Source organism: Mesorhizobium sp. LNHC252B00 (assembly GCF_000502955.1).
Lineage (GTDB): Bacteria > Pseudomonadota > Alphaproteobacteria > Rhizobiales > Rhizobiaceae > Mesorhizobium.
Genome location: NZ_AYWO01000034.1, coordinates 1 through 42293, shown reverse-complemented (window position 1 = coordinate 42293; position 42293 = coordinate 1). Strand labels below are relative to the sequence as shown.

Sequence of the window (42293 nt, the reverse complement as noted above, 5' to 3'; positions counted from 1 at the left end):
CTATCTCAACATGGATCATCTGCGTGAGCACAAGAAGGAGAGCCTGAGGGCCTTGGCCGCCTGAGCACCGTCATGCGTCCGCCGCTCCGCTAAACACGGGAGCTGCGCGGCGGACACGCCGACGTCACAGCTACCGCCACGCCATTTCTGCAGAACTTGACGCACACAACTGCGAAGCTTCCGATCTCCCCCCCTGCGGGGGAGATGTCCGGCAGGACAGAGGGGGGTGTGAAGGATTGCTAGCGCCTGAGATTTTCAAACCTGAAAACTGCCGCTACCCAAACTTCCCCGTCCTCGGGAACCCTTTCGGCACCATCCGTCCAGCTGACGCACGCGCGCCGATCCATTCGGCCAGTTCCTCGCGCGACCTTGTGAAGGTGCGGTCGGCTGAATCCTGCCAGGAGAGGCCGTTTTCCAGCGTGAACGGCTTGAGGTCGAGAAGGCCGCCGTCCTTGTATTTCTGCAGCCGCACGCCCTTGCCGCGGCCCATCTCCGGAATTTCGGAGAGCGCGAATACCAGCATCTTGCGATTCTCGCCGACGATGGCGAGGTGATCACCTGTAACCGGGATGCAGCGCTTGGCCTCGTCCGGCGCCTTGACGTTCATCACCTGCTTGCCCTTGCGGGTGTTGGCGACGACTTCCTCCTCAGGCACGATGAAGCCGTTGGCGTCATGCGAGGCCAACAGCAGCTTGCGCTTCGGATCGTGAACGAAGGCAGTGACGATGTCCTGGTCATTGTCCATGTCGACGATGATGCGGATCGGCTCGCCATGGCCGCGCCCGCCGGGCAGCCGGTCGGCACCGATGGTGTAGAACTTGCCGCCGGTGGTGAAGACCAGCACCTTGTCGGTGGTCTGGGCATGGAAGGCGAGCTTAAGGCTGTCGCCCTCCTTGAAAGTCAGCGTCGAGAGATCGGCCAGATGCCCCTTCATCGCCCGCAGCCAGCCCTTTTCCGAGACGACCACGGTGACCGGCTCGCGCTCGATCATGGCGTGCGCAATGTCGGTCAGATCATGCTCGGGCGCATCGGCGAACTGGGTGCGGCGCTTGCCGAGCTCGGTCTCCGGGCCGAACTTGTCGCGGATGTTGGTGACTTCCCACTTGATCGTCGCCCACTGCTTCTCGTTTGATGCAAGCAGTGCCTCGATCTGCTTCTTCTCGGCGCTCAACCCGTCGAATTCCTTGCGGATCTCGAATTCTTCCAGCTTGCGCAGAGCGCGCAGCCGCATGTTGAGGATGGCTTCAGCCTGGGTGTCGGTGAGCGACCAGCGGGCCATCATCACCTGCTTTGGCTCATCCTCCTCGCGGATGATGCGGATCACCTCGTCGATGTTGAGGTAGGCGATCAGGTAGCCGGCGAGTATCTCCAGCCGTCTTTCGATCTCGCCGAGGCGGTGTTTCGAGCGGCGGACCAAAACGTCGCGGCGATGCTCGAGCCATTCCTGCAGCACGCCCTTCAGCGACAGAACGTTGGGCACCTTGCCGCGCGACAGGACGTTCATGTTGAGCGGGAAGCGGCTTTCGAGCTCGGTGAGCTTGAACAGCGATTCCATCAGGATGCCGGGGTCGACTGAGCGGCTCTTCGGCACCAGCACGACGCGGATGTCTTCCGCGCTTTCGTCCCTGATATCCTCGAGCAGCGGCAGCTTGCGCGCCATCAGCAGCTCGGCGATCTTTTCGATCAGCCGCGCCTTCTGCACGCCATAGGGAATTTCGGTGACGACGATGCTCCAGGTGCCCCTGCCCTGGTCCTCCTGGATCCATTTCGAGCGGACGCGAAAGCCGCCCCGGCCGGTTTCATAGGCTTCGAGGATCGAGGCGCGGCTGTCGACGATGATGCCGCCGGTCGGGAAATCCGGGCCCTGCACGAAATCCATCAGCTTCGCCACCGGCGCGTCCCGATGCTCGATCAGGTGAAGCGCCGCGTCGCAAAGCTCGGCCGCATTGTGGGGCGGGATCGATGTCGCCATGCCGACGGCGATGCCGGACGAGCCGTTGGCCAGCAGGTTCGGGAAAGCGCCCGGCAAAACCACCGGCTCTTCGTCTTCTTCATTGTAGGTCGGTCGAAAGTCGACGGCGTCCTCGGTGATGCCGGACAGCAGTTCGGTCGCGACATCGGTCATGCGCGCTTCGGTGTAACGCATGGCGGCGGCGTTATCGCCATCGATGTTGCCGAAATTGCCCTGCCCGTCGACCAGGGGGTAACGCATCGAAAAATCCTGCGCCAACCGCACCAGCGCGTCATAGATCGACTGGTCGCCATGCGGGTGGAACTTGCCCATCACCTCGCCGACGATGCGGGCGCATTTGGCAAAGCCCTGATCGGGGTTGAGGCGCAGCAGGCGCATCGCGTGCATGATACGGCGATGGACCGGCTTCAGTCCGTCGCGCACGTCGGGCAGCGCCCGGTGCATGATGGTCGACAGCGCATAGGCAAGATAGCGCTCTTCCAGCGCCTTCTTCAGATCGACCGGCTCGATATGATCGCCACCGCCATTTTCAGGCGGCAAAAGCCTTTTTCCCATGGGCTGGGACTAGCCGAGCGGGTGATTCGCGGCAAGAGGCAGACGGCTATGCCGGCCCTTCTGCAACACGAAACCGTACGCCAAGGGATATCGACCAACATCAGCCTGTTACATGCGGGTTCTAAGGCCAAGCGCGATGATATCGCCCACCGGCTCTTCATGATAAATTAGCCGGTTCGCACGTAGACGGTGGCATCGGGTTTGCCTTTCGCCGTGATTTTCGACCATTGTGCCGGGACACGCCTTTTTCCCGTCCAGTTCGTCACGGAATGGTGATGGCGCAAAGAATTGAAAAAACAATTTCAGGACACTCTCAGGGACCTTGCGATGACAATCAAACGCTCAACTCTCAAGAAATTCGCATTTTCTACCTTTTTGCTCACACTGCCGCTGAACGCCGCCCTCGCCCAGGATGCGGCGGTTGCCGACCGGCTGAAGGCGGCACTTTCCGCCCAGGGCGTCGACATCACCTGGACCGGCGTGACCGGTGACAACACCAGCATGGTGCTGCAGGGCGTTGCCATCAAACCGGCTGCGGAAAAGGAAGCCCTCGCCATCGGCGACGTCAAACTCGAAGGCGTCACCGAGGCCAATGGCGGCTATGACATCGCCACCGTGTCGACCGCTGCCTTCCAGCACAGCAAGGACGGCGTCACCCTCGATCTCAGCCCGTTCGTCATCCACGACATGTCCGTTCCGGCCGACGGCGCGACCAGCCCCTTGGGCTCGCTGATGATGTACAAGTCTGCCGAACTCTCGAACATGACCGTCAAGGTCGCCGACAAGACCGCCTTTTCGATGGACGGGCTTGCCATCGAGATCACGCCGCCGGCGGACGGCAAGGCGATGGAATTCAGCGCCACCACGGAAAAGTTCAACGCCGACCTGACGCTGGTCGACGATCCCAAGTCCAAGGAAGTGATCAACGCACTCGGCTACCAGAACATCGCGGGCAATCTCGAGATGGCCGGCACCTGGCAGCCCACGGACGGCAAGATGGAACTGTCGAAATACGACATCTCCGTCGAGAATGCCGGCACGTTCGGAATGACCTTCGATCTCGGCGGCTACACGATGGACTTCATCAAGTCGCTGCAGGAAATGCAGAAGAAGATGGCGGCACAGCCGGAAGGCGCCGACAATTCGGCACAAGGCATGGCCATGCTCGGCCTGTTGCAGCAGCTTTCGTTCAACGGCGCCTCGATCCGCTTCGACGACGATTCGCTGACCAACAAGGTGCTGGACTATGTCGGCAAGCAGCAAGGCATGTCCGGCAAGGACATCGCCAACCAGGCCAAGGCGATCGTGCCATTCGGCATGGCGCAGCTCAACAACCCGGAACTGACGGCGCAGGTCACGGCCGCGGTCGGCAAATATCTCGACGATCCGAAGAGCCTCGAGATCTCGGCCGAACCGCCGGCATCGGTGCCGTTCGCGCTGATCATGGCGGGCGCCATGTCCAATCCGCTCGACCTGCCGAAGACGCTCGGCGTCACCGTCAAGGCCAACGAGGACTGATCGAAGCGACCTCAAGATGCGAAAAGCCCGGCAGCGATGCCGGGCTTTTTATTGGGATTAGCGAATCGAAAGAATCGGTTCGGTCGGTTTTTTAAAGTATCGCCCGAAGCGCGATCAGGCGTCCTTCTTGGGCGCAGCAACGCGCAGCGACAGTTCGCGAAGCTGCTGCGGGCTCGCTTCCGAGGGCGCGCTCATCAACAAATCATAGGCCTGCTGGTTCATCGGGAACATGGTGACCTCACGCAGGTTCTTCGCCCCGACAAGCAGCATGACGACGCGGTCGATACCGGCAGCCATGCCGCCATGCGGCGGCGCGCCGTACTGGAAGGCGCGGTAGAGGCCGCCAAAGCGCTCCTCGACCGTGGCGCGATCCAGCCCGACCGTCTCGAACGCCTTGACCATGGTTTCTGGCAGATGGTTGCGGATACCTCCGCTAGCGATCTCGAAACCATTGCAGACCATGTCGTACTGGAACGCCTTGATGCCGAGCAGATCCTCGCCATTCAGCGCATCGATGCCACCTTGCGGCATCGAGAACGGGTTGTGGGCGAAGTCGATCTTCTTCTCTTCCTCGTTCCATTCGAAGAACGGGAAATCAACGATCCAGCACAGTTCGAAACGCTCGCGGTCGACAAGGTTCAACTCCTCGCCGGCGCGCGTGCGCGCGGCACCCGCGAAGGAAACGAACTTCTTCGGATCGCCGGCGACGAAAAACGCGGCGTCGCCATCGGCAAGACCGAGCTGCTGCCGGATCGCCTCGGTGCGCTCCTCGCCGATGTTCTTGGCGAGCGGGCCGGCGCCTTCGAGCTTGTCGCCCTCCTTGCGCCAGAAGATATAGCCCAACCCCGGCTGGCCCTCGCCCTGCGCCCAGGAATTCATGCGGTCGCAGAAGGCACGGCTGCCGCCGGTCTTGGCCGGAATGCCCCACACCTCGGCCTTCGGATCGTTGGCCAGGATGTTGGCAAACACCTTGAAGCCGGAATCGCGAAAATGGTCGGAGACGGCTTGCATCTCGATCGGGTTGCGCAGATCCGGCTTGTCGGTGCCGTATTTGCGCATGGCGACATCGTAAGGGATGCGCTGGAAGTTCTGCGTCACCGGCTTGCCATTGGCGAAGGTCTCGAAGACCTCGCGCATGACCGGCTCCATGGTCGACAGCACGTCGTCCTGCTCGACGAAGCTCATTTCGAGGTCGAGCTGGTAGAATTCGCCGGGCAGACGGTCGGCGCGCGGATCCTCGTCGCGGAAGCAGGGCGCGATCTGGAAGTAGCGGTCGAAGCCCGACACCATGATCAGCTGCTTGTATTGCTGCGGCGCCTGCGGCAGCGCGTAGAAGGTGCCGGGATGGATGCGCGACGGCACCAGGAAATCGCGCGCGCCTTCCGGCGACGAGGCGGTGAGGATCGGAGTCGAGAATTCGGTGAAACCAACCTCGCCCATGCGCCTGCGCATTTCGGCGATGATTTTCGTCCGCGCAATGATGTTCTTGTGCAGCGTCTCGCGGCGCAGGTCGAGGAAACGGTATTTCAGCCGGATATCCTCGGGATAATCAGGCTCGCCGAACACCGGCAACGGCAATTCCTTGGCCGCCGACAGCACTTCGATCTCGCGGGCGAAAATCTCGATCTCGCCGGTCGGCAGGTTAGCATTGGTTGTCTCGGGCAAGCGTGCCTTGACCTCGCCGTCAACGCGGATGACCCACTCGCCACGCACGGTCTCGGCAACCTTGAAGGCCGGCGAATCGGGATCGGCGACGATCTGGGTCAGGCCATAATTGTCGCGCAGGTCGATGAACAGCAGGCCGCCATGATCGCGCACGCGATGCACCCAGCCCGACAGGCGAACGGTCGAGCCGACGTCGCTCTTCCTCAACTGGGCACAGGTATGGCTGCGGTAACGGTGCATTGTCATTGGTACAGTCCGGGGTGCTGGGTTGCGGCCGACGGGCCGGCTCGAAAATTTGCGCGAAAAGCGCATGAGAGGCCGCCTTTGTCAAGGCAAGCGGCTTTGGTTGCCTGTTGGTTCGACCTTGAGGGATCCAAGTCTCTGCCGGTCTTCATGCATTGCCGTCAGAAGCATTTCTTGCAACGATGCAGCCATCACGATTTGGGAGATGCTTTGTGCCGAAACGCTCTTCGCAAAAAGGGCATCGGGCCACATAATGGCCGCGAGTTGGAACTGATGCTGCGGGGCGACAAGCCGATGGCGTTGTTCGCGGCAGAACCAGGCGTGGACGCCGAAGATATTGGTGAAGCGCATTTCAAGCAGTTTGTCGACGAAGGCCGAATTCTGAAGTTCTCCCAGGTTGATCCCAAAACGTCCGTGGAAGAACGCAGCTACTGCCTGCCGACAGAGGAGTGGCGCTGCAAGCTCAGCCTGCTGATCGCTCGCATGTGCCGCAGCGGAGAAGCCTTTGACGTCTTCACATCGAATGATCTGGCGAGACTGGAGGGTGCTCTCCTTGGCTATTCAAAGGAGAGTGTTGAAGCGTTCGTTGCACATGCAGCGTCGCTGAAGCTGCAGAATTCCAGCACGGATTGAACGGCCTACCCATTCCCGACCCAGGCCGAATTCGAACTATGCCACCAGGATTGCCGCTGGCAATAACTAAGGCGATAGTTCAAGAAGGGTCACCGACACGTGATCACCCCTTCATGTCCTCCATCCGTCCGCTGATCCCGCTCCTGCTCGCCGCCGGCATTCTGCTTGGCGGCAATGGGCTGCAGAGCACGCTCATCGCGCTGCGCGGCGCGCAGGAAGGTTTTTCCGCCTCCGTCATCGGCCTGATGGGCACGTTCTATTTCGCCGGTTTCCTGCTCGGCTGCCTGGCCATCACCCGCATCATGAAGGCCGTCGGCCATATCAGGGCATTTGCGGCACTGGCGGCAATCGCCTCGGTCGGCACCCTTTTGCTGGTGCTGGTTCTCAATCCGGTAATGTGGTGCGCGGTACGCTTTGCCGGCGGTTTCTGTTTCGCCGGGCTGTTCACGATCGTCGAAAGCTGGCTGAATTCCGGCGTCAGCAATCGCGACCGCGCGCGTGTGCTGGCGATCTACCGGATGGTCGATATCGGCTCGGTGACCGGCGCCCAGTTCCTGATCCCGATCTTCGGCGCCGGCGGTTTCGCCATCTTCGCCATCATGTCGATGATGATCACGTTCTCGGTTGTGCCGGTCTCGCTCGGCGACCGCTCCAACCCGACGCCGCCCGAGGACGTCAAGCTTGACCTGGCGCGTGTCTGGCGGATTTCGCCGTTGGGCTGCTTCGGCTGCATCGCCGTTGGCGTCACCAACAGCGCCTTTCGCACGTTGTCGCCGGTCTATGCCGAGCAGATCGGCATGTCGGTCGCCGACGTCGTCACCTTCGTCAGCGTCGGCATTTTCGGCGGCGCCATCATCCAGTATCCGCTGGGTTACCTCTCCGACCGCTGGGACCGGCGCCGGGTGCTTTTGATGACGACCTGCTGCGCGATGCTTTCAGCATTGGCGCTGGCGTTCATCGCCGGCAGCAATCCGGCGCTCAACTTCGTCCTCGTCTTCATCTTCGGCTGTTTCGCCATGCCACTCTATTCGCTGTCAGCCGCGCACTCCAACAACCGCGCCGATACCGGCGAATTCGTGCTGATCAACGCGGCGCTGATGCTGTTCTATTCCTTCGGCGCCATTGGTGGGCCGTTCGCCGCCTCAGCCGTGATGCAATATTTCGGACCGAGCGCGCTGTTTGTGTTCAGCGCCGTGGTCTATGCGATCTTCATTGCTGTTATTCTCTATCGGATGCAGGCCCGTTCCGGCGTGCCGGCAGGCAGGCGCCGCCGTTTCACCGCGCTGTTGCGCACCTCGACGGTATTCGCACGGCTGGCCAGAAGAAACAGCGATTCCGACGGGCCGGCTGGCTCGTGAAGATGGCGCCAAAGCTTGACGAAAGCCCCGCCGGCTGAAATCTAGGAAAACCTTACTCCTGCCAAAAGCGATTTGATGCACGTCATCACCACCCAGAAAGAACTCGAGACCGCTCTCGCCGCTTTCGAAAAGTCGGCGTTCGTCACCGTCGACACCGAATTCATCCGGGAAACGACCTTCTGGCCGATCCTGTGCCTGATCCAGATGGCCGCACCCGGCGTGACGGCGCTGATCGATCCGCTGTCGCCCGATATCGATCTGAAGCCGTTCTTCAAGCTGATGGCCAACGAGGCGGTAATCAAAGTCTTCCACGCCGCGCGGCAGGACATCGAAATCATCGTCCATCTCGGCGACTTGGTTCCGCACCCGGTGTTCGACACGCAAGTCGCGGCGATGGTCTGCGGCTTTGGCGACAGCGTTTCCTACGACCAGCTGGTGCAGCGGATCACCGGTGCGCGGCTCGACAAGTCGTCGCGCTTCACCGACTGGCGTCACAGGCCGCTTTCCGACAAGCAGCTCGACTATGCGCTGGCCGACGTAACCCATCTGATCGAGGTCTATCAGCACCTCAGCGCCGAGCTGGAGCGGGAGAACCGTGCCCATTGGCTCAACGAGGAAATGGATGTCCTGACCTCGCGCGAGACCTATGATCCGCATCCCGAGGACGCTTGGAAGCGGTTGAAGATGCGGCTGCGCAAACCGCAGGAACTGGCGATCGTGCAGGCCGTGGCCGCGTGGCGCGAGCGCGAGGCCCGCGAACGCGACGTGCCGCGCGGCCGCGTGCTCAAGGACGATGCGATCTACGAGGTGGCGCAGCAGGCGCCGCGCGACGCGACAGGCCTTGGCAAGCTGCGCACCACGCCGAAGGGTTGGGAACGCTCCTCGACGGCCACGGCGCTGCTGGGCGCGGTCAATACTGCCCTTGCCTTGCCCAAGGAGCAGATGCCGAAACTGCCGAAGAGTTTTCAGCCGCCGGAGGGTTCGAACGCTGCCGCGGAACTGTTGAAGGTGCTGCTGCGGATCGTCGCCGAAAGGGAAGGCGTCGCCTCGAAAGTGCTGGCCTCAAGCGACGACATCGATCGCATCGCAGCCGAAGGCGAGGATGCCGACGTACCGGCCCTGCAGGGCTGGCGGCGCGCAGTGTTCGGCGAGGCAGCGCTCAAGCTGGTGCGCGGCGAGATCGGCATCAAGTTCGACAAGCGCAAGATTGCACTGTTTGATCTTTAGCTTCAGTTTCGTCCTCCTCCTCCGATTTGGGAAAGGCAGTTGTCCCGGCTCAAACCACTCCGAGCAGATGCAGCGCAAGCCAGATCCATCCCAGCAAAAGGACCACCGCGCCGAACGAGAAAGAGCGGCTGCGCAGCAGCAGATGGTTGCTGGTCAGGTGAATCCAGGCATGGAAATACCGCGACGCGACAAAAATCCACATCAGCGCCAGAGTCAGATAGTTTACGCCGTTGGTCAGGTGCAGCATCAGGCACAGCACATAAAACAGCACCGGCAGCTCGAACTGATTGATGAGATTGGCGGAAACGGTAGAGCTGGAACTCGGCTCGGTCGAGCGCGCCTTGTACTGGTCGGGCTTGGCCTCGCCTGACCTGACCGCGCCGTATCTGCGACGACCCAGGACGACATAGACGATGTAGATCAGCAGCACATGCGCCAGAACAGGCCAGAAGATCGTGGTCTGGTTCATGAAGTGCCCCCTGCCCCGTCTGGCATCAAGGTTGGTGTTTCTGGCCTGTCAGCCAGAAGGCGGCAATGACAACCACCGGAATGGCGAAAAGCGCGAATTTGGTGACGATAAGCGCAGAGGCGAAAGACAGCGAGTCCGGGTTGGCCGACAGGAAATCCGACAGCAGCCGCGCCACCGCGATGTTCTGGGCGTAGTCGGCAAGCGTGTAGGGCAGCACCAGGATCAGCGCGAAGATCGATTGCAGCTGCCCCGGCAGCACGCGGAAGTTCTTCAATCGCCGGCCCGTGGCCAGGATCAGGCTGATCAGCGTCACCGACAGCAGCGCCGGGAACAGGAGATCGAAGGTCAGATAGTGCCAGACGAGAATGATCTCGCCGCCGCGCCGGCCGAGCGCCGTCAGCCAGGCCATGCCTTCGTCGGGCGTGAAGCCCAAAACGCGCATGTCGAGTGACGACAAGCCGCCGCTCAACCGCCGGAAGTAGAAGAATTCCATCGCCGTCATGGCTATGAAAACCGCCGCCGACAGAAAACATAGCGCGGCCGCGTGACGCGACAGCCGCAGGATCGATGCGGTCAGGTTTCGTCCAATCCCGTACTGGTCAGGCTCCGCCCGGATAGTTCGGGCTTTCGCGGGTGATCGTGACGTCATGGGCGTGGCTTTCACGAAGTCCGGCGTTGGATATACGCACAAAAGTGGCGCGTTCGCGGAAATCGGCAAGATCGCGACCACCAACATAACCCATAGCGGCTTTCAAGCCGCCTGCAAGCTGGTGCAGCACGCCAGACACAGGTCCTTTGTAGGGAACCTGCCCTTCGATGCCTTCCGGGACCAGTTTCAGCGTGTCGCGCACCTCAGCCTGGAAGTAGCGATCGGCGGAACCGCGGGCCATGGCGCCGACCGAGCCCATGCCGCGATATGCCTTGAAGGAGCGGCCCTGGTGCAGATAGACCTCACCGGGGCTTTCGTCGGTTCCGGCCAGCAGCGAACCGATCATGGCGGCACTTGCACCAGCGGCGAGCGCCTTGGCGAGATCGCCGGAGTACTTGATGCCGCCATCGGCGATCACCGAGACACCTGATTTGTGCGCCGTTTCGACCGCCGACATGATCGCCGAAAGCTGCGGCACGCCGACGCCCGCAACGATGCGCGTGGTGCAGATGGAGCCCGGACCGATGCCGACCTTGACGGCGTCCGCGCCGGCATCGATCAGCGCCTGCGTGCCTTCGGCGGTGGCGACGTTGCCGGCCAGGATGCGGACCGAGTTGGAAAGCTTCTTGGCACGCGTCACCGCGTCCAGCACGCGCTGCGAGTGGCCATGCGCGGTGTCGATCACCAGAAGATCGACACCAGCATCGATGAGGCGTTCGGCGCGCTCGAAACCGTCATCGCCGACGCTGGTGGCGGCGGCGGCGCGCAAGCGGCCCTGCACGTCCTTGGTGGCATGCGGGTTGAGCTGCGACTTCTCGATGTCCTTGACCGTGATCAGCCCGACGCAATTGCCCTGCCTGTCGACGACGACCAGCTTTTCGATCCTGTGCTGATGGAGAAGCCGCTTGGCCTCGTCCTGGTCGACGTTCTCCTTGACGGTGATCAGGTTGTCGCGGGTCATCAGTTCATGGACCTTCTGCGCCGGATCGGACGCAAAGCGAACGTCGCGATTGGTCAGGATGCCGACCAGTCGCCCGACCTTGTGGCCGCCGCTGCCGCCATTTTCGACCACTGGAATGCCCGAGATCGAATAGCTGCGCATCAGGCCCAGCGCGTCAGCGAGCGTCGCGTCGGGGCCGATGGTGACGGGATTGACCACCATGCCGGATTCGAACTTCTTGACCTGCCGCACCTGCTCTGCCTGTTCAGCCGGCGAGAAATTGCGATGGATGACGCCAATGCCGCCGGCCTGGGCCATGGCGATGGCAAGCCTCGCCTCGGTGACGGTGTCCATCGCCGCCGATAGGATCGGCACGTTGAGGTCAATGTCGCCGGCGATGCGGGTGCGGACATCGGTCTCGCCAGGCATGACCTCGGAGTGACCGGGCTGCAACAGCACGTCGTCAAAGGTCAGCGCCAGTGCGCCGGTGGACGTTTCGATGATTTTTGCCATGGCCAGTCCTCGGAATACAAAAAAGCGCTTGACCGGAATGGACAGCGCCGACTCGTCTTCTTCCCTTTCAGGATTGGCGCTGGCTCGTAACACGTCCCGGCGCCGATGAAAAGCCGATGATTTCACGCCCCAGGCTCCGAAGTCAGGTTAACAAAAGACCTGACGACAGCCAGTTCAGTGTCGGCAGCTTTTGTGCCGGCAGCTTTTCAGGATAGGAATTTTTTCTTGATTTCGTGACCTCAGCTATGGTATGTATTTATTTATAGTGCTGATTAGCGCCAGTAGCCCGCCGCGCAGGCGGGTTTTTCGTTTGATGCTCCGTCAGCCGACGCGCCGGGCAAGGCTGCGAAGGAACCCGTCAACCCGAGTTCGTTGCCGTGTTTCACGCTCCCGGAAAGCTGACGTTTCGTCCAGAGAATGCCACCTGTGGTTGCCGGTCGCATAAAAGTGACAGCAATTAATGCGACATCCCGGCGAAGGCATGATAACCGCCGCCTGAAGCCGACATGCTAGCGGCGACGCAACATTCACGTCTGGACGCGTTCCTTGAACCGCACCATTCCGCTCATACTGGCGGTCGCTCTTTTCATGGAAAACATGGATTCGACCGTCATCGCGACATCGCTGCCGGCGATCGCAATCGACATCCACACCAGCCCGATTGCGCTCAAGCTGGCGCTGACCGCCTATCTGGTGTCGCTGGCGATCTTCATTCCGATCAGTGGCTGGATGGCCGACCGTTTCGGCGCCAAGAACGTCTTTCGTGCCGCGATCGCGGTCTTCATCGTCGGCTCGATCGCCTGCGCCCTTTCCCGTTCGCTGCCGGCCTTCGTCGTGTCGCGCTTCCTTCAAGGCATTGGCGGCGCCATGATGACGCCAGTCGGGCGGCTGGTGCTGGTGCGCGCGACCCCGAAAAGCGAACTCGTCGCGGCAATGTCCTGGCTGACCGTTCCGGCACTGGTCGGGCCGCTGGTCGGGCCGCCCGTCGGCGGCTTCATCACCACCTACTTCACCTGGCACTGGATCTTCCTGATCAATGTGCCGATCGGCGTGGTCGGCATCTGGCTGGCGACGCGCTTCCTGCCGGAGACCGAACCCNGACCGAACCCGCGCGGACACCACCGCTTGATTTCATCGGCTTCGTGCTGAGCGGGCTGGCGGCATCCGGCGTGGTGTTCGGCCTGTCGGTGGTCAGCCTGCCCTATCTGCCGCCAATCGTCGGTGTCGTCACCGTGACGGTTGGCCTGCTGTCGGGCGCGCTCTATCTGCTGCATGCGCGCCGTGCCAAAAACCCGCTGCTGGCGCTCGAACTGTTCCGCAACCGGGCGTTCCGCTCCTCGGTGCTTGGCGGCGGACTGTTCCGCATAGGCATTGGCGCCGTGCCGTTCCTGCTGCCGCTGATGTTCCAGATCGGCTTTGGACTGACGCCGTTCCAGTCCGGCATGATCACCTTCGTCTCGGCGATCGGCGCCATCGGCATGAAATTCGTCACCGCACTGATCTTCCGCGTCGCCGGCTTCCGCCGTGTGCTGGTAATCGGTTCGCTGGTCGCCGCGGCCTCGATCGCCATCAACGGCCTGTTCACACCAGACACACCCTATCTGCTGGTGCTGGCCATGCTGCTGGTCGGCGGCTTCATCCGCTCGATGTTCTTTACCGGCGTCAATGCGCTCGCCTATGCCGAGGTTTCGCCTGAAGACACCAGCAAGGCGACGCCGATTGCCGCGGTCTTCCAGCAGCTGTCGATCGCGCTTGGCGTGGCGGTGGCCGGCGGCATCCTGGAAGTGTCCACGAGCCTGAATGGCAGGTCACTGACGCTGGCGGATTTCCACATCGCGTTTTTCGTCGTTGCGGCGATTTCCGCCGCCGCATCGCTATCATTCATGCGGCTGGCGCCCGATGCCGGCAACGCCGTCTCCGGACATGGCCGGTTGACGGCGCCCAAGACGCTGGAAACGGTAAGCCCGCCCGGCAACTGAACGAGTTACACTTCGGGCTCGCCCTCTGGAGGTTCCGATTCACCTGACGGCGGCTCTCGCCCCTTGAAGTCCTTGGCCAAGAGATAGAGTTCGACCGATTCGTCGCGTGACGCTGGCGGCTTGACGTGATGGACGGAGCGAAAATTCCGCTTGAGCATCGAGAGCAGCTCGTTTTCGGCGCCACCCTGGAAAGTCTTGGCGAGGAAATGCCCACCCGGCTTCAGGACCGACAGAGCGAAATCAGCCGCCACCTCGCACAGATGCATGGTGCGGATATGGTCGGTTCGCTTGTGGCCTGTGGTGGGTGCCGCCATATCGGACAGCACGATATCGGGGTCGCCTCCGAGCGCCTCGGCCAGCTTTTGCGGAGCCAGCGGATCGAGGAAATCCATCAACAGCACCGGTGCGCCGGGCACGGCGTCCATTTCCAGATAGTCGATGCCGACGACATGCGGCTTGTCGGCCGTCGATTTCGTCCGCGCTGCCGCGACCTGGCACCAGCCGCCGGGGGCGGCACCGAGATCGATCACCTTCATGCCGGGCTTCAACAGATGATGCTTGTCGTCGATCTCGATCAGCTTGTAGGCCGCGCGCGAGCGATAGCCGTCAGCCTTGGAGCGCTGGACATAGGGATCGTTGATGTGGCGCTGCAGCCAGCGGCGCGACGATTCCTTCAGCCCACTCTTCTTCTTGATCCGCGTCTTCAGCACGCGAATGCTGGCAGATCCTGGTTTTTCCGGCTTCTTGGTCATTACCTGATTTCTTGTTCGTCACTTTTCGGGATCATGCCCTGCCGCGCCCATCGTAGCGCCAGACGCCATCATCGGCCATCAGCTCGCTCAATATGCCTTCGCGCAGGCCACGGTCGGCGACGCGCAATCGTTCCGACGGCCATACCGCGCGGATCGCTTCCAGGATAGCACAGCCGGCCAGCACCAGATCGGCGCGATCCGCACCGATGCAAGGGTTGGCGCAGCGCTGCTGGAAATCCCAGCCGACCAGTCGTTCGACCATGCGGTCGACGCTGTCGCGATCCATCCACAACCCGTCGACGCGGCGGCGGTCGTAGCGCTCGAGGTCGAGGTGAACGCCGGCCAGCGTCGTCACCGTTCCGGACGTGCCGAGCAGATGGAAATTCGGGCTGGCCTTGAGATGGCTCAGCCGATCGCGCCCATCGAAGCTGGCCAGCCGACCGGCGACGTCGTCGACCATGGCGGCGAAAACCTCGCGCGTCACCGTGCGGCCGCCGAAACGCTCGGCCAGCGATACGACGCCGACCGGCAGCGACGTCCACGAGACGATATGGTTGGCGAGCCTTGGCGAGCGGCGGCCGGCGAGATCGATCAGCGCGATTTCGGAGGAGCCGCCGCCAATATCGAACAGCACGACGCCTTGCGTATCGCGCTCGACCAGCGAGCCGCAGCCGGAAACCGCGAGCCGCGCCTCGGTCTGGCGATCGATGATCTCGAGCTTCAGGCCGGCTTCGCGCTCGACGCGGTCGAGGAACTCGAGGCCGTTATCGGCAGTGCGACAGGCTTCGGTGGCGATCAGCCGGGCTTTCCGGATCTTGCGGTTGCGCAACTTGTCGCCGCAGATCTTTAGTGCCTCGACCGCGCGGTCCATCGCCGGCTGGCCGAGCCGACCGTTGGCGGTGAGCCCCTCGCCCAGCCGGACGATGCGCGAAAAGGCATCGATGACGCGGAACTGGCCATGCCGCGTCGGCACGGCGACCAGCAGCCGGCAATTGTTGGTGCCGAGGTCAAGCGCCGCAAAGACGGGAAGTTCATGCACTGGCGGCCGGCCGGCGCCCTGTTCCAAGCGCGCCGGCGCAGCCGCGGGCGAGGCCGCCAATTCCGCCGGTCTGTGCGCCTCCGCCACCGGGGCACCGGTCTTGCCTGGCGCCGGAGATCGATTCTGCGTGAGACGCGCGTCATCGCGCGCAAAAACCTTGCGCCCGCGCCTTCGCTTGCGTCGCTTCTTGGGCTTGCCCTTCTGGGTCGCGTCGCCCGCCTGCCCATCTGCTGAGCGGGACTCCGTCGGACGGCGCTGCTGCCAGCTGGCGGTCCCGGGAATTGGCCCTGGGGAAGCGCTGGACGCGCCCACCTCCGGCGCGCTGGCGCCGGTGTCGCGGTCTTCCACTGTCGTTCCTTCCGGCACCGCGCGAACCGGTGACGGACGCTGCAGGCGCTTCAGTGTTTTAAGTTGCCGCCAGACTAACAGCGCCGCGCCCGATCACCAAGAGCCGCGTGCTGAATTTTGCCGGCTGGGCCCGCAAACCGCCGTTCCGGCCACGCCGCGCAATTTTTCTGCAGGCCTGGAGTGGTACGCTCAATGCCTGTCGGTGCCCTCTTGAGCCGCTTGCAAGACGGACAAATCGGCCGGGTTGTCGGCGCGCAAAAACGTTCGCGGTTGAATAGCCGGCTTCAATGAGGCATTTCTGAAATGGGCGGAAGGATCCGGCGCGGCCGACCTCCTCGCACCACCAGCAGAAGAGCAAGCGGACCCGCAACGCATGGCAATCCGGCAATGAATTGGCAGGCAATGAACTGGAGACGCTATTTCTGGCCGGTGGTCGGCATCGCGGCGGTGATCTTCTCGCTGCTGCTGCTCTGGCACGAACTGCGTGGCATTTCGCTCGACGATGTCTGGGACGGCATATCGGCCATTTCGGCACCCGGCTGGATACTCGCCGCACTGTGTTCGGTCATCGCCTATGCCTCGCTCGCCGGCTACGACCACATCGCGCTGCTGCATATCGGCAAGAAAGTCTCGTGGCTGTTCGTCACGCTCTGCTCCTTCACCACCTATGCGCTGTCGCACAACATCGGCGGCTCGGTATTTTCCGGCGCCGTCATCCGCTACCGCGCCTACGGCACCAGAGGCCTGAGCGGCCAGGATGTCGGCGTGCTGGTGGCGATCTGCTGGATCACCTTCGTGCTGTCGACGATTCTCGCCTCCGGCCTCGTATTGGTCTTCGAGCCTGAGATCCTCGACCGGTTTTCCGGCATTGCCCATCACGGCCTGTCGAAGGCAGCCGGCATCGCCATGCTGATCGTGGTCGCCGCCTACATCTTCGGCAGCTGGCTGCACCTGCGCCCGCTGAAGATCGCTGGCTTTCAGCTGCACTATCCGGCGCTGCCGATCGTCGCCAGGCAATTGCTGATCGGCCCGATCGAACTGCTGGCGGCCGCCGCGATCATCTTCTTTGCCCTGCCCGCGGCCCACAATCCCGGCTATTTCGTCGTGCTGGGCGTCTTCCTCGTCTCCTTCTCGATCGCGCAGATCTCGCACGCTCCGGGCGGCCTCGGCGTGTTCGAAGTGGTGTTCCTCGCCGGCCTGTCCGACATGGACCCGGTCGGCGTGCTGGCGGCGCTGCTGGTGTTCCGGCTGTTCTACCTGATCATCCCGCTGTTCCTCGGCCTGGGCATCGTGCTGCTCTTCGAGCGCTCGCAGTTCAGCCGGACTGAGAGCTGAGGCGTGGGGATTGAATTCGCGACATCTGAAGTGGGGCGTCTCAAACCGGCCGACAAAACGTAGCGAATGAGCCACTCAGCAGGCTTGACTATTTTCCGCGGGCGGCTACAAGGCAGCGCTCACAGCGGCTTGGCCGCTCGGCCCGCACGGTTCATGACCGTGCCTGCTGGGGAATAGGTTAACGGTAGACCCACGGACTCTGACTCCGTTAGTCCTGGTTCGAATCCAGGTTCCCCAGCCAAACAAAATCAAGCACTTAGCTACAAAAATCACCAAAAACCATGTCGCTAGCGCCCGAAATCGGTAGCAACATAAGCCATTGATTTGTAAGGCGTGGTAACGGGCGGAGGCTGCGAATAGCAACATGGAAAAATCATCGAGTGCTTCCGAACAATACGTTCCGGAAATCGGACATGTGGTGCGGATGGCTCCGAAGCTGAATGAATGGGCTTCAATGGCAGCCCATTCATATGGACTCTACTCTGGAATCAATGCTGCCATCAGCCGTGCTCACGACAAGAGCGCTCCAATCGTCACCCATGCGGACCATCTGCGCACTGAAACGGCGTTACTGTGTATCGTTCGACTATTTGCGACGATCGATCGCGACAGTCAGATTTCGCTCCAATCCGTGAACAGGTTCCTTAAACTGCCTAACTCGCCACACGAGCTGGCGACAGCCTACGCCGCCAGCAATGATCGAGCACAAATCGAAGCAGCCATGAAGGCTTGCAAGGCAGGCATCGATCGCTTCAACAAGTATTATTCTACCATTGATTGGAACGCCATCGGGCGCATGCAGAGTTTTCGCAATTCCGCAATAGCACACATTACCTGGGGAGAAGTAAGGAAGTTTGTGACACATGGCGAACTAGAGACGCTAGTCGAGATTGTGGGGCGTCTGGCTGGTGAGACGACGTTGATGACCAGCGGGCTAAACAACTGGCCGCATGAGCATCAAGAAATAGCGCACGATGACGCAAAGCATAAATGGGACGCTATTTTTGCCGCAGATCATCGTGACGTTATCGACTATTGAATGCAGCTAGCCATCCCTATCGACCCCATCTTATCAGTCCTCAAAAAGCCCGCCGAAGCGGGCCTTGGTGGTGGACGCGGCGGCCATTGCTAACGCTCATCAGGCGGCGCGCTAAGGAGCGGGGAACCAAAGTCAAACCTGGGACGAGTGGTTTTCAGCGGGTTTCGACCCAAGCGGTCACTTCCCGGTCGAAGCGCCACGTTAGCATCATTCCGGGCTGCTCCGGGTAGCCCTCGATCTGAACTTCGACTGCAATGTTTTCTGCTGCGATCTTTTCGCCACCCAGCTTCGCGTCCGCCAACTCGCGAAGGAACGTCAGATCGGGAACCGGCTTGTCGTCGGCCAATACGGAATATTTCATAAACGCGTCCTCCGTGTAAACGTAGTGAGCATATCGGTGCCAACCGCGTTCTTCGCAAGCCGAATTGAGACTGAAGCGGTCGAGCATCGCCCTTAGTCCTCCCGCCAAACAGGCACGCGTTGAAATTTTGAGCGCGACTAGGCGCCGAATGCGCAGGCCGACGGCTTCACTCCCGGAGCGAAAAAGATTGTTGGCCGCTGATGCGTGCTACTGGCTAAGCTTCGTCAAAGATTCCTGCACGAGGCGTGCGTAATGCCCACCGATAGCCAGTTCATTCTCGAAAGCATCAGCCAAGGCTGCGTGATGCTTGCCGATGACGAGTTCGTCATCGACAGGCTGGTGAAGTATTTCGGCAACGGGAGGATCCGATGGCACGTCGAATTCCGTGGGCATCGCATCGAGCTGACCACAGGCCAGCTTAAGAAGCAGCCTACCTTCCGCCGGAAGATGCTCGAAGAGGCTGGTGTGCTGCCGCCCCAGCGTGCCGGGACCAACTACAGGCGATGGGCACTCGATCTGAGGAAGAATGCCATCGAGCTTCCTTGGCGGGATAGGCCGGTCGATGTCGGTTTCGCCATCGACAGGCTCACCAGCCATGGGGATGAGCGCTGGACGGTCGAATACCAAGGCAAGGCAATCAAATTCACGACGACCAAACTCCGCAGGCAGGTCAGTTTCCGCAAACGCATGCTGGCCAAGGCCAAGGTGCTGCCGCCCCAGTTGGACCCGGTTGCCTATCGGAAGTGGATAGACTGGCTCATTCAAAACGCCACCGACCCGCAGGCCGGCGATGCCTTGATGACGGAGAAAAGTTGGCTTGACGACCTGCCAGAGCTAGCCGGCTGGCAAAACGGGAACGGCCCGACATCCTAGTTGCCCGCGCGATTCCCGCGCCGGCGTTGCCGCTTATCCCAGCCACTTCTCGTAGTCGGACACCAGCAGGTGCACGGGGGCGACATCCTCTTCGATGTCTGCGAAGCGGCCGATCGGATCGCGAAAAACGTTGTCGGTGAGATCGTCGTTGACGGTCGACACTTCGCCGATCAGCACATCCTTGCCCTCGGCCCAGAAAGCGTGCCAGACGCCGGGCAGCAGTGTGACGCTCTGACCTGGGTCGAGCTTCAACAGCCCGCCCGCCGGCAGCCTGTGGATGGTTCCGTCTACAGGCACCGACACTTCGGCCTTGGAATCGATGCCGCCATCGCGATCGTGCATGAACAGTTCCAGCACCAGCTTGCCGCCACCACGGTTGATGATGTCCTCGGCCTTGATATTGTGGCGGTGCATCGGCGACAGTTGGTCCTTGCGCGAGATCATGATCTTCTCGGCATAGAGCATGCCCATGCCCTTCTTCATGTCCTCATAGCGGCCGTTGCGGACGGTGAACAGGAACAGGCCGAGATCCTTGAACTTGCCCTGCCCGTAATCGGTGATGTCCCAGCCAAGCCGAGAGCTGAAAACGGCCGAGGAATCCAGCTGACGCGCCTTCGCCTCCTCGGGTGACCAATAGGCGAAGGGCGGCATGATGTAGCCGAACGAGCGGATGAACGCGTCGGCTTCGCGGATGATGTCGTTGATGGCGGAGCGTTTCATGATCATGACCCTTCGTGTCGATTTTGCTAAAGCGCCTCGCGTTCGACGGGGCTCACGCGACGCGCCTTGGTTTGTTGGCACGCATGTCGTGATCCCAAAACCGCTACACACTTTTGGGCGACATGCTTTGGTAAATCGCATAGCCCAACGCCGATCCGGTGTCGATCCTGCCAGGCCCTTCGCCTCGAGCACATGGACCATAGACCGGGTCCGCTGGCAGCGTGACATCGTGTCCGTTCAGGGTCATAACCGCTGCGGATTTCCACAGAGTGACAGCTGATGCCGACCATCCACGACCTCGACACGCCGTCGATCCTGATCGACGCCGCACGCGCCGAAGCCAACATTGCCCGCGCCCAGGCCCATGCCGACAAGAACGGGCTCAAGCTGCGGCCGCACATCAAGACGCACAAGCTGCCCTACTGGGCGAAGAGGCAGGTAGCGGCGGGTGCGGTCGGCATCACCTGCCAGAAGATCGGCGAGGCGGAGGTGATGGCCGATNATGGCCGATGCCGGTCTCGCCGACATTTTTCTTCCCTACAACATCCTTGGGCGCGCCAAGCTGGAACGGCTTCTGGCGCTGCACAGGCGTGTCATCCTCTCGGTGACCGCGGACAGCCTGGAGACGATTGAGGGGCTGGCCGCCACCTTCACCGATGCCGGCCATCGCCTGTCGGTGCTGGTCGAATGCGATACCGGCATGGGCCGCTGCGGCGTGCAGACGGCCAACGAAGCGGTTGCGCTAGCAAGACAGATCGACAGAGCCGGCGGCCTCGCCTTCGGCGGGCTGATGACCTATCCGGCCGCCGGTCGCGCGGCGGAGGCCGAGGCCTGGCTCGCTGGCGCCAAGCAGACGCTTGCCGCATCGGGTCTCGCCTGCGAACGCATCTCGAGCGGCGGCACGCCGGACATCTGGCGCTCCAGCAAGGCATCGGTCGTCACCGAATATCGCCCTGGCACGTACATCTATCTCGACCGCTACCAAGTCGCGAAAGGCGTCGGCAGTCTCGACGATTGCGCGCTGACGGTGCTGTCGACTGTGGTCAGCCATCCCACTGCAACGCGCGCCATCCTCGATGCCGGCAGCAAGGCGTTGTCCAGCGATACGTTGGGGCTCGCCGATTTCGGCGAGCTGCTCGGCATTTCGGGAGCGCGGGTCACCGGCTTGAGCGAAGAGCACGGCACCGTCACGCTTTCAGGCGACAGCAAGCTGCGCATCGGCGATCGGGTGCGTGTCGTCCCCGATCATTGCTGCGTGGTCACCAACCTGTTTGACGAGGTCAATCTGATCGACGGCGACACGGTGCTGGAAACACTGCCGGTGGCAGCGCGCGGCCGCACCGGCTGACGCGAATATCCAAAGGCGTGTCCAGGGCATAGTGCATGGTCGACCCCTGTCTAAGGTCCTGCTTGCCCCTGGTGTTCCCTTACGTCAATCTGCCTTCAGCAAGCTGGCCATTGGATGGTTTGCGGCTTGTTCGGGAGGAAAACGAAAATGGCTTACGCAATCGCGCATTATTTTCCTGGCGGCACGAAGGAGCAATACGAGGCGTCAATCGCTGCGGTGCATCCAGCAGGCGGGAAAAGCCTGCCAAAAGGCCAGATCTTCCATGCTGCCGGCCCGTCGGCCGGTGGCTGGTCAATTGTTGCGGTTCACGAGTCCAAGAAGAGTTGGGAGCAATTCCGGGATGACATTCTGATGCCTCAGATGAAAACGGGCATCAAGGGTGGGTTCACCTCGCCGCCTCAGGAGACCACGTTCGAGGCTCACAATCTGCAGAAATGACAAGCTGTTCAGAGACGACGAACGCTTGATCTGTCGATGCACCGCTGCGATGGCGCCTTAGATCCGCTCGGCCTGCCTGGCGGCGACGCGACGCATTGCAATGACCCTGCGGCGGCGGATTTCCGTGCGCATCGCCATCAGATGCAGCGCGAAGAACAGCACGGTGAAGCCTAGAGCCATCACCAGCAAAGGCCACAGCAGGCTCGGATCGATGGTTGGCCCGCCGAGCCGGAACACTGACGCCGGCTGGTGCAGCGTGTTCCACCAGTCGACCGAGAATTTGATGATCGGGATGTTGATGAACCCGACCAGAGTGATGATGGCGGCGGCCCAGGCGGCGCGGCTTGCGTCGTCGAGCGCGCGGCTCAGCGCTATGATGCCGAGATACATCAGGAACAGCACGAAGACCGAGGTCAACCGCGCATCCCAGACCCACCATGTGCCCCACATCGGCTTGCCCCAGATCGAGCCGGTGATCAGCGCCAGCGCGGTGAAGACAGCGCCTATGGGTGCGGCCGATTTCAGCGCGACATCGGCCAGCGGATGCCGCCAGACGAGGGTGCCCAGCGCCGAGACCGCCATCAGCGTGTAGCACATCATGGCGAGCCAGGCGAAAGGCACGTGGATGTACATGATGCGAACGGTGATGCCTTGCTGGAAATCCTCGGGCGCGGCGAAGCTCATGTAGAGCCCGAGGGCCAGGATGAGTGCGGCGATGGACGCCAGCCACGGTACGATCCGGTCGACCAGCCCGACGAAGCGCGTCGGGTTGGCAAGATCCATCCAGCCGGTCAGGCGTGAAGTCGTGTCGCTCATGCGGTCTACATAGACCGCCGGCGCGTTCGGGGCAATCGAGCGGTGGTGTCGCAGGCTTCTTACCCTCCCCCTTGTGGGGAGGGTCGCTGCGAAGCAGNGCGGCGATGGCGCCCGTACCCCCCACCCGGACCTACGGTCCGACCTCCCCACAAGGGGGAGGTAGAAGAAAGAAGATCAGGCCGCGGCTTCCTGCTGTTGCTGCACGGAGCGGCTGAGGCGGCGAACCTCCTCGTCGTTGAGCAGGCCGCCGGCGCGCAGCAGGCTGGCAAAGCGGCCATTGCGCAGCGACAGCTCGGTGAAGCCGCCCATCTCGATCACCCTGCCCTTATCCATGAACACGACCAGATCGGCGTCGCGAACGGTGGTCAGGCGGTGGGCGATGATGAAGGTGGTGCGGTCGCGCCGCAACTCGTCGATCGCTTCCTTGACGCGATCCTCGGTCTCGACGTCGAGCGCGCTGGTCGCCTCGTCGAGCACCAGGATCGGTGCGTCCTTCAGCACGGCGCGGGCAATGGCGATGCGCTGGCGTTCGCCGCCCGATAGCTGGCCGCCACGTTCGCCGACCAGCGTGTCGTAGCCATTGCTCTTCGACAGGATGAAGTCCTGCGCGGCAGCCGCATTGGCGGCGGCATGGATCTCGTCATTGCTCGCATCGGCACGGCCGACGCGGATGTTGTCCTCGATCGAGCGGTTGAGCAGGCCCGCATCCTGGAACACGGTGGCGATCGAATGGCGCAGCGACTTGCGGGTCACGGTGCGGGTGTCGATGCCGTCGATCAGGATACGGCCTTGCGATGGCGAGAAGACGCGCTGCAGCAAGTTGATGAGCGTCGTCTTGCCGGCGCCCGTCGGGCCGACAATGGCGACGGTCTGGCCAGCCTGGACCTCGAAGGACACGTCGTCGATGCCATGGCCAGAATTGGCGAATTCGAAACCGACATTCTCGAAGCGGACATGACCGGTGACGTTGGCGAGATCGCGCAAGCCGTCCGGCTCGGCGGCGTCGGCCGCGGAGTCCTCGAGATGGTAGAAGTCCTCGAGCTTGGCACGGGCCTCCGAAATCTGGTTCGCGAACGCCGACATCTGGTCGAGCCTGGCGATCAGCAGCGTGGCAAAGCCGGTGAAGGCGATGACGTCGCCGATGCGCAGCTGACCGTGGGTGACCAGATAGGCGCCGATCAACAGTACGACCATCATCGAGATCGTCGAGGACAGGCGATGCAGCGCATTGGCCATCGCCCACCAGTCGAGCACCGGGTTCTGGGCGTCGAGCAGGTTCTTGACATAGAGGCGCAGCGTATCGGCCTCGTGGCCGAGACGATTGTAGCTCTGCAACACGGCAACATTGCTGACCGAGTCGGTCACGTGCGCGAACACCTTATGGTAGTGGCGCTCCACGGCGGCCTGACCCGCCTTGGTGCGCTTCATCACCAGCCGGCCGATACCGACATAGAGCGCACCGAGCGCCAGCAGCACCATAGACATGCGCAGGTCCATGCTGACCGCGGTCGGGATCAGCAGGAACAGCGCAACCACCGTCGACAGGTGCTGACGCATGAATTCGAGCCACAGGCTGAACAGCGTCTCGACCGCGCGCAGCAGGGTGTGCAGGGCGTTGGAGGTGCCGCGCTGGTGGTGCCAGGCAAGCGGCATGGTGATCACGCGCTCGAACGAGTCGCAAAGCACCTCGCTACGGCGCTTGTGGGCAAAGCGGTCCGCGCCGCGCGCCACCAGCACGAATGCCACGATGTTGAAAGCGCCGAGGCCAGCCCACAGGGCAAGTGTCGTAAACACCGAGCCGCGTTCGGAAATCGCATCGATCACCCGTCCGAACATGATCGGCTCAAGAATGGCGATGATGGCGAGAGCCACATTGGCCGAACAGATCAACGCGACGCGCTTCCTGTCCTGGGCGAGATATCCGAGCGCTCGCCAGTAGATTTGCAGAAGGGTCACCCCAGTTACTCCGCCATGCTGTTTATTGTGCACTGCATCATTTGACTCGTATCGGTTGATACGTCGCAAAACAATGGCCGTGTACCTCTTCAGTTCCCTCAGAGCGAACAAAAGATGGCGACGTTCCGAAATCTGCCGTGATCACCTAACGGTTTGAGAAGACAGGTAAAATGTCAGGCATACGGCGAAATCATGGCAGTTGGCACACGCTGCCACAATTTTAATCAGCGGCAATGTCGGGCGCATGACCAAGGCCGAAATCTCCTTCTGCGCAGTATAGGCCAAAGCCAAGTGCGCTTGCGCCCCGCCTAGCGACGGGGACTACGTCTCGTCGATCGAGGCGACCGTTACGGCGCACCCCAAGCCTTTGATTTCATGTGCTTCTCAGAGGCATCGCCTTCAGCCGGGCCGACGGCAACGCCGGACGGCATGGCGCCGCGCATCTCGTCATGGCCCAAAAACCGAGCCCCCGGGGCTAGGTCCGGGAGCACGCTTTTGGGGCAACATGCATCAGGCCGGGATCCTGACGATGACGTCGGTAACTTCGCCAGCCCTCAGTTCGAGCGCCGAAGCCTTGGTCTTTGCCCCGTTCACCTCCAGCGTCACGGCCTTGGCCTTATTGTCGCGGATGACGCGAACCTTGAGTTCCGCCCCCAGCATCTTGAGGGTTGCCGAATAGCCGTCCCAGTGAGTGGGTAGTTTCGGCTTGAACTGGACACGCTTGCCGCGCCGTTCGATGCCGAGGATGCCTTCTACCGCCGCCCTGTAGAGCCAGCCGGCGGAGCCGGTGTACCAGGTCCAGCCGCCACGGCCGCCCTTGTTGTTGCCGGCATTGCCGTCCCCGGCATAGATATCGGCCGCCACGACATAAGGTTCGACGCGATAGTGCTCGGCCGAGGCCTCGTCGATCGCATGGTTGACGGGGTTCAGCATCGAGAAACAGCGATAGGCCTCGTCGGTCCGCCCCATCTCGGCAAGCGCGATGACGAACCATGTGGCGGCGTGGGTGTACTGGCCGCCATTCTCGCGCACACCGGGCGGATAGCTCTTGATATACCCTGGGTCTTTATCCGTCTTCGAGAAGGGCGGCGTGAACAGCTTGACGATCTTGAGCTTGTCGTCGACGAGCAGCTTGGTCGCCTGCTCCATCGCCGTCGTCGACCGCGCCGGATCGCCCTCTCCCGAAAGCACGCTCCAGGACTGGGCGATCGAGTCGATCTTGCATTCCTGCGATGTTCGCGACCCCAGCGGGCTGCCATCGTCGAAGCTGCCGCGCCGATACCACTCGCCGTCCCATGCCGTGCTTTCAAGCGCCCGCTTCAGCACGTCGGCATGTTTCGCCCAGGCCTGTGCACGCTTGGCATCGCCCTCGACCTTGGCAACGGGAGCGAAGTCACCCAGAGTTTTCAACAGGAACCAGCCGAGCCATACGCTCTCGCCCTTGCCGTGCCCGCCGACGCGGTTCATGCCGTCGTTCCAGTCGCCGCCGAGGATCAGCGGCAGGCCCGCAGGGCTGCTGCGCTTGATGGCGAGATCGAGCGCGCGCGCGCAATGGTCGTAGAGCGACGCCGTCTTCTTCGAGATTTCCGGAGTGAAGAAGGCATCGTGCTCATCATCGCCCAGCGCCTGCCCGTCGATGAAGGGCAATTGCTCCTTCAGTATGGTGACATCACCGGTGACCAACAGGTAGCGCGCCGTGGCGTGAGCCAGCCAGACCACGTCGTCGGAGATCAGGGTGCGCACGCCGGCACCGGTGCGCGGCAGCCACCAGTGCTGCACGTCGCCTTCGGGGAATTGCCGCCGCGCCGCGTTGAGTATCTGGTCGCGCGCCAGTTGCGGATCATGCGCCAGCAACGCAAGCGTATCCTGCAACTGGTCGCGGAAGCCGAACGCACCACTGGCCTGATAGAAGGCGGAGCGGGCACGGATGCGACAGGTCAGGCTTTGATAGGGCAGCCAGTGATTGACCATGGCGTCGAGCGCCTTGTCCGGCGTCTCGACCTGGATGGTGTCGAGGAAACCACGCCACTCGCGCTCATTGTCGGCCAGACGCTGGTCGAAATCCTTGGCTCGGTGCTTCCGCACCAAGGCACTCGCCTCCTCGGCGGATTCGGCGTCACCGAGCAGCCAGAGCAGCGTCACGTCGCCGCCGGCCGGAATCTCAATATCGCGGGCGATCGCCGCGCACGGATCGTCGCCGGCCTCGACACGGTCCGACAGTCCAGCACCGCTTAGCACCGCCTGCGGAAGCTCGCTGGAGCCATGCCGGCCGAGGAACTCCGAGCGGTCGGATGTCACCGAATGGACGCCGCCATCAGCGGCGAGGAAGGCCACCCGCTCGCCGAAATCGAGACCATAGGGATTTTGCGCCAGCAACGCGCCGCTGGCAGCGTCCCGCGCCGGAACGATGGTTGCCGCCGTGCGCGACCGATGCCCGCCGAGCACCCATTCGGCATAGGCATACACGCGCAGCCGTGCCGGCACCGAACCGGCATTCTGGATACGCAGCCGCGAAATTTTCACCGGATCGACCGGATCGACGACATGGGTAAGATCCATCGACAACGGCCCGCGCCTCGAACGGAAGGTCGAGAAACCCTGGCCATGCCAGGCCTCGTACGTCATCGAGGGATCGCGCACCATGGCGGCGAGCGGCGAGAACGCCTTGCCGCTGGCCTGATCGTAGATGTAGAGGCCCTCGCCCGGCCGGTTCGAAACCGGATCATTCGACCATGGCGTCAACTGGTAGTCGCGGCTGTTTCGGCTCCAGGTGAATGCAGCACCCTCGGCCGAGGTATGGAAGCCGAACGAGGCGTTGGAGACGACGTTGATCCACGGCTGCGGCGTCGTTCGCCGGCCGGCCAGGCGCACGACATAGTGCCGCCCGTCGCCATCGAAACCGCCAAACCCGTTCCACTGGCTGAGCCCACTTCCATCGGCGCTGACATTGGCCACCGCCTGCGAGGCGAATGCATGCGTCGTGGGCGTCGGCGACGGCAGGTCACGCGGAACCGGAAATGCTGTCGGCAGCAGGGCGTCACGCGCCTGCAAGGCGGCTGCTTCAGCCCGCTCAATCTGGTCGAAGATGGTGCCGTTGCGCGTGTGCAGGACGACGCGGGCCACGGCGAGCAGCGTCTTGTAGGTCGTGTCGTCCATAAGATCGCGGCGCACCGCGAAAATGTGCTGGCGAGGTCCGAGCTCCTTGCCGCGCAAACGGCTGTTTTCGCATAGCGTCTCGACCGCCCGTTGCAGGTCCTGGACATAGGAGGACGCCTGCTCGTTGACGACGACGAAGTCGATCATCATGCCACGGCTGCGCATATATTCCTGGAAACGCAACGCCTGGGCGACGATTTCCAGATCGGCCACGTCACCGATCCTGACCAGGAAGATCGGGAAATCGCCGGAAATGCTGGTCGGCCACAGGCTCGACTGCTTGCCCAGCCCCGTGGAAATGGACTCGGCGGGGAGACGCAGGAACGGATCCGGATAGATCAGGTAGCGCGCCAGCTTCTGCACATTGGCGGCATCGGTCAGGCTGAGGCCCATATGACGCGTCTGGACCTGGCTGCGCGTCCAGGCGAGCATGGCCTGGCGGGCAAAACTCTCGGGATGATCGAGCCGGGCGATAGCCTCGTCCAGTTCGGCACGGCCGGCGCCGACCACGGTCCAGAAAGTCAACGATATCTTCTTGTTGGCCGGCACCCGCACTTGCCGGCGCAGCGAGGCGACGGGATCGAGCGTGAAGCCTGAATGGCCGCCGAGCCTGGCGCCCGGATCGAACGCGGCTGCGTCGACAATGGTACGGCCACGGCCGATGAAGGCGCGCCTGTCGGTCTCGGCCTCGGCATCGCGCGCCGACCCTGACGGATCGGTGACGAAATGCACCATGGCGATATCGGGCTCGCTGGTCTCGCGCTTGCGCCGTGTGGCGAAGATCGCCGCGTTATTCGCAGAGATTTCGGTTTCCACGAACATCTTCGAGAAGGCCGGATGCGCGTTGTCGGACGCTTCCAGACCGAGCACCAGTTCGGCAAAAGAGGTCACTTCAATGTGACGGTCGGATGGGCCATCATTGTAGAGCGTAACCCGACGCCCCTCGCCGTTGCCTTCCGAAACGACGATGCATTCGACCTCGGAGCGCAACGTCCCCACCGATTTGACGAAGCTCGCCTTGTCGTCGGAGAACAAGGTCTGCGCCGTTTCCTCGACCGCACGCTTCGGCTCCGACGTCGCCGACCACCAGTCGCCGGTATCGGCGTCTCGCAGGAAGATGTAGGAGCCAAGCCGGTCCTCGGTCGGGTCCGGCTGCCAGCGGGTGACGGCGAGATCGCCCCAGCGGCTGTAGCCCGAGCCGGTCGCCGTGACCATCACCGAATAACGACCGTTCGACATGACGCTGGTCGAGCGCAGCGATTGCAGCGGGTTGAGCACGATGCGGGTGTCAGGGCTCTCGATCTCGGTCTCGTCCTTGGAGCGTTCGTCGGCCTCGGTCCTGACGGTCGCGGTCGGAATGTCGCGGGGCGCCCTCTCCTGCAGCAGCAATTCGGCCGATTCGATGACCGGATCGCTGTGGAAGCGGTCGCGCATGCGACCTTCGAAGATGGCGTCGGCGACCGCCACGATCGACATGCCCGAATGGTGCGCCATGTAGTTTTGCACGACGACATGGTCGGTGCCTTCGGGCACGCGCTGCGGCGTGAAGTCGACGGCATCATAGTAGCCGTGGCGGCCTAGTGCGCCGACTTCCCTGAGCCGGGCGAGATTGTGCACCGCCTCACGCGGGTTGAACTGTGCCGCCAATATGGTGGCGTAAGGTGCGATTACCGTGTTCTGGCCAAGGCCGCGCTTCAGCCCAAGGCCGGGCACGCCGAAATTGGTGTACTGGTAGGTCAGTTCACGGTCGCGGGCATTGTAGGCCGCTTCCGAAATGCCCCACGGTACGTTCTTCTGGCGGCCATACTGGATCTGGCGCTTGATGATCAGCTTGCTGGTCTGGTTGAGGATCGAGCCGTGCGGCTCCTTCATGACCAGTGGCGGCATCAGATATTCGAACATCGAGCCGGACCACGACATCAGTGCGCCCTGGAACCCGATCTCGACGATCGGTCGGCCAAGCCGGAACCAGTGCTCGGTCGGCAGGTCGCCCTTGGCGATGGCGAACAGGCTGGTCAGCCGCGCCTCGGAAGCCAGAAGATCGTAGCAGCTTTCGTCGAGCTGGTGTTCCTCGACCCGGTAGCCGATCGACAGCAATTTGCGCTCCGGCCGCATCAGGAAGGAGAAATCCATCTCGAAGGCGAAGCGGCGCGTGCGCTCGCGCAGGGTGATCAGCTTGGCACGCAATGCCTCGACGGCATTGTCGTCGCTGTGCGCGTCATGGACGTGCGCTTCGCAGGTGGCCTCCAGCCTTGCCGCCCAGTCGACGATGACGTCGCTCTGGGGGGACGCCGCCTCGGTGTGGATAGCTGTGGCAAGCTTGCGGATCTCGCCGGCAAGCACAGCCAGGTTGATGGTGCGGATCGACGCCATCTCCGGCTGCGCCTTGATGGTGTCGACCGCGCGCCGCATGCCGTCGAGACGGTCGGCGAGGCGCTGGCGCAGGGGGCGCAGCTGGCGACGGTCATCGGGCAACTCATCAAGGCTTTCGCTGAGAACGGTGACCGTGTCGAGAATGCCTTCGAAATCACCCTGGAGATGGACGGAGGGTGCCTCCGCCCATTCGGCGCAGGCTGCCGCCACAGCCACCAGATGGCCGGCAAGATTGCCGCTGTCGACGGCCGAGATGTAGAGCGGGTAGAGCGGCTTCAGTGTCGTCGTGTCGTACCAGTTGAAGAGGTGGCCGCGGTCGCGCGGCATACCCTCGATCGTCGACATGGTAGCGTCGATGCGGGTGATGGCATCGGACAGGCTGATCCAGCCGAAATCGCGGGCCGATACGACGGACAGCAGATAGACGCCGATATTGGTCGGCGAGGTTCGTGGTGCGACGACCGGCGCCGGGCTTTCCTGGAAATTGTCGGGCGGCAGATGGTGGTGCTCTGACGTCACGAAGCTTTCGAAATAGTGCCATGTGCGCCGTGCCACCGTGCGCAACGCATGGATGTCAGCTTGCGATATGCGCAAGCGATCCTCGGTTTCGGCCGAACGGCTGATCCAACTGGCGATGGCGGGCGAGCCAATCCAGAACAGCGCGAAGAAGAAGGCGACGAAGGCACCGGTGGAATCGGCCAGCACCGGAATGGCAAGGCCGACGAAGCCGATGATCACGGCGCCATACATCATACCGTAATAGGAACCGACACTATTGTCGCCGCTCTTATGCGCCTGCGAGGCAGTGCGCCATTCCAAAAGATTCTGGCGGCTGACGAACAGCCGGTACAGCGTGCGGACGATGGCGTCGCCCATCATCCAGGCGTTGTGCGCCATCAGCACGATCTTCAGCGCCACCATGGCGGTGCCGAAGGCAACGTCGCGTGCCAGCGCCGAGAAATGGCCGCGCGGCGTCTGGTCGCCGCTCTTGGGCAGGATGGCGTTGACGATGTTGAATGTCGGCGCCATGAACAGGCTGAGGATCAGCAAAGCCTGCCATTGCGCCGCCTGCGTGAAGGGCAGCAGCGTCCAGCCGCCGATCGCCGCCATCACCCAGAAGATCGGTGTCAACGAGCGGCGCAGATTGTCGATCATCTTCCAGCGCGACAGGGCCGGCACGCCGGAGCGCGGATCGAGCATGAAGCCGAGGAGTTGCCAGTCGCCGCGTGCCCAGCGATGGTGGCGCGAGGCATCGACCGAGTAGCGCGTCGGATAGTCTTCGACCAGTTCGACGTCGGTGACCAGCGCCGCGCGCGCCAGCGCGCCCTCCAGCAGATCGTGGCTGAGGATGGTGTTTTCCTCGATACGGCCCTGCAGCGCCGCCTCGAAGGCGTCGACATGATAGAGGCCCTTTCCAGTGAAAGATCCGTCGCCGAAGACGTCCTGATAGAGATCGGACACGGCAAAGACATAGGGGTCGAGGCCGCGATTGGCCGAAAAGACCCGCTGGAAAAACGATGCATCGTCGCCGCTGGTCAGCGACGCGGTGATGCGCGGCTGCAGGATCGCATAGCCAGCCGTGACGACGCGCTTGCTGGCATCGAAATGCGGGCGGTTGAGCGGGTGGCAAAGCTTGCCGACCATGGTCGCGACCGCGTCTCGAGTGGTGCGCGTGTCGGCATCGAGAGTCATCACATGGACGACGTTCTCCGGTAACGGCACATCGAGCGGCAGGAAGGTGGTGTCGCTGTCGCCGCGCAGCAGAAGGTCGAGTTCGTGCAGCTTGCCGCGCTTGCGCTCCCAGCCCATCCAGGACCCTTGAGCCGCATTGAAGAGCCGGCGCCGGTGCAAGATATAGAAACGGGGCGCGCCTTCGGAGGGATAGCGGTCGTTGAGACGGGCGATCTCGGCGCGGGCGAATTCGAGGATTTCAGTATCCGCCGCATCGATCTCGGTCTTGCTGTCGGGCCAGTCCGACAGCAGCGCGAAATGGATTTCATCGGCCGTGTTGGCGAGATGATGCACCTCGATGTTGCGGACATTCTCCTCGACGTCGTCGCGTGAACCGATCAGCGACGGCACCACCACCAGCGTGCGCGCCTCGGGCGGCACGCCGTGCCTGTAATCGTAGCCGACGAGGCGCGTCGGTTTGAGGAACAGCGAAACGACAGTGTTGAAGAAGGCGAGCGCGCCCTCGCTGGCCGGCACTGCAAACAGCACCAGCATCAGGGCGATCGACGGCACCGACAGGCCGAGATTGGCGAGTGCATTGCCGGAGAGGACCAGAAGCAGGGCCGTCAGCGCAAACACCGGCACGACGATGCCAAGCCATCCGGTCTTGCGGAAGGCTCGTTTGAACGTCTGGCTGACGGTAGGCCGATAGCCGATCGCTTTCTCCAGCTCCAGCCGGCGTGGGCCGACGAGAAAGAAACCCACATCGGTGTGGGCGGATGGCGTTGATACGGCATCGCCGACATCATCGCGCAACATGGTCTCGCCGGCGGCGTGGCCGGCCAGTTCGATGGCTTTGTCGGCGACACGATATTCGGAGAGGTCCGAGCGGCGCGCCAGTTCCTCGATCGCAGTCCGGTACTGGTCACGCGAGAAGAAGTCGAGCGCGGCGAAATCGGTGCGCTCGCGCAGCACGGTATCGATGCGGCTGACGCCTTCGAACCAAACGGTCCAGTCGACGTCGTTGATGAGGCGCAGGCCGCGGATGATGTTACCCGTCGTCACATTGCCGCTGGACAGCGTCTGATGTTCGGAAATGATGATTTCCTCGGCGTCGGAGCCGGCCTTTTCGAGTTCGCCTTCTAGCCATTCCAGGGCCTTGCCGGCGTTCTGCGATCCATCGCGCAGACGGTAGAGCAGCTGGGTGGCAAAGGTGGTGTCCTGCGCATGGGCGCTGAAGTTGGACAGGATTGCCTGCCGGTCGGAACTGTCGTCGATCGCCAGAACCTTGTCCGCCACATCGTTGGCGATCTGGCGCATCTGACGGGTGCGGTTGACCCTGACCGCCAACCGGCGGAGATTCTCGATTAGGACGAAGCGCAACAGGGAAGGCAGCGCCCAGAGTTCGCCGATCTTCAGCGGCTCGACCGATTGAAAACCCTGGACGATAGACTTGAACATCGTCGCCGAGACGGAGCTGTCCGAATGCGCCATATAGGTCCAGGCCAGCGCCAGCGCGCGCGGCACGCTGCCGTTGTCAGGCAGTTTCAGGGTCGGCAGCTGGCGATAGAAGCGGCGCGGCAGATCGCGCTTGACCTGGAAAATGGTCTCTTCGACCAGATAATTGTTGTCGAGCAGCCATTGAGCCGACGGCGTGATCGTCTCGCCCCTCGCCTGCGCCGCATTGGTCGACCGGTAGACTTCCAAAATCTTCTTGGCACTGTCTCGGATCCGGGCCTGAAAATCGAACGGCGTCAGGCCGAACAAATCCGTGAGGTCGCCGTTTGCCAGCCTTTCACCGAGCAGCCGAAGACGCTCTTCAGGCAGGTAATTGGAGCGGATCGGCTCTTCGGTGATGGCCGGGAAGCTCGCGCTTGTCTTCTCGATTTGGGCAGGGGTCGTCTGAATATTCATTGAAAATTCCGTAAGCGGGGCAGTCAGCGGCGTCACCGCCACGGCAATGGCCCTAAAACCGATTCAATTGCAATTGGTTGCATAAGCCCCATTTGCCGAAAGTTTGTTTCCGCACCGCGACAGGGCGTCATCTCTCAGCGAAAAACAACGACGAGCGCCCCTCTTCCCGTCGGGATCGATCGACGGAAAGGATTCGGGCTTTTTCGTGATGCCCGCCTTCAGCTTACGCTATAATTCGCCGGCATCGCGATCATGTTTGGAAACAGGCGTTAACCATTGCCGGAAATGCCGCCGATCCGGATCACGAACAGCGTTGCGGCATGGGCTGGCTGGACAAGCAGGCTGGCGTTGTCCGGACCGGCTACCAACGTGTCCAGTGCTCCGAGACGAACCGGTTCGGCGCCGGGCACAGTGACTTCGCCGTTCAAGCACAAGATGAGGGTTGTACCGGCTTCAGTCCGGATTTCCGCAGGTGTCGAAATCGACAGGCGTTCGACCGAATGCCTCATCCGGCTTCGGCGGGTCATGACATTGAGATCGGTGATCGGCCCGCCGATCAGCGTGGCCGAGCTCTGCACGTCGGCCGGGAAGGAAAACAGAGCGGTCGCCCTGTTTATGGATGTCGGCGGGTAGCCGGCAATCTCGAGGATGATGCCCTCGCCTTCGAGCACGGCAAGGGTGCGATCGATGCCGGCAAACTGCGAGAACGGGCCGCTCGATTCGACGCGCGCCATCGAGACGCGCCAGTCGAAGTCGTCGAGGCCGGCCCCAGTGGGGGAGACGGCGATTTCGGTCGTCACGCCACCGCCGTTCTTCCACGGCATCGACCGGTATTCGGCTGCCCGCAGAATGCGCATCGGTTCAGGCAATCAGCCGAGAATGCCGGGCAGGTTGAGCTGATGCTCCCTGGCGCATTCGATGGCGATGTCGTAGCCGGCATCGGCGTGGCGCATCACGCCGGTCGCCGGGTCGTTCCACAATACCCGTTCCAGTCGTTTGGCCGCTTCGCGCGTGCCGTCGGCGACGATGACCATGCCGGCGTGCTGCGAGAAGCCCATGCCGACGCCGCCGCCATGGTGCAGCGACACCCAGGTGGCGCCCGACGCCGTGTTGAGCAATGCGTTGAGCAGCGGCCAGTCGGACACGGCATCCGAGCCGTCCTTCATGGACTCCGTTTCGCGGTTCGGCGAGGCGACCGAGCCGGAATCGAGGTGATCGCGGCCGATGACGACCGGCGCCTTCAGCTCGCCTTTGGCCACCATCTCGTTGAAAGCAAGGCCGAGCCGATGCCGGTCGCCGAGACCAACCCAGCAGATACGAGCCGGCAAACCCTGAAAGGCGATGCGCTCACGCGCCATATCGAGCCAGTTGTGCAGATGGGTGTTGCCGGGCGTCAGTTCGCGCACCTTGGCGTCGGTCTTGTAGATATCCTCCGGATCGCCCGACAGGGCCGCCCAGCGGAACGGACCGATACCGCGGCAGAACAGCGGACGGATATAGGCCGGCACGAAACCGGGGAAGGCGAAAGCGTTCTCGAAGCCTTCTTCCTTGGCCACCTGGCGAATGTTGTTGCCATAGTCGAGCGTCGGTACACCGGCGTTCCAGAACGCCACCATCGCCTCGACATGTTCGCGCATCGAAGCGCGGGCCGCCTTCTCGACCGCCTTGGGATCGCTGACGCGCTTCTCGCGCCATTCGGCCATCGTCCAGCCCTTCGGCAGATAGCCATTGATGGGGTCGTGAGCCGAAGTCTGGTCGGTGACCATATCGGGGCGAATGCCACGCCTGAACATTTCCGGGACGATATCGGCCGTATTGCCAAGTAGGCCTACCGACTTCGCCTCGCCGGCCTTGGTCCAGCGCTCGATCATCTCCATCGCTTCATCGAGTGTCTCGGCCTTCTCGTCGACGTAGCGGGTGCGCAGGCGGAAATCGATCGAGTCCGGATTGCATTCGATCGCCAGGCAGCAGGCGCCGGCCATGACAGCGGCGAGCGGCTGGGCGCCGCCCATGCCGCCGAGCCCGCCAGTCAAGATCCATTTTCCCTTCAGATTGCCGCCATAGTGCTGGCGACCGGCCTCGACGAAGGTCTCGTAAGTGCCCTGCACGATGCCTTGCGTGCCGATGTAGATCCACGAGCCGGCCGTCATCTGGCCGTACATCATGAGGCCCTTCTTATCGAGCTCGTTGAACTTCTCCCAGGTCGCCCAATGCGGCACGAGGTTGGAGTTGGCGATCAGCACGCGCGGCGCATCGGGATGGGTGCGGAACACACCGACTGGCTTGCCCGACTGGACCAGCAAAGTCTCGTCATCGGCCAGCGTCCTCAACGACGCGACGATGCGGTCAAAATCGTTCCAGGTGCGCGCCGCCCTGCCGATGCCGCCATAGACGACCAGTTCGTTGGGATTTTCGGCGACGTCCGGATCGAGATTGTTCATCAGCATGCGCAGCGGTGCTTCCGTCAGCCAGGAGCGGGCACTGATTTCCGTGCCTCGCGGGCTGCGGACTTCGCGGATGTTGTGGCGAGGATTGTTCATGGCGTCACTCCAAAAGGATCGAATTTCAGACGCGCGCCCAGGATGTCGCGGCCTCGAGGATTTTCCGCAGCGTGGCGCGGATCGGTGCTGCGAACTCGGCATCGTAAGGCACCGGCCAGTTGTCCGGCATACCCTTGCCATCGGGCTCGCGCATATAGCCGCGGTTGGAGAGCTCCATCTGCAGCGCATGCACGCCCTGTTGTGGCTGGCCGAAATGGCGTGTGATCCAGCCGCCCTTGAAGCGGCCATTGACGACGGAGGCTTCGCCGGTTTCGGCCATGATCTGGCCGATCACCGCCTGCAGGGCCGGATCGGCGCTCTTGCCGTCATTGGTGCCGAGATTGAACACCGGCAGCATGCCGTCGAACAGGCGCGGCAGCACCGAGCGGATCGAGTGGCAGTCATAGACGACGATCTTTTCGTGCAGGCCACGCAGCCGGTCGATCTCGGCCTGCAGCGCGGCATGGTAAGGCGCGAAGAATTTTTCACGGCGCTCGTCGATCTCCGACGGCCCCGGTTCTTCGCCCTCCCGATACAGCGGATCGCCATCGAAGGTCTCGGTCGGGCACAGGCCAGTCGTCGCCTGACCGGGATAGAGCGAGGCGCCGGACGGATCACGGTTAACGTCGATGACGGTGCGCGAGATCGCCGTATGCACGACGGTCGCCCCAAGGTCAGTGGCGAAATCGTAAAGCTTGTCGATCCACCAGTCACAATCGCGACGGCCAACCCAGGGCGACACCAGCCGGTTCTCGAGGCCGGCGAGGTCGATGCCGGTGTGCGGGATCGAGACCAGCAACGGAGCCGTGCCGCGCGTTATCGTGAGCCAGGGCGCGCTTGCCATCATGCCGCTCCAGAAATCGACGGCAGCGCCACCGTGCCGGCTGCCCTGATGGTCGCGCCGCTGCGCACCATGGCGATGGCCTTTTCCATGTCGGGGTGGAAATGCCGGTCATTGTCGAGATGCGGCACCTCGGCCCGGACCAGCTTGCGCACGGCTTCAAGTGCCGCGCTCGACGCCAGCGGAGCATGGAAGTCGCAGCCTTGTGCCGCTGCCAGCAATTCGATGCCGATGACCGCGGTGGCGTTCTCGACCATGCCGATCAGCCGGCGCGCGCCATGCGCGGCCATCGAAACGTGGTCTTCCTGGTTGGCCGAAGTGGGTATCGAATCGACACTGGCCGGATAGGCTTTCTGCTTGTTCTCGGAAACCAGGGCTGCCGCCGTCACCTGCGGGATCATGAAGCCGGAGTTCAAGCCGGGCTTAGGCGTGAGGAAGGCCGGCATTCCCGACAATGCCGGGTCGACCAGCATGGCGATGCGGCGTTCCGACAGTGAACCGATCTCGCAGACCGCGAGCGCGATCATGTCGGCGGCGAAGGCCACCGGCTCGGCGTGGAAATTGCCGCCCGAAAGCGCGTCCTCGGCGAAGATCAGCGGATTGTCGGTGACGCCATTGGCTTCGGTGCCCAGCGTGTCGGCAGCCTGGCGCAGGACGGTGAGTGCCGCGCCCATGACCTGCGGCTGGCAGCGCAAGCAATACGGATCCTGCACGCGCTCGTCGCCAACCCGGTGCGATTCACGGATGGCGCTGCCGGCCATCAAATTGCGCAGCGCGTCCGCCGTCTCGATCTGGCCGCGATGCTGTCTCAGCGCATGGATGCGTGGGTCGAAGGGCGCGTCCGAGCCTTTTGCCGCGTCGGTCGATAGCGCACCAGCGACCAGTGCAGACTGATAGAGCACTTCGGCCTCGAACAGGGCGGCCAGCGCATAGGCGGTCGAAAACTGCGTGCCGTTGAGCAGCGCCAGGCCTTCCTTGGCGCCCAAGGTCACGGGCTCCAGCCCGTGCGAGACGAAGGCCACCTTGGCCGGGAAACGGCCGTGCGGAGTGAAGCATTCGCCGACGCCGATCATCACCGCCGTCATGTGCGACAGCGGGGCAAGGTCGCCGGAAGCGCCGACAGACCCTTGCGCCGGCACCACCGGGATGACGTCGTTCGCCAGCATGCCTTCGAGCAATTCGATGGTCTGCGGCCGCACGCCGGACGCACCTTGCGCCAGGCTGGCGAGCTTCAGCGCCATCATCAGCCGGCAAACGGCTGATGGCATCGGCTCGCCAACGCCGGCGGCATGCGACAGCACGATGTTGCGCTGCAAGGTCTCGAGATCCTCCGCGGGGATGCGGACGCTGGCCAGCTTGCCGAAGCCGGTGTTGATGCCATAGACCGGCTCGCCCTTGGCAACGATCCTGGCGACGGCCCCGGCGCTCGCCTTGATTTTCGGCCGGCAGGCATGGTCCAGCTTGGGCACGGCGCCGCGGTAGATGGCGCGCCAGTCGGCCAGCGTCGCGTTGCCGGGCTTCAGGGTTAGTTCGGTCATTGTCCTCTCCAGATGCGGGCATGCAGCGGATTGAAGCCCATGCGGTAGACGAGTTCGGCGGGGCGCTCGATGTTCCAGATCGCCAGATCGGCGGATTTTCCGGCTTCGAGCGTGCCGGTTTCACCTAGCTCACCAAGCGCCCGGGCGGCCTCGCGGGTGACGCCGGCAAGGCATTCGTCGACCGTCAGGCCAAACAAGGTCGCCGCCATATTCATGGTCAGAAGCAGCGAGGTCAGCGGCGAGGTGCCGGGATTGTTGTCGGTGGCGACAGCCATCTTGACGCCGTTCTGGCGAAACAGGCCGATCGGCGGCTTCTTGGTTTCGCGAATGAAGTAGTAGGCGCCGGGCAGGATCGTCGCCACGGTTCCCGCCCTGGCCATCGCCTCTGCACCCGCCTCATCGGTGTATTCGAGATGATCGGCCGACAATGCGCCATAGCGGGCGGCGAGTTCGGCGCCATGCAGGTTGGACAACTGGTCTGCATGGAGCTTGACCGGCAGGCCGGCGGCCTTGGCCGCACCGAAGATGCGCGCCATCTGGTCCGGTGAAAAGGCAATGCCCTCGCAAAAGCCGTCGACGGCATCGGCCAGCCCCTCGGCGGCAATCGCAGGGAGAATTTCTTTGGCGACCAGATCGACAAAGCTGTCCTTGTCGCCCTCGGCTTCCGGCGGCAGGGCATGGGCGCCGAGGAAAGTTGTGCGGATCGTCACCGGACGCTGATTGCCCAACTGGCGGGCCGCACGCAGCGATTTTTTCTCATTTTCCAGATCAAGCCCATAGCCCGATTTGATCTCAACCGTGGTCACACCCTCGGCGATCAGCGCATCGAGGCGGGGTAGCGATTGCGCGACCAACTCGCGCTCGCTGGCGGCGCGCAGCGACTTGACCGAGGAGACGATGCCGCCGCCGGCCCTGGCGACCTCTTCATAAGTGGCACCGGCCAGCCGCATCTCGAACTCGTTGGCGCGGTTGCCGGCATGAACCAGATGGGTGTGGCAGTCGATCAGGCCGGGCGTGATCCAGCGGCCCTCGCAATCGATCGTCTCGGCACCCTTGGCAAATGCCGCAGGGATCTCCGATTCGGGACCGGCATAGACTATGCGGCCGTCACGTGCAGCGATCGCGCCCCGTTCGACGATGCCCAGTCCGGCCTCGTTTTCGACCAACGTCGCCAAGCGTGCATTGCGCCAGATGCGAACCGCCCCTGCCCGGCTTTTGCTCTCTGCAACCATCATCTTTTCCGTTTCAATCGATGGCGATTATGTATATACATATTGAAACGCACCGCAAGTGCCATCATCGCACGAGAGACAGAGAACCGGAGAGAAAAGTGACTGATATCTTCGCGGAACAGGCACTCCTTCCTAATGGCTGGCACGACAATGTCCGGCTCAGCTTCGCCAAGGGACGCATCACGGCCGTCGAGCCTGGAGCCACAGCGCAGGCCGGCGACGAACGTCACGCCATCCTGCTGCCCGGCATGCCCAACCTGCACAGCCACGCCTTCCAACGCGGCATGGCCGGCCTTGCCGAGCTTCGCGGCCCCTCCGCCGACAGTTTCTGGAGCTGGCGCGAGGTGATGTACCGCTTCGCCCTGTCGATGACGCCCGATCAGGTCGAGGCTGTTGCAGCACAACTCTATGTCGAGATGTTGGAGGCCGGTTTTTCGCGCGTCGGCGAATTTCACTATCTGCATCACGACCGTGACGGAAAACCCTACACCAACCTCGCCGAAATGGCAGAGCGCATCGCGGCCGCGGCCGGTGAAACCGGTATCGGCCTAACGCTGCTGCCGGTGTTTTATGCGCACTCGTCTTTCGGCGGCACTGCTCCGAACCAAGGCCAGCGGCGATTCGTCAACGATGTGAATCGGTTCTCCCGGCTTGTTGAGAAAAGCCGGGAATCCGTTCGCACTTTGAACCAAGCCGTTGTCGGCGTTGCCCCTCACAGTTTGCGCGCGGCGACACCACAGGAATTAGCCGAGGTGGCTGCCATGGCGCCGGACGGGCCGATTCACATCCATGTCGCCGAGCAGGTGAAGGAGGTCGAGGATTGCCTTGCTTGGTCGAGCGCGCGGCCGGTCGAATTTCTGCTTGGCCATGCCGAGGTCGACCAACGCTGGTGCCTGATCCACGCCACGCATATGACCGATGCGGAAACGATCGGCATGGCCAAGAGCGGCGCGATTGCCGGTCTTTGCCCGATCACCGAGGCCAATCTCGGCGACGGCACTTTTGCCGCGCCGCTGTTCATAGAGCATGGCGGCCGCTTCGGGGTCGGCTCCGATTCCAACGTGCTGATCGGGCTGCCCGACGAATTGCGCCAGCTCGAATATTCGCAGCGCCTCGCCCACCGCGCCCGCAACGTGCTCGCGGTCGCCGGCGGCTCGACCGGCCGCGCGCTGTTCGACGCCGCGCATGACGGCGGCAGCGTCGCGCTTGGTGCCGGCGCCTCAGCGATCGCCGCCGGCGCATCCGCCGATCTCGTCTCGCTCGACGCCGGCAGTCCTTCGCTGGCCGGCAAGACCGGCGACGCTATCCTCGACGCCTGGATCTTCGCCAATGGCAGCAAGGTCGACTGCGTTTGGGTGCATGGCCAAAAACAGGTCAGCGGCGGCAGGCATGCCAGACGCGAGGCCATCGCTGACCGGTTTCGCGGCGTGATGACGGCGCTTTCGGCATGAGCATGACCGGGACAATAGGGACGGAAGGCGGCTCGCTGCACCAGCGCATCCTGTCCGACATCAGCGAACGCATCATGTCCGGCGCCTGGGCGCCTGGTCACCGCATTCCGTTCGAACACGAACTGAGCACGCAATACAATTGCTCGCGCATGACGGTGAACAAGGCGCTGTCGCAGCTTGCCAAGGCCGGACTGATCGAGCGCCGGCGTCGTTCGGGCAGTTTCGTCCGCCGGCCGCAGTCGCAGGCGGCGGTGCTGGAAATCCACGACATCCGGATCGAGGTCGAAGCGCTCGGCCTAGCCTATCGCTACGAGCGCGCGGCGCGACAAAAGAGGCTCAGCAGCGCCGAGGATCGCGCACTGCTGGAGCTGGGCGTGGCCGGGCCGGTGCTGGCGTTGGAGTGTCGGCATTTCGCCGGCGAGCGGCCATTCGCGCATGAACAGCGGGTGATCAACCTTGCCGCCGTGCCTGAAGCAGCCGACGAGGAATTTCTCGCCATCGCGCCAGGGCCATGGCTGATCGGCCGTGTGCCGTGGAGCGAAGCCGAGCACCGGATTCGCGCTGTCGCCGCCGACAGGCATATCGCGGCCGCGCTCGATATCGCAGCCGGCGCGCCGTGCCTGGTGGTCGAACGGCGGACATGGAGCGCCGAACATCCGGTCACTCATGTGCGCTTCACCTATGCGGCGGAGAGCCACACGCTGGTGGCAAGGTTCACGCCGTCGAAGGGGTAGTCTTTCTTCACCCTCCCCCTTGTGGCAGGGCTATCGCATATGAGTAAAGAGGCTAAGCAGGTTTTGATCGGCCCATCGTGCCTTGAGTCGTTTGTGG

At 62.8% G+C, this 42293-nt stretch carries 27 protein-coding genes, 1 tRNA gene and 2 pseudogenes; 13 read left to right on the top strand and 17 right to left on the bottom strand.

The features are described from left to right. Window positions 1-274 precede the first annotated feature (274 nt). Entirely contained in the window at window positions 275-2527 is a 2253-nt protein-coding gene (parC, locus tag X744_RS143605; protein ID WP_023762214.1) for a DNA topoisomerase IV subunit A, read from the bottom strand. Between the two features lie 327 nt (window positions 2528-2854). Here parC and X744_RS143610 point away from each other — a divergent pair, with 327 nt between their 5' ends. Then, window positions 2855-4045, top strand: coding sequence for a hypothetical protein (locus tag X744_RS143610; protein ID WP_023762212.1), 1191 nt, complete (start codon window positions 2855-2857; stop codon window positions 4043-4045). 114 nt (window positions 4046-4159) lie between these two features. On the opposite strand, the gene aspS is transcribed toward X744_RS143610, so the two are convergent. Beyond that, window positions 4160-5950 carry an aspartate--tRNA ligase gene (aspS, locus tag X744_RS143615; protein WP_023762211.1) on the bottom strand — a complete coding sequence of 597 codons (1791 nt, stop codon included), beginning with the start codon at window positions 5948-5950 and terminating at the stop codon, window positions 4160-4162. Between the two features lie 84 nt (window positions 5951-6034). On the opposite strand from aspS, the gene X744_RS143620 reads away from it, so the two are divergent. The 3 genes from X744_RS143620 to rnd all read left to right on the top strand — a co-directional run bounded on the left by X744_RS143620 (window position 6035) and on the right by rnd (window position 9171). Beyond that, a complete protein-coding gene (locus tag X744_RS143620; protein WP_245266831.1) occupies window positions 6035-6586 on the top strand; it encodes a hemin receptor in 552 nt (183 codons plus the stop codon). A gap of 113 nt (window positions 6587-6699) precedes the next feature. Next, window positions 6700-7944, top strand: a complete 1245-nt coding sequence (locus tag X744_RS143625; protein WP_023762209.1) for an MFS transporter — start codon at window positions 6700-6702, stop codon at window positions 7942-7944. Window positions 7945-8019: 75 nt separating this feature from the next. Further along, window positions 8020-9171: a ribonuclease D gene (gene rnd, locus X744_RS143630; RefSeq protein WP_023762208.1), complete on the top strand. Its 1152-nt coding sequence runs from the start codon at window positions 8020-8022 to the stop codon at window positions 9169-9171. 49 nt (window positions 9172-9220) lie between these two features. On the opposite strand, the gene X744_RS143635 is transcribed toward rnd, so the two are convergent. Genes X744_RS143635 through guaB form a run of 3 tightly spaced genes read right to left on the bottom strand, consistent with a single transcriptional unit; the run spans window position 9221 to window position 11742 of the window. Beyond that, the gene (locus tag X744_RS143635; protein ID WP_023762207.1) at window positions 9221-9640 is read right to left on the bottom strand and encodes an MAPEG family protein; all 420 of its coding nucleotides are present in this window, start codon (window positions 9638-9640) and stop codon (window positions 9221-9223) included. A gap of 25 nt (window positions 9641-9665) precedes the next feature. Next, the gene (locus X744_RS143640) at window positions 9666-10289 is read right to left on the bottom strand and encodes a hypothetical protein (RefSeq protein ID WP_084025682.1); all 624 of its coding nucleotides are present in this window, start codon (window positions 10287-10289) and stop codon (window positions 9666-9668) included. Then, complete coding sequence (gene guaB / locus X744_RS143645) at window positions 10240-11742, bottom strand: IMP dehydrogenase (protein WP_023762205.1); 1503 nt, start codon at window positions 11740-11742, stop codon at window positions 10240-10242. Before guaB ends, X744_RS143640 begins: the two co-directional genes overlap by 50 nt. 546 nt (window positions 11743-12288) lie before the next feature. Here guaB and X744_RS01000000170260 point away from each other — a divergent pair. Then, window positions 12289-13721: pseudogene (locus tag X744_RS01000000170260) on the top strand (MFS transporter). A 5-nt stretch (window positions 13722-13726) separates the two neighbouring features. On the opposite strand, the gene X744_RS143650 reads toward X744_RS01000000170260, so the two are convergent. Then, a complete protein-coding gene (locus X744_RS143650; RefSeq protein ID WP_023762204.1) occupies window positions 13727-14473 on the bottom strand; it encodes an RlmE family RNA methyltransferase in 747 nt (248 codons plus the stop codon). A 31-nt stretch (window positions 14474-14504) separates the two neighbouring features. After that, window positions 14505-15860: a Ppx/GppA phosphatase family protein gene (locus X744_RS143655; RefSeq protein ID WP_023762203.1), complete on the bottom strand. Its 1356-nt coding sequence runs from the start codon at window positions 15858-15860 to the stop codon at window positions 14505-14507. Window positions 15861-16262: 402 nt separating this feature from the next. On the opposite strand from X744_RS143655, the gene X744_RS143660 reads away from it, so the two are divergent. From X744_RS143660 to X744_RS143670, 3 genes are all read left to right on the top strand, one after another. After that, window positions 16263-17195 (top strand): lysylphosphatidylglycerol synthase domain-containing protein, encoded by a 933-nt coding sequence (locus X744_RS143660; RefSeq protein WP_023762202.1) that lies wholly within the window; start codon window positions 16263-16265, stop codon window positions 17193-17195. A 167-nt stretch (window positions 17196-17362) separates the two neighbouring features. Then, a tRNA-Gln gene (locus tag X744_RS143665) sits at window positions 17363-17436 on the top strand. A 123-nt stretch (window positions 17437-17559) separates the two neighbouring features. Beyond that, window positions 17560-18234, top strand: coding sequence for a hypothetical protein (locus X744_RS143670; RefSeq protein WP_156938621.1), 675 nt, complete (start codon window positions 17560-17562; stop codon window positions 18232-18234). A 154-nt stretch (window positions 18235-18388) separates the two neighbouring features. Here X744_RS143670 and X744_RS143675 read toward each other — a convergent pair whose 3' ends face one another. Beyond that, entirely contained in the window at window positions 18389-18682 is a 294-nt protein-coding gene (locus X744_RS143675; protein ID WP_023762200.1) for a hypothetical protein, read from the bottom strand. 165 nt (window positions 18683-18847) lie between these two features. Here X744_RS143675 and X744_RS143680 point away from each other — a divergent pair, with 165 nt between their 5' ends. Continuing rightward, window positions 18848-19468 carry a hypothetical protein gene (locus tag X744_RS143680; RefSeq protein ID WP_023762199.1) on the top strand — a complete coding sequence of 207 codons (621 nt, stop codon included), beginning with the start codon at window positions 18848-18850 and terminating at the stop codon, window positions 19466-19468. A 33-nt stretch (window positions 19469-19501) separates the two neighbouring features. Here the strand turns inward: X744_RS143680 and X744_RS143685 are convergent, their stop codons facing one another. Further along, window positions 19502-20188, bottom strand: coding sequence for a D-lyxose/D-mannose family sugar isomerase (locus tag X744_RS143685; protein WP_023762198.1), 687 nt, complete (start codon window positions 20186-20188; stop codon window positions 19502-19504). A gap of 279 nt (window positions 20189-20467) precedes the next feature. Here X744_RS143685 and X744_RS01000000170255 point away from each other — a divergent pair. Beyond that, window positions 20468-21536 (top strand): annotated as a pseudogene (locus tag X744_RS01000000170255) (D-TA family PLP-dependent enzyme). 147 nt (window positions 21537-21683) lie between these two features. Beyond that, window positions 21684-21974, top strand: coding sequence for a hypothetical protein (locus tag X744_RS143690; protein WP_023762197.1), 291 nt, complete (start codon window positions 21684-21686; stop codon window positions 21972-21974). Between the two features lie 57 nt (window positions 21975-22031). Here the strand turns inward: X744_RS143690 and X744_RS143695 are convergent, their stop codons facing one another. The 8 genes from X744_RS143695 to hutI form a co-directional block, all read right to left on the bottom strand. Then, window positions 22032-22790, bottom strand: a complete 759-nt coding sequence (locus X744_RS143695) for a heme ABC transporter permease (protein ID WP_023762196.1) — start codon at window positions 22788-22790, stop codon at window positions 22032-22034. Between the two features lie 174 nt (window positions 22791-22964). Further along, window positions 22965-24746, bottom strand: a complete 1782-nt coding sequence (locus tag X744_RS143700; protein ID WP_023762195.1) for a glucan ABC transporter ATP-binding protein/ permease — start codon at window positions 24744-24746, stop codon at window positions 22965-22967. A 510-nt stretch (window positions 24747-25256) separates the two neighbouring features. Beyond that, complete coding sequence (locus tag X744_RS143705) at window positions 25257-33860, bottom strand: glucoamylase family protein (protein WP_023762193.1); 8604 nt, start codon at window positions 33858-33860, stop codon at window positions 25257-25259. A gap of 269 nt (window positions 33861-34129) precedes the next feature. Continuing rightward, window positions 34130-34717: a HutD family protein gene (locus X744_RS143710; protein WP_023762192.1), complete on the bottom strand. Its 588-nt coding sequence runs from the start codon at window positions 34715-34717 to the stop codon at window positions 34130-34132. Window positions 34718-34729: 12 nt separating this feature from the next. Next, window positions 34730-36400, bottom strand: a complete 1671-nt coding sequence (gene hutU, locus X744_RS143715) for a urocanate hydratase (protein WP_023762191.1) — start codon at window positions 36398-36400, stop codon at window positions 34730-34732. 25 nt (window positions 36401-36425) lie between these two features. After that, entirely contained in the window at window positions 36426-37244 is an 819-nt protein-coding gene (gene hutG, locus X744_RS143720) for an N-formylglutamate deformylase (protein ID WP_023762190.1), read from the bottom strand. Beyond that, window positions 37244-38779 carry a histidine ammonia-lyase gene (gene hutH, locus X744_RS143725; protein WP_023762189.1) on the bottom strand — a complete coding sequence of 512 codons (1536 nt, stop codon included), beginning with the start codon at window positions 38777-38779 and terminating at the stop codon, window positions 37244-37246. Before hutH ends, hutG begins: the two co-directional genes overlap by 1 nt. Continuing rightward, entirely contained in the window at window positions 38776-40011 is a 1236-nt protein-coding gene (gene hutI, locus X744_RS143730) for an imidazolonepropionase (RefSeq protein WP_023762188.1), read from the bottom strand. Before hutI ends, hutH begins: the two co-directional genes overlap by 4 nt. 98 nt (window positions 40012-40109) lie before the next feature. Here hutI and X744_RS143735 point away from each other — a divergent pair, with 98 nt between their 5' ends. Together X744_RS143735 and hutC are read left to right on the top strand one after the other, a co-directional pair. Continuing rightward, the gene (locus tag X744_RS143735; protein ID WP_023762187.1) at window positions 40110-41462 is read left to right on the top strand and encodes a formimidoylglutamate deiminase; all 1353 of its coding nucleotides are present in this window, start codon (window positions 40110-40112) and stop codon (window positions 41460-41462) included. Next, window positions 41459-42196: a histidine utilization repressor gene (gene hutC / locus X744_RS143740; RefSeq protein WP_023762186.1), complete on the top strand. Its 738-nt coding sequence runs from the start codon at window positions 41459-41461 to the stop codon at window positions 42194-42196. Before X744_RS143735 ends, hutC begins: the two co-directional genes overlap by 4 nt. The last annotated feature ends 97 nt before the right edge of the window (window positions 42197-42293 follow it).

Coding starts and splice junctions, on each gene's coding strand:
- hutG (WP_023762190.1), bottom strand. CDS start 37,244: ATGGCAAGCGCGCCCTGGCTCACGATAACGCGCGGCACGGCTCCGTTG.
- hutC (WP_023762186.1), top strand. CDS start 41,459: ATGAGCATGACCGGGACAATAGGGACGGAAGGCGGCTCGCTGCACCAG.
- X744_RS143705 (WP_023762193.1), bottom strand. CDS start 33,860: ATGAATATTCAGACGACCCCTGCCCAAATCGAGAAGACAAGCGCGAGC.
- X744_RS143625 (WP_023762209.1), top strand. CDS start 6,700: ATGTCCTCCATCCGTCCGCTGATCCCGCTCCTGCTCGCCGCCGGCATT.
- guaB (WP_023762205.1), bottom strand. CDS start 11,742: ATGGCAAAAATCATCGAAACGTCCACCGGCGCACTGGCGCTGACCTTT.
- X744_RS143675 (WP_023762200.1), bottom strand. CDS start 18,682: ATGCTCGACCGCTTCAGTCTCAATTCGGCTTGCGAAGAACGCGGTTGG.
- X744_RS143670 (WP_156938621.1), top strand. CDS start 17,560: ATGGAAAAATCATCGAGTGCTTCCGAACAATACGTTCCGGAAATCGGA.
- aspS (WP_023762211.1), bottom strand. CDS start 5,950: ATGCACCGTTACCGCAGCCATACCTGTGCCCAGTTGAGGAAGAGCGAC.
- X744_RS143650 (WP_023762204.1), bottom strand. CDS start 14,473: ATGACCAAGAAGCCGGAAAAACCAGGATCTGCCAGCATTCGCGTGCTG.
- parC (WP_023762214.1), bottom strand. CDS start 2,527: ATGGGAAAAAGGCTTTTGCCGCCTGAAAATGGCGGTGGCGATCATATC.
- X744_RS143690 (WP_023762197.1), top strand. CDS start 21,684: ATGGCTTACGCAATCGCGCATTATTTTCCTGGCGGCACGAAGGAGCAA.
- X744_RS143680 (WP_023762199.1), top strand. CDS start 18,848: ATGCCCACCGATAGCCAGTTCATTCTCGAAAGCATCAGCCAAGGCTGC.
- X744_RS143710 (WP_023762192.1), bottom strand. CDS start 34,717: ATGCGCATTCTGCGGGCAGCCGAATACCGGTCGATGCCGTGGAAGAAC.
- X744_RS143695 (WP_023762196.1), bottom strand. CDS start 22,790: ATGAGCGACACGACTTCACGCCTGACCGGCTGGATGGATCTTGCCAAC.
- X744_RS143635 (WP_023762207.1), bottom strand. CDS start 9,640: ATGAACCAGACCACGATCTTCTGGCCTGTTCTGGCGCATGTGCTGCTG.
- hutH (WP_023762189.1), bottom strand. CDS start 38,779: ATGACCGAACTAACCCTGAAGCCCGGCAACGCGACGCTGGCCGACTGG.
- X744_RS143610 (WP_023762212.1), top strand. CDS start 2,855: ATGACAATCAAACGCTCAACTCTCAAGAAATTCGCATTTTCTACCTTT.
- hutI (WP_023762188.1), bottom strand. CDS start 40,011: ATGGTTGCAGAGAGCAAAAGCCGGGCAGGGGCGGTTCGCATCTGGCGC.
- X744_RS143660 (WP_023762202.1), top strand. CDS start 16,263: ATGAACTGGAGACGCTATTTCTGGCCGGTGGTCGGCATCGCGGCGGTG.
- X744_RS143640 (WP_084025682.1), bottom strand. CDS start 10,289: ATGACGTCACGATCACCCGCGAAAGCCCGAACTATCCGGGCGGAGCCT.
- hutU (WP_023762191.1), bottom strand. CDS start 36,400: ATGAACAATCCTCGCCACAACATCCGCGAAGTCCGCAGCCCGCGAGGC.
- X744_RS143685 (WP_023762198.1), bottom strand. CDS start 20,188: ATGAAACGCTCCGCCATCAACGACATCATCCGCGAAGCCGACGCGTTC.
- rnd (WP_023762208.1), top strand. CDS start 8,020: ATGCACGTCATCACCACCCAGAAAGAACTCGAGACCGCTCTCGCCGCT.